This window comes from Actinoplanes sp. NPDC049599, assembly GCF_044465625.1.
Classification (GTDB): Bacteria; Actinomycetota; Actinomycetes; order Mycobacteriales; family Micromonosporaceae; genus Actinoplanes.
The window spans coordinates 70101-122934 of record NZ_JBITLX010000023.1 but is presented as its reverse complement, the minus strand read 5'-3'; the positions used below and the strand labels follow the sequence as shown (position 1 = coordinate 122934).

Annotated in this window: 52 protein-coding genes; 33 read left to right on the top strand and 19 right to left on the bottom strand. The window is 72.0% G+C overall.

All coding sequences use genetic code 11. From position 1 onward, the window contains the following. Positions 1 to 235 precede the first annotated feature (235 nt). The 4 genes from ACIBQZ_RS32020 (at position 236) to ACIBQZ_RS32005 (ending at position 7330) form a co-directional block, all read left to right on the top strand. Positions 236 to 3385 (top strand): cyclic nucleotide-binding protein, encoded by a 3150-nt coding sequence (locus tag ACIBQZ_RS32020; RefSeq protein ID WP_396092553.1) that lies wholly within the window; start codon positions 236 to 238, stop codon positions 3383 to 3385. Positions 3386 to 3689: 304 nt separating this feature from the next. Further along, positions 3690 to 4613 (top strand): hypothetical protein, encoded by a 924-nt coding sequence (locus ACIBQZ_RS32015; RefSeq protein ID WP_396092552.1) that lies wholly within the window; start codon positions 3690 to 3692, stop codon positions 4611 to 4613. A 55-nt stretch (positions 4614 to 4668) separates the two neighbouring features. Beyond that, positions 4669 to 5868, top strand: coding sequence for an ABC transporter ATP-binding protein (locus ACIBQZ_RS32010; protein ID WP_396092551.1), 1200 nt, complete (start codon positions 4669 to 4671; stop codon positions 5866 to 5868). Between the two features lie 82 nt (positions 5869 to 5950). After that, on the top strand, positions 5951 to 7330 hold the full coding sequence (locus tag ACIBQZ_RS32005) for a chitinase (RefSeq protein ID WP_396092550.1): 1380 nt from the start codon (positions 5951 to 5953) through the stop codon (positions 7328 to 7330). 28 nt (positions 7331 to 7358) lie between these two features. Here the strand turns inward: ACIBQZ_RS32005 and ACIBQZ_RS32000 are convergent, their stop codons facing one another. After that, complete coding sequence (locus ACIBQZ_RS32000; RefSeq protein ID WP_396092549.1) at positions 7359 to 8558, bottom strand: serine hydrolase domain-containing protein; 1200 nt, start codon at positions 8556 to 8558, stop codon at positions 7359 to 7361. Positions 8559 to 9954: 1396 nt separating this feature from the next. Here ACIBQZ_RS32000 and ACIBQZ_RS31995 point away from each other — a divergent pair. Both ACIBQZ_RS31995 and ACIBQZ_RS31990 read left to right on the top strand, forming a co-directional pair. Continuing rightward, a complete protein-coding gene (locus tag ACIBQZ_RS31995) occupies positions 9955 to 10791 on the top strand; it encodes a patatin-like phospholipase family protein (RefSeq protein ID WP_396092548.1) in 837 nt (278 codons plus the stop codon). Continuing rightward, positions 10791 to 11855 carry a 1-acyl-sn-glycerol-3-phosphate acyltransferase gene (locus ACIBQZ_RS31990; RefSeq protein WP_396092547.1) on the top strand — a complete coding sequence of 355 codons (1065 nt, stop codon included), beginning with the start codon at positions 10791 to 10793 and terminating at the stop codon, positions 11853 to 11855. The genes ACIBQZ_RS31995 and ACIBQZ_RS31990 overlap by 1 nt, the downstream gene beginning before the upstream one ends. Before the next feature lie 22 nt (positions 11856 to 11877). Here the strand turns inward: ACIBQZ_RS31990 and ACIBQZ_RS31985 are convergent, their stop codons facing one another. Next, the gene (locus ACIBQZ_RS31985) at positions 11878 to 12642 is read right to left on the bottom strand and encodes a hypothetical protein (RefSeq protein ID WP_396092546.1); all 765 of its coding nucleotides are present in this window, start codon (positions 12640 to 12642) and stop codon (positions 11878 to 11880) included. Positions 12643 to 12842: 200 nt separating this feature from the next. On the opposite strand from ACIBQZ_RS31985, the gene ACIBQZ_RS31980 reads away from it, so the two are divergent. Next, positions 12843 to 13136 carry a 4a-hydroxytetrahydrobiopterin dehydratase gene (locus tag ACIBQZ_RS31980; RefSeq protein ID WP_396092545.1) on the top strand — a complete coding sequence of 98 codons (294 nt, stop codon included), beginning with the start codon at positions 12843 to 12845 and terminating at the stop codon, positions 13134 to 13136. A gap of 78 nt (positions 13137 to 13214) precedes the next feature. Then, positions 13215 to 14360, top strand: a complete 1146-nt coding sequence (locus tag ACIBQZ_RS31975; protein WP_396092544.1) for an FHA domain-containing protein — start codon at positions 13215 to 13217, stop codon at positions 14358 to 14360. On the opposite strand, the gene rocD is transcribed toward ACIBQZ_RS31975, so the two are convergent. The 4 genes from rocD to ACIBQZ_RS31955 all read right to left on the bottom strand — a co-directional run bounded on the left by rocD (position 14357) and on the right by ACIBQZ_RS31955 (position 18014). After that, positions 14357 to 15571, bottom strand: coding sequence for an ornithine--oxo-acid transaminase (gene rocD, locus ACIBQZ_RS31970; protein WP_396092543.1), 1215 nt, complete (start codon positions 15569 to 15571; stop codon positions 14357 to 14359). The genes ACIBQZ_RS31975 and rocD overlap by 4 nt on opposite strands. Beyond that, on the bottom strand, positions 15564 to 16376 hold the full coding sequence (gene ddaH / locus ACIBQZ_RS31965; protein WP_396092542.1) for a dimethylargininase: 813 nt from the start codon (positions 16374 to 16376) through the stop codon (positions 15564 to 15566). Before ddaH ends, rocD begins: the two co-directional genes overlap by 8 nt. Before the next feature lie 281 nt (positions 16377 to 16657). After that, entirely contained in the window at positions 16658 to 17287 is a 630-nt protein-coding gene (locus ACIBQZ_RS31960) for a hypothetical protein (protein WP_396092541.1), read from the bottom strand. A gap of 118 nt (positions 17288 to 17405) precedes the next feature. Further along, positions 17406 to 18014: an ATP-dependent Clp protease proteolytic subunit gene (locus ACIBQZ_RS31955; protein ID WP_396092540.1), complete on the bottom strand. Its 609-nt coding sequence runs from the start codon at positions 18012 to 18014 to the stop codon at positions 17406 to 17408. A 126-nt stretch (positions 18015 to 18140) separates the two neighbouring features. On the opposite strand from ACIBQZ_RS31955, the gene ACIBQZ_RS31950 reads away from it, so the two are divergent. Further along, positions 18141 to 18947: an Fpg/Nei family DNA glycosylase gene (locus ACIBQZ_RS31950; protein ID WP_396092539.1), complete on the top strand. Its 807-nt coding sequence runs from the start codon at positions 18141 to 18143 to the stop codon at positions 18945 to 18947. Here ACIBQZ_RS31950 and ACIBQZ_RS31945 read toward each other — a convergent pair. The 3 genes from ACIBQZ_RS31945 to ACIBQZ_RS31935 form a co-directional block, all read right to left on the bottom strand. After that, positions 18944 to 20281 carry a polysaccharide deacetylase family protein gene (locus tag ACIBQZ_RS31945; protein ID WP_396092538.1) on the bottom strand — a complete coding sequence of 446 codons (1338 nt, stop codon included), beginning with the start codon at positions 20279 to 20281 and terminating at the stop codon, positions 18944 to 18946. The genes ACIBQZ_RS31950 and ACIBQZ_RS31945 overlap by 4 nt on opposite strands. A gap of 252 nt (positions 20282 to 20533) precedes the next feature. Continuing rightward, on the bottom strand, positions 20534 to 21913 hold the full coding sequence (locus tag ACIBQZ_RS31940; RefSeq protein WP_396092537.1) for an FAD-dependent oxidoreductase: 1380 nt from the start codon (positions 21911 to 21913) through the stop codon (positions 20534 to 20536). Continuing rightward, positions 21910 to 23076 (bottom strand): glutamate--cysteine ligase, encoded by a 1167-nt coding sequence (locus ACIBQZ_RS31935; protein ID WP_396092536.1) that lies wholly within the window; start codon positions 23074 to 23076, stop codon positions 21910 to 21912. The genes ACIBQZ_RS31940 and ACIBQZ_RS31935 overlap by 4 nt, the downstream gene beginning before the upstream one ends. Positions 23077 to 23143: 67 nt before the next feature. Between ACIBQZ_RS31935 and ACIBQZ_RS31930 the strand changes: the two genes are divergently transcribed. The 5 genes from ACIBQZ_RS31930 (at position 23144) to ACIBQZ_RS31910 (ending at position 28317) form a co-directional block, all read left to right on the top strand. Beyond that, entirely contained in the window at positions 23144 to 23428 is a 285-nt protein-coding gene (locus ACIBQZ_RS31930; protein WP_396092535.1) for a DUF6412 domain-containing protein, read from the top strand. Between the two features lie 64 nt (positions 23429 to 23492). Then, positions 23493 to 24182, top strand: coding sequence for a membrane protein insertase YidC (yidC, locus tag ACIBQZ_RS31925; RefSeq protein ID WP_396092534.1), 690 nt, complete (start codon positions 23493 to 23495; stop codon positions 24180 to 24182). A gap of 87 nt (positions 24183 to 24269) precedes the next feature. Then, complete coding sequence (locus ACIBQZ_RS31920) at positions 24270 to 25667, top strand: carbohydrate-binding protein (RefSeq protein WP_396092533.1); 1398 nt, start codon at positions 24270 to 24272, stop codon at positions 25665 to 25667. Positions 25668 to 25827: 160 nt separating this feature from the next. Further along, the gene (locus ACIBQZ_RS31915; RefSeq protein ID WP_396092532.1) at positions 25828 to 27084 is read left to right on the top strand and encodes a chitinase; all 1257 of its coding nucleotides are present in this window, start codon (positions 25828 to 25830) and stop codon (positions 27082 to 27084) included. A gap of 30 nt (positions 27085 to 27114) precedes the next feature. Continuing rightward, entirely contained in the window at positions 27115 to 28317 is a 1203-nt protein-coding gene (locus tag ACIBQZ_RS31910) for a chitinase (RefSeq protein WP_396092531.1), read from the top strand. Positions 28318 to 28347: 30 nt separating this feature from the next. On the opposite strand, the gene ACIBQZ_RS31905 is transcribed toward ACIBQZ_RS31910, so the two are convergent. Then, positions 28348 to 29013, bottom strand: a complete 666-nt coding sequence (locus ACIBQZ_RS31905) for a DedA family protein (protein ID WP_396092530.1) — start codon at positions 29011 to 29013, stop codon at positions 28348 to 28350. Between the two features lie 93 nt (positions 29014 to 29106). Here ACIBQZ_RS31905 and ACIBQZ_RS31900 point away from each other — a divergent pair, with 93 nt between their 5' ends. The 9 genes from ACIBQZ_RS31900 (at position 29107) to ACIBQZ_RS31860 (ending at position 37498) form a co-directional block, all read left to right on the top strand. Further along, positions 29107 to 29451, top strand: coding sequence for a PadR family transcriptional regulator (locus ACIBQZ_RS31900; protein ID WP_396092529.1), 345 nt, complete (start codon positions 29107 to 29109; stop codon positions 29449 to 29451). Continuing rightward, positions 29448 to 30467 carry a hypothetical protein gene (locus ACIBQZ_RS31895; RefSeq protein ID WP_396092528.1) on the top strand — a complete coding sequence of 340 codons (1020 nt, stop codon included), beginning with the start codon at positions 29448 to 29450 and terminating at the stop codon, positions 30465 to 30467. Before ACIBQZ_RS31900 ends, ACIBQZ_RS31895 begins: the two co-directional genes overlap by 4 nt. Next, entirely contained in the window at positions 30464 to 31435 is a 972-nt protein-coding gene (locus tag ACIBQZ_RS31890; protein WP_396092527.1) for a hypothetical protein, read from the top strand. The genes ACIBQZ_RS31895 and ACIBQZ_RS31890 overlap by 4 nt, the downstream gene beginning before the upstream one ends. A gap of 28 nt (positions 31436 to 31463) precedes the next feature. After that, positions 31464 to 33110 (top strand): alpha-amylase family protein, encoded by a 1647-nt coding sequence (locus ACIBQZ_RS31885; RefSeq protein WP_396092526.1) that lies wholly within the window; start codon positions 31464 to 31466, stop codon positions 33108 to 33110. A gap of 109 nt (positions 33111 to 33219) precedes the next feature. Continuing rightward, positions 33220 to 33978, top strand: coding sequence for a 3-oxoacyl-ACP reductase FabG (fabG, locus tag ACIBQZ_RS31880; protein ID WP_396092525.1), 759 nt, complete (start codon positions 33220 to 33222; stop codon positions 33976 to 33978). Positions 33979 to 34062: 84 nt separating this feature from the next. Beyond that, complete coding sequence (locus tag ACIBQZ_RS31875; RefSeq protein WP_396092524.1) at positions 34063 to 34464, top strand: hypothetical protein; 402 nt, start codon at positions 34063 to 34065, stop codon at positions 34462 to 34464. A 27-nt stretch (positions 34465 to 34491) separates the two neighbouring features. Next, complete coding sequence (locus ACIBQZ_RS31870; RefSeq protein WP_396092523.1) at positions 34492 to 35931, top strand: glutathionylspermidine synthase family protein; 1440 nt, start codon at positions 34492 to 34494, stop codon at positions 35929 to 35931. A gap of 53 nt (positions 35932 to 35984) precedes the next feature. Further along, positions 35985 to 36482 (top strand): SigE family RNA polymerase sigma factor, encoded by a 498-nt coding sequence (locus tag ACIBQZ_RS31865; protein ID WP_396092522.1) that lies wholly within the window; start codon positions 35985 to 35987, stop codon positions 36480 to 36482. Continuing rightward, positions 36482 to 37498 (top strand): hypothetical protein, encoded by a 1017-nt coding sequence (locus ACIBQZ_RS31860; protein WP_396092521.1) that lies wholly within the window; start codon positions 36482 to 36484, stop codon positions 37496 to 37498. The genes ACIBQZ_RS31865 and ACIBQZ_RS31860 overlap by 1 nt, the downstream gene beginning before the upstream one ends. Positions 37499 to 37908: 410 nt before the next feature. On the opposite strand, the gene ACIBQZ_RS31855 is transcribed toward ACIBQZ_RS31860, so the two are convergent. Both ACIBQZ_RS31855 and ACIBQZ_RS31850 read right to left on the bottom strand, forming a co-directional pair. Continuing rightward, a complete protein-coding gene (locus tag ACIBQZ_RS31855; RefSeq protein ID WP_396092520.1) occupies positions 37909 to 38340 on the bottom strand; it encodes a hypothetical protein in 432 nt (143 codons plus the stop codon). Then, positions 38333 to 38698: a hypothetical protein gene (locus ACIBQZ_RS31850; protein WP_396092577.1), complete on the bottom strand. Its 366-nt coding sequence runs from the start codon at positions 38696 to 38698 to the stop codon at positions 38333 to 38335. Before ACIBQZ_RS31850 ends, ACIBQZ_RS31855 begins: the two co-directional genes overlap by 8 nt. A gap of 79 nt (positions 38699 to 38777) precedes the next feature. Here ACIBQZ_RS31850 and ACIBQZ_RS31845 point away from each other — a divergent pair, with 79 nt between their 5' ends. Continuing rightward, positions 38778 to 39695 carry a Gfo/Idh/MocA family protein gene (locus tag ACIBQZ_RS31845; protein WP_396092519.1) on the top strand — a complete coding sequence of 306 codons (918 nt, stop codon included), beginning with the start codon at positions 38778 to 38780 and terminating at the stop codon, positions 39693 to 39695. Here ACIBQZ_RS31845 and ACIBQZ_RS31840 read toward each other — a convergent pair. Both ACIBQZ_RS31840 and ACIBQZ_RS31835 read right to left on the bottom strand, forming a co-directional pair. Then, positions 39692 to 40936 carry a hypothetical protein gene (locus ACIBQZ_RS31840; RefSeq protein WP_396092518.1) on the bottom strand — a complete coding sequence of 415 codons (1245 nt, stop codon included), beginning with the start codon at positions 40934 to 40936 and terminating at the stop codon, positions 39692 to 39694. The two genes, ACIBQZ_RS31845 and ACIBQZ_RS31840, sit on opposite strands and share 4 nt — an antisense overlap. After that, positions 40933 to 41445, bottom strand: a complete 513-nt coding sequence (locus tag ACIBQZ_RS31835; RefSeq protein ID WP_396092517.1) for a SigE family RNA polymerase sigma factor — start codon at positions 41443 to 41445, stop codon at positions 40933 to 40935. Before ACIBQZ_RS31835 ends, ACIBQZ_RS31840 begins: the two co-directional genes overlap by 4 nt. Before the next feature lie 149 nt (positions 41446 to 41594). Here ACIBQZ_RS31835 and ACIBQZ_RS31830 point away from each other — a divergent pair, with 149 nt between their 5' ends. From ACIBQZ_RS31830 to ACIBQZ_RS31815, 4 genes are all read left to right on the top strand, one after another. Beyond that, positions 41595 to 42215 (top strand): sigma-70 family RNA polymerase sigma factor, encoded by a 621-nt coding sequence (locus ACIBQZ_RS31830; RefSeq protein ID WP_396092516.1) that lies wholly within the window; start codon positions 41595 to 41597, stop codon positions 42213 to 42215. Further along, a complete protein-coding gene (locus ACIBQZ_RS31825) occupies positions 42212 to 42976 on the top strand; it encodes an anti-sigma factor domain-containing protein (RefSeq protein ID WP_396092515.1) in 765 nt (254 codons plus the stop codon). Before ACIBQZ_RS31830 ends, ACIBQZ_RS31825 begins: the two co-directional genes overlap by 4 nt. Before the next feature lie 192 nt (positions 42977 to 43168). Next, the gene (locus ACIBQZ_RS31820; protein ID WP_396092514.1) at positions 43169 to 43798 is read left to right on the top strand and encodes a fasciclin domain-containing protein; all 630 of its coding nucleotides are present in this window, start codon (positions 43169 to 43171) and stop codon (positions 43796 to 43798) included. A gap of 66 nt (positions 43799 to 43864) precedes the next feature. Continuing rightward, entirely contained in the window at positions 43865 to 45373 is a 1509-nt protein-coding gene (locus tag ACIBQZ_RS31815) for a molybdopterin-dependent oxidoreductase (protein WP_396092513.1), read from the top strand. Positions 45374 to 45403: 30 nt separating this feature from the next. Here ACIBQZ_RS31815 and ACIBQZ_RS31810 read toward each other — a convergent pair whose 3' ends face one another. Further along, positions 45404 to 45694: a hypothetical protein gene (locus tag ACIBQZ_RS31810; protein WP_396092512.1), complete on the bottom strand. Its 291-nt coding sequence runs from the start codon at positions 45692 to 45694 to the stop codon at positions 45404 to 45406. A gap of 322 nt (positions 45695 to 46016) precedes the next feature. Between ACIBQZ_RS31810 and ACIBQZ_RS31805 the strand changes: the two genes are divergently transcribed. Continuing rightward, complete coding sequence (locus tag ACIBQZ_RS31805; RefSeq protein WP_396092511.1) at positions 46017 to 46355, top strand: hypothetical protein; 339 nt, start codon at positions 46017 to 46019, stop codon at positions 46353 to 46355. A 27-nt stretch (positions 46356 to 46382) separates the two neighbouring features. Here the strand turns inward: ACIBQZ_RS31805 and ACIBQZ_RS31800 are convergent, their stop codons facing one another. Then, a complete protein-coding gene (locus tag ACIBQZ_RS31800) occupies positions 46383 to 47381 on the bottom strand; it encodes an AraC family transcriptional regulator (protein ID WP_396092510.1) in 999 nt (332 codons plus the stop codon). A gap of 279 nt (positions 47382 to 47660) precedes the next feature. Between ACIBQZ_RS31800 and ACIBQZ_RS31795 the strand changes: the two genes are divergently transcribed. Next, entirely contained in the window at positions 47661 to 48017 is a 357-nt protein-coding gene (locus ACIBQZ_RS31795) for an STAS domain-containing protein (RefSeq protein WP_396092509.1), read from the top strand. 35 nt (positions 48018 to 48052) lie between these two features. Further along, positions 48053 to 48388, top strand: coding sequence for a YnfA family protein (locus ACIBQZ_RS31790; RefSeq protein WP_396092508.1), 336 nt, complete (start codon positions 48053 to 48055; stop codon positions 48386 to 48388). A gap of 39 nt (positions 48389 to 48427) precedes the next feature. On the opposite strand, the gene ACIBQZ_RS31785 is transcribed toward ACIBQZ_RS31790, so the two are convergent. Together ACIBQZ_RS31785 and ACIBQZ_RS31780 are read right to left on the bottom strand one after the other, a co-directional pair. Further along, a complete protein-coding gene (locus ACIBQZ_RS31785; RefSeq protein WP_396092576.1) occupies positions 48428 to 49960 on the bottom strand; it encodes an MDR family MFS transporter in 1533 nt (510 codons plus the stop codon). Between the two features lie 161 nt (positions 49961 to 50121). After that, positions 50122 to 50757 carry a TetR family transcriptional regulator gene (locus tag ACIBQZ_RS31780; protein WP_396092507.1) on the bottom strand — a complete coding sequence of 212 codons (636 nt, stop codon included), beginning with the start codon at positions 50755 to 50757 and terminating at the stop codon, positions 50122 to 50124. Positions 50758 to 50838: 81 nt separating this feature from the next. On the opposite strand from ACIBQZ_RS31780, the gene ACIBQZ_RS31775 reads away from it, so the two are divergent. Together ACIBQZ_RS31775 and ACIBQZ_RS31770 are read left to right on the top strand one after the other, a co-directional pair. Further along, on the top strand, positions 50839 to 51300 hold the full coding sequence (locus ACIBQZ_RS31775) for a VanZ family protein (protein WP_396092506.1): 462 nt from the start codon (positions 50839 to 50841) through the stop codon (positions 51298 to 51300). Next, entirely contained in the window at positions 51297 to 51572 is a 276-nt protein-coding gene (locus tag ACIBQZ_RS31770) for a winged helix-turn-helix transcriptional regulator (protein ID WP_396092575.1), read from the top strand. Before ACIBQZ_RS31775 ends, ACIBQZ_RS31770 begins: the two co-directional genes overlap by 4 nt. Before the next feature lie 183 nt (positions 51573 to 51755). Here ACIBQZ_RS31770 and ACIBQZ_RS31765 read toward each other — a convergent pair whose 3' ends face one another. Beyond that, on the bottom strand, positions 51756 to 52505 hold the full coding sequence (locus ACIBQZ_RS31765) for a VOC family protein (protein ID WP_396092505.1): 750 nt from the start codon (positions 52503 to 52505) through the stop codon (positions 51756 to 51758). Between the last annotated feature and the right edge of the window lie 329 nt (positions 52506 to 52834).

The window sequence follows — 52834 nt, the reverse complement described above, 5'->3', positions numbered from 1 at the left end:
CCGGCGCCCGGCCCCCCCACACACCCCCGCGGGCGCCGGGGGGCCCCGGGGGCCCCCCCCCCCCCCCCCCGGGGGGGGGGCCCCCCCCCCGGGGGGGGGGCCCCCCCCCCCCCACCGCACCTTTTTGTCTAAAATGTGTGATATCTCCCTGCGATTGGCTTATCGGGGGCTCGCCTTTCGCCCGGCCGACCGCCTAGTCTCCATTCGCCATAGCGAAGTGGAAGGTCGACCCCCGTTGACTTACGTCGAGACCCGGATGAGTGTCTGGGAAGCCCTGGCCGGTCGCGCGCCGGGTGAGCCACTCGGACCCGCCGACCCCGGACTCTGGGGCGCGGTCGTCGAGCGGCTCAACCCCGCCCGGGCCCGGCCGGTGCTGCGTGCCGGGATCGAGGCCGCCGAGCTGATCAGCGTGCGGGGCTCGGCGTACGTGATGCTGCGCTCGCCCGACGACAGCGGCCGCGCCTGCTATCTGCGGCTGACCCCCGACGAGTGGCAGCTCGCGCTGATGATGGACGGCACCCACACGGTCGCCCGCCTGGTCGCCGAGTTCGCCCGGCTGGCCGGCCGGCTCGCCCCCGACCAGGTCCGCCGGGTGGTCGCCGACCTGGCCGGCAACCGGATGCTGGACGAGCTGCCGGTGGACGCGTTCCGCCCGTTGCAGGAGCTGGAGCGCCAGCCGCTGCCCAAGCGGGTCGGCAGCGGGGTGCTGGCCGCGGCACGCGGGCGCCGGATGCTGGTCTTCGACATCGACGGCGTGATCTCGGGGCTCTACCGCGCCGGCGGCCGGCTGCTCTTCACCAAGGCCGCGGCGATCGTCATGGCGGTCTTCGCGGTGGCCGGGATGGGCCTGTTCGTGGCCACCTGGTGGCGCGGCAGCCAGGCGGTCTTCCTGACCGGCGGCTCCTACCTGCTCGGCGCGGTCGTGCTGCTGCTGCTCAACGTGCTCGCCCTGGCCAGCCACGAGCTGGGCCACGCGCTGGCCACCAAACACGCCGGGAGAGAAGTGCCCGCGGCCGGCGTGCTGGTCTACTTCGGCATCCCGTCGGTCTTCGTCGACACCACCGACGTGTGGATGGCCGGCCGGCGCGCCCGGATGCTGGTCACCGCGGCGGGCCCGGCCACCGGCCTGGTGCTCGCCGGGTCGATCCAGCTGGTCGGGCTGGCCGTGCCGGCGCTCGGGCCGCTGGCCTTCAAGCTGGCCTTCGCCTGGTATCTCAACGTGCTGTTCAACCTCAACCCGCTGCTCGCTCTCGACGGCTACTACCTGCTGATGGACTGGCTGGAGATCCCGAACCTGCGGGGACGTGGCCTGGCCTGGGTGTCCAGCCGGCTGCGCGGGCGCCCGCCGTCGTGGGCCGGGCTGGACCGGGAGGGCCGGATCGTCGCCCTGTACGGGGTGCTCGCGCTGCTCTGGGTGGCGGTCGCGGCGAATCTCGCGTACCGGATCTGGGCCGACCGGGTCGCCGGGCTGGCCACCGGTCTGTGGCACAGCGGGTTCGCCGCCCGGCTGCTGCTCGTGCTGGTCGTGCTGGGTCTCTGCGCCCCGCTGATCTACCTCGCCGTGGGCCGGCTGGCCCGCTGGTGGCGGCGCTGGCGCGAACGGTCCGCCGAGAAGCGCCGGGAGGCCGACGCCCCGCGCCGGCTGGCCGCGCTGCGCAACTCCGACCTGGGTGGGCTGCCCGAGCACGCGCTCGCCGGCCTCGCCGCCCGGGCCCGCTGGGTGCGTCCGCCGTCCGGCACCCAGCTTGTCGTGGCGGGCAGCACGCAGCAGAGTGTCTACGTCGTGGTCGACGGCGCCGTCCAGGCCCGCAAGCCCGGCGACCCCGGCGGCACCATCCGGCACCACGTCGGCGCCGGTGGGGTGGTCGGGCTCGCCAACGCGCTCACCGGCCGGGCCACCTCGCTGGACTGGCACACCGCCGGCACCACCCTGCTCTCGGTGCCCACCGCGACCGTCGCCACGGTCATCGGCCCGCTGCCCGGCCCGCCGCCCGCCGACCGGGCCGAGGCCGAGGCCCTGTTCGCCGACACCCCCGCGCTGTCCTGCCTGGCCGGGGACGAGCGGCTTGCGCTGATCGCGTCCGCGCACCCGGTGGACCTGGAGCCGGGCGCGCCGGTCATCCTGCAGGGCCCCACCCACGCCGTGGTGGTCGAGTCCGGCGTCATCGCCATGCCCGACGGCGTCGAGCTGCGCCGCGGCACGCTGGTCGGCCCGGTCGGCGACGGCAACCCGGGCATGGTCGCGCAGGCCCGGACCCCCGTACGGCTCTGGATCATCCCGGACGCCTCCGACCTGCCGCCGCTGGTCGGCCGGCCCGGCACCATGGCCGGCGGTCCCACCGGCAGCGGCCCGGCCGCCGACGGCGTGCACTCCGCCGGGGTCTACCCGCCGCTCGCCGTGCCGCCCGGCCCGCCGGACGGCACCGAGGACCCCGAGGTGGACCGCCGCTTCGAGCGCCGGATGTGGTGGCTCGTCCTGCTGCTGCTCCTGCTCTCGCTGCTGCTCACCGCGGTCAACTTCGCCCCCGGCCCGGCCTGGGCCGAGATGCCCACCAACCGGGCGCTGCTGACCTCGGACCGGGGCACGATCACCGTGACGGTCGACGGCCGTACGGTGACCGTCGCCGAGGGTGACCGGCGCTACCTCAACGAGGGTTCCCGGATCACCGTGCCGGCCAAGGCCACCGCCCGGCTGACGTTCCAGGGCGGCTCGGCCACGCTGTTCTGCGCCGGCTCGCAGGCCCAGCTGGGCCGGCTCTACACCGACGCCGGCCGGCAGCGGGTGCCGCACGGCGCGCTCTCGCTGGAGGCCGGGCGCCTGCTCGCCGACACCGCCAGCACCAGCGGCGCCTACCAGCCGCTCGCCCTGGCCGTTTCCCGCCCGGCGGGCGCGGTCACCAACAGCGGGGATTCCTGGTACGCGGTCGAGCCCGCCGGCCTGACCGTGGCCACCGGTCGCGTCTACGTCGCCGGCACCCCGAGCCAGCCCACCGGCACCGACCTGAGCTGCGGCGACGGCGTCAAGGTGGAGCCGCCGGCCGGCTCGCCCAGCCCGGCGCCGAGCGACCAGCCGCTGCCGTCGGATCTGCCCAGCGTGGTGACCCCCTCGCCGACGCTGAGCTCGCCGCCGCCGACCGAGGAGACGGACGGGCCGGAGCCCACCGTGGACCCGATCGACCCGACCACGCCGGACGACCCGGCACCGACCACCACCCGGGCGACCACCCGGCCCACCACGCCGGCGACCACGCCCCCGCGGACGACTCCGCCGACCACCACCCCGGCGCCGACGCCGACCGCCACCCGGACGACTCCGCCGACGACCCCTCCGACGACGCAGCCGTCGCCGACCGTTCCCACCACACCGCCGATCATCATCGGCTGACGAGAGGACATCCGTGCTCTGCTGGTTCTGCGCCAAGGCGGCCCGAGGGACCTGCCGGTTCTGCGGGCGAGGGGTCTGCGAGGACCATGCCCGGTTCGGGCCGTACCTCCTTCAGGTGAGCCGTTCGCTCGTCCGGGACCGGGCGGAGGCGCTGGTGGTCGAGGACGCGGTCCAGTGCGGCACCTGTCGGCCCAGGCCACAGCCGGTGCCGATGCCGGAGCTGGACTGAGTCCGGCGGCGGCCCGCCGGTACTGACCGGGTCGCCGATGGCGATCGCTGGACGCGGGCTCCTACCGTGGTGGCCATGAGTGACTTCGACGAGGTGCTGGAGCGACTGCTCACCGACCCGTCGTTCCCGGCCCGGCTCGCGGCTGACCCGGCCGGGGCGCTGGCCGGCTACGACCTGGACGCCGACGAGGCCGACCTGCTGCGGCAGCAGGTCAGCAGCGAGTCGGGCGCGCAAGCGGCGATGGTGGAGGACCGGGTCACCAAGTCGAGCACGTTCGGGCTGTTCTCCTCGTTCGGCATCGGCGGGATGGGCGGCGGGGCGGCCCGGGAGGGCTTCGGCTCGGCCGGCGGCGGGATGTCCCGGGAGGGCTTCGGCTCGGCCCCCGCGGACGGCTTCGGTCCGTCCGGGTCCGGCGCCGAGCTCGGCGCGGCCTCGACCGGGCTGGGTTCGCCCGCGCTCGGCGAGTGGTCGGAGTTCGGCTCGGCCGCCGGGACGGCGGCGACCGCCGCGGCGGCCGGTCTCGACTCGGCGCCGGACGCCTGGGGCACCGGCGGCGCCGACATGTCCGCCCGCTCGGGCTTCGGCTCGGCGCCCGGGCTCGAGGACGGCCCGGCCCAGGACGGTCCCGACATGGACGGCCTGCCGGCGGTTTCCGCCTTCGGTGACGCGCCGCGCAGCGGCCTCGGCGGCGCCGGCGAGGCGCAGAGCGGGCTGGGGGAGCCCGAGCACCTGGCCCCGCCCAAGGGCTACCACAACCGGGTCGACGCGGACGGCGACGGCAGCATGGACAAGGCGACCTACCGGGGGCGCGAGGGCGGCGGCGCCGAGATCCGGGTGGACCTCAACGGCGACGGCCGGGCCGACTTCGTGGGTGTCGACAAGGATCTGGACAACCGGGTCGACTTCGCCGACTACGACAAGGACCACGACGGCGTCTTCGAGAAGCGGATGTTCGACGACGACGGCGACGGATTCCTCGACCGGACCGTGCTGCAGTAGGACCCGTACGGCAAAGCCCTGGCATTGATGGTCACCGACCCCTCACCATGGGGGCATGGTGGCGATCACCGCGCGCGAGCTCACGAAGACCTTCGACGACGTCGTCGCGGTGCAGGGCGTTGACCTGGAGGTGGCACCGGGCGAGTTCCTGGTGCTGCTCGGGCCGACCGGCTGCGGGAAGTCGACCCTGCTGCGGATGCTGGCCGGGTTCGAGGAACCGACCTCCGGCACGGTGCTGTTCGACGGCGTACCGGTCACGGAACTTGACCCCCGGCAACGGGACATCGCGATGGTGTTCCAGAACTACGCCCTCTACCCGCACCTGACCGTCGCCCAGAACATCGGCTTCCCGCTGCGCCTCAACCCCGGCCCGGCCTCGGACGTGGCCGCCCGGGTCGCCGCGGTGGCCCGCAGTGTGGGCATCTCCGACCTGCTCAGCCGCTATCCCGTGCACCTGTCCGGCGGCCAGCAGCAGCGGGTCGCGATGGCCCGCGCGCTGGTCCGGCAGCCGGCCGTGTTCCTGCTCGACGAGCCGTTGTCCAACGTGGACGCGAGCGCCCGGGCGGCGCTGCGGGGCGAGATCGTGGCGCTGGCCCGGCGGCTCGCGGTGACGACGGTCTACGTGACGCACGACCAGACCGAGGCGATGAGCATGGCGGACCGGATCGCCGTCCTGCGGCTCGGCGTGCTGCAGCAGGTGGGGCCGCCGGCCCAGGTGTACGCGGACCCGGACACCCTGTTCGTGGCGGCGTTCCTGGGCATGCCGCGGACCAGCCTGCTGGAGGCCGCGGTGTACGCCGACGCCGGCCGGGTGGTGCTGGACCTGGGCTCGCAGGTGCTGGAGCTGCCGGCCGGCGACCCGTGCACCGAGCGGCTGGCGGCACACCACACCGAGCGGGTGACGCTGGTGCTGCGGGCGCTCTCCCGGGAGCCGCGGAGCATGTCGCTGCACGGCACGGTCCGCGAGGTGGAGAACCTGGGGCACGAGTGGCTGGCGCACGTCGACGTCGGCGGGGTGCCGAGCATCCGGCTGGACGCGCCGGCGCCGCCGCCGCGGTCCGTCGCGGCGAGCACGCCGTACGGGTTCTATCCGGCGTACGACCTGGTGGAGGCGCCGCCGATGGGCGAGGTGATGGTGCGGATCCCGGTGCCGGGCCGGGTCAGCGTGGGTGACGAGCTGGACGTCGGCGTGGGGCCGGCGGACCTGCTGCTGTTCGACCGGGCCGGCCGGCGGATCCGGTTCACCGAGGCGTGAAAAAAACGTTCACTGGACAGGAACAGTTAACAGTCCTAATAATTGGCCAACTGTCGATATCCCGACGTGGAGGCCACCCCCCATGCGCCGTTCACTCATCCTCGCCGCCACGGCCGTGCTCGTGGCCACCGGCTCCACCGTCTACATAGCCTCCTCCGCCAACGCCGCCGTCGCCTGTGCGCCGGCCTGGAGTGCCTCGGCGATCTACGTCAAGGACAACCAGGTCTCGTACCAGTCGAAGAACTACACCGCGAAGTGGTGGACCACCAACGAGGTCCCGACCGCCAGCGGGCAGTGGGGCGTCTGGGCGGACAAGGGCGCCTGCGGAGGCGTGGTCGACCCGACCACCCCGCCGCCTTCTCCCACCACGCCCCCTCCCACCACGCCTCCTCCCACCACGCCCCCTCCTACTACACCCCCGCCTCCCGTGACCGGGCTCCCGAAGCACGCGCTGATCGGCTACCTGCACGCCAGCTTCCTCAACGGCGCGGGCTACCTGCGCCTGGCCGACGTGCCGGCGGACTGGGACATCATCAACCTGTCCTTCGGCGAGCCGACCAGCGCGACCTCCGGTGACATCCGGTTCAACCTCTGCCCGGCAAGCGAATGCGCGGGCGTGGAGAGCGAGGCCGACTTCATCGCCGCGATCCGGGCGAAGCGTACGGCGGGCAAGAAGGTGCTGCTCTCCATCGGCGGCGCGAACGGCCAGGTGCAGCTCACCACGACCGCGGCCCGCGACAAGTTCGTGAGCTCGGTCAGCGCGATCATCGACAAGTACGGCCTGGACGGCGTGGACATCGACTTCGAGGGCCACTCGCTGTCGCTGAACACCGGCGACACCGACTTCAAGAACCCGACGACCCCGGTCATCGTCAACCTGATCAGCGCGCTGAAGTCACTGAAGGCCCGGTACGGCGCGACCTTCGTGCTGACGATGGCGCCGGAGACGTTCTTCGTCCAGCTGGGCTACCAGTTCTACGGCTCGGGCCCGTGGGGCGGCCAGGACCCGCGCGCCGGCTCGTACCTGCCGGTGATCTACGCGATGCGCAACGACCTGACCGTGCTGCACGTCCAGGACTACAACTCGGGCTCGATCGTGGGCCTGGACAACCAGTACCACAGCATGGGCGGCGCGGACTTCCACATCGCGATGACCGACATGATGCTGACCGGCTTCCCGGTGGCGGGCAACACGGCGAACATGTTCCCGGCGCTGCGCGAGGACCAGGTTGCCTTCGGCGCCCCGTCCTCGGTGAGCGCCGGCAACGGGTACGTCGCACCGGCGGCCGTGCAGCAGGCGGTGACGTGCCTGGTGAAGGGGAGCAACTGCGGCGGCTACACGGTCCGCAGCGGCACCAACCCGAACTTCCGCGGGCTGATGACCTGGTCGATCAACTGGGACCGGTTCTACAACTGGGAGTTCCGGACCAGCCACGAGCCGTTCCTGAACGGGCTGGGCTGAGCCGCGCCGCGCGTGGCGGTCCGCGGGCTCAAGCGAGAGCGTTGTGGACCGCCACCCGGTGGGTGTCCGGGTCGGACCAGCTCCAGTTCGGGTGCGCCCGGTTCGTCAGGAGCACCACCACCATCCGACGGGCCGGGCTGACCAGCAACGACGTGCCGGTGAACCCGGTATGGCCGAACGTCGCGGGCGCGGCGAGCCGGCCCATGAACCAGGACTGGTTCAGCTCCAGCCCCAGCCCGTGGTCCGCCGTACGGTTGGGCCGGTCCGCGTCGATGGCCTTCTTGCCCTTGTTGACGTTGGTCAGGGCGGCCTGCAACACCTCGGCCGAGAGCAGCCGCTTGCCGTTGTAGGCGCCGCCGTCGAGCAGCAGCCGGCCGATGACGGCGACGTCTTTCGCCGTACCGAAAAGCCCGGCGTGCCCGGCCACCCCGCCGAGCCGGTTGCAGACGTCGTCGTGCACCGTGCCACGGAGCAGCCCCCGCGACGAGCGGGCGTCGGTCGCGACCAGGCGTTGCTTGTCGGCCACCCACTTCATCGGCTGGAAGCCGGTGTCCTTGAGACCGAGCGGGGTCAGCAGGTTGTCCCGCAACGCCTTGTCCAGAGACTTGCCGGTGAGCTTCTCGACCAGCCGGCCCAGCACCATCAGCCCCACGCTGGAGTAGCGGAACGTGGTCCCCGGCACCCCACCCTTGACCAGCGGCGTGGCCAGCACCGCCTGCCACCGGGCGGTGTTGTCCGCCAGCCCGGTGACCTTGGCGCCGACAGGCAGCGCGGAGGTGTGCGCCAGCAGCATGGCAATCGTGATCTTGCCCTTGCCGGCGCCGGTGAACTCGGGCAGATACCGCTGCAGGGGAGCGTCCAGGTCAACCTTGCCCCGGTCGACGAGCTGAAGCACCAGCAGGGCGGTATAGACCTTGGTGAGCGAGGCCAGATCGAAGATCGAGTCAGGCCGCATCGGTACGCGCTTGGCCGCGGCCAGCTCAACCGGCCCGGCCTTGTACCGCAACGCATGCCCAACCGCGGCGTGCAACGTGGTCTGCCCATCAGCCACCACCAGCGCCACCGCGCCGGCGTATCCGGGATGCCTCGGGTTGTCGGGGGTGGGCTTGAGGTACTTGGTGAGGGCGTTCTGCACCCGAGCGGCGTAGGCGGGCGGCGCGGCGGCCCGGGTCTGCGCGGGCGTGGGTCTGGCGGCACTGCCGACGGTGGTGGAAGGGGCTACCGGCACCTGCTCCGCCACGGGGACCGCGGAGGGCGCCGGCTCAGCCCAAACGGGCCCGGCCCGCTCGGCACACCCGGCGAGCGCAACGGCCGCAGACGCCAACCCACCCGAAAGCACGGCCCGCCGACTGAACGCCACGGCAGTGATGATGGCACGCCCCACCCCACCTCCAGAACCCCAACCAGCCCAAACCCCGGCCCCCGCCTCATCCCCGCACCGAGTCCAGCGCCCCCCACCATCGCTACCCGGCCTCGGCGCTCGGCCTGCGCATGGGCAGACAAGATAAGCCCACAAATGTGGCACGACGGATACACGCCATTTCGGCGATAGGAGCCAGTGGTTGGGGGTTGGAACTCCGGGGTCGGGTCGGAGTCGCGATCGGGATCACTGCCACAGCTGGAGTGAGGCGCCACGCCAGCCACGCCACCTCGCGCCACGCCACGTCGCGTCGCCTGGCGTCACGCCACGCTACGCCAGCCACGTCACGTCACGTCACGCCACGCCACGCCACGTCGCGTCAGCCACGTCGCGTCGCGTCGCGTCGCGTCACGTCACGTCGCGTCACGAAGCTGGTGGAGGTGTGGTGCGCTCGACTTCTCGCCGTGTGGCCGTCGCGGCCTCGGCGCAGCCCTTCCTGCAGATCTTGGTGAGCTAAAACGATCCAGCGGAGCCACATCGCTACAAGGTCCACTACTCGCGCCCCTTTCCTCCTGATATGAAGCCCGCCGCCTCCGCTACTGCCACACGCCTCCCAGAGGTCAAATCCCCTCATGTCCAATTAAAACGGGTATCTGCTGGAGCGCGCGGGTCGTGATCCGGAAATGGCGAAAGTTGAGTGGTGCGGAGCTGACCAGCGCGCTACAAGATCCACCAGGATGCCCATGTCCTGCCCGCCGACAGCCTTGATCGGGGTGATGGCCGCGGCCTGCGGTCATGATCATCGAGGCAGGGCACGGATAGCTTGAGTGATACCTGGCGCCCGCCGGGCTGGTTACCCAACGGCGTGTGTTCCGGCCACGACAGTCGACCGCTACAGCCGCGTGAGTCATCTCCCGCCCAAGCCCACAATCCACCCAGCCGGCGGTGGATGGAGGTGATGCGTCCAGCTGGCGGTGGATGGAGGTGATGCGTCCAGCCGGCGGGTGGATGGAGGTGATGCGTCCAGCCGGCGGGTGGATGGAGGTGATGCGCCCAGCCGGGGAGGTGGAGGTCATGCACTCAGTCGGCGGGTGGAGGTCATGCACTCGGCCGGCGGGTGGATGCCATGCAACCAGCTGGAGGGTGGAGCCATGCAATCACCCTGCGTTCGGCGGGAGCGACGGTCAGTGCCATGCAACCACGCACGACATCCAGATCTTGATCTTGATCTTGATGCGGATGCTCCCCGTGACACGATGAGCGGATGCGGAGTCCGGTTGCTTTTGTGCTCGGTGGCGGTGGTGTGCTCGGTGCTGTGCAGGTGGGCATGTTGCGTGCCCTCTTCCGGGCCGGCTACCGGCCCGATGTCGTGATCGGCACCTCCATCGGTGCAGTCAACGGTGCCCTCGTCGCCGCCGATCCCTCCGAGGCCGTCACCGAGCGGCTGGTTCGGCTCTGGTCCTCGCCCGAGGCTGCCGAGGTCTACGGTGACTCGCTTGCTCGCCAGCTTCGGCGTTTCGCCGCCCGGACCCATCTGCATTCGCCGATGCCTTTGCGGCGGCTGCTCATCGGTGAGCTCGGGGATCAGGCCACCTTCGCCGATCTCAAGGTGCCTTTCCGGTGTTGCGCCGCCAGCATCGAGCGGGCCGCTGAGCATTGGTTCGACAGTGGTCCGCTGGTGGATGCCGTGCTTGCCTCGTCGTCCGTGCCGGGGCTGCTGCCGCCGATGGAGATCGGTGGGGAGCATTTTGTCGATGGGGGGATCGTCAACTCGATTCCGATCGGGGAGGCTGTCCGGGTCGGCGCCAAGCTGATTTTTGTGCTTCAGGTCGGGCGGATCGAGCGGCCGCTGGTTGCGCCGAAGCGGCCGTGGGAGGTGGCTCAGGTGGCTTTTGAGATCGCCCGCCGGCACCGGTTCGCCCGGGATGTTGCGTCGTTGCCCGACGATGTACGGGTGCATGTGCTGCCGACCGGTGGTGGGGAGAGCCGCGACGACTCGCCGTGGGCGTACCGGGACATGGCTGCGGCCGGTCGCCGGATCAGCCGGGCCTACACGGCCTCGCGGCGTTATCTGGCCGCCGACGTCAATCCCGGTGCCTGATGCTGCCGCCGGTCTGGGTCCGTCGGCTGGTCATCGCCCCTGCCGTGGTTGTGCTCTCGGTTGCGTTGCTGGCCACGCTGCCGGTGTGGCTGCTGCTGGCGCTCGCCGCGTCGCCGCTGGCGCCGGGGCATCTGCGGGTGCCGCGGCTGGTTTTCCTGGCCATCGCCTACCTGGTCTGGGACGCCGCGGCGCTGGTGTGCCTGGCCGTGCTCTGGTTCGCCTCCGGGTGCGGGTGGAAGATCCGCAGCCCGGCCTTCCAGCGCGCCCACTACGTGCTCACCGGCTGGTTCCTCGATGTGCTGTTCTGGCTGGCCAAGTGGTCGCTGCACCTGACCATCGAGGTGGTCGGCACCGACCCGGACACCGGCATGCCGGGGCGCCCGGAGGTCGTGGTGAGCCGGCACGCGGGGCCGGGTGACTCGTTCGTGCTCATCCACGGGCTGGTCAACTGGTTCGACCGGGAGCCGCGGATCGTGCTCAAGGCGACGCTGCAGTGGGATCCGGCCGTGGACATCCTGCTCAACCGGTTGCCGAACAGGTTCATCTCGCCGGGCCACACCCGGACCGCGTCGCTGGCGCAGGAGATCAGCGAGCTGGCCACCGGGCTGGACGACAACGACGCCTTCGTGATTTTTCCGGAGGGGGGCAACTTCACGCCCCGGCGGCGTACCCGGGCGATCGCGTTCCTGCGCGCCAAGGGCCTGGAGGACATGGCGGTCCGGGCCGAGGGCCTGCGCAACGTGCTGCCGCCGAAGCCGGGTGGGCTGTTCACCGCGATCGACGCGGCGCCGGACGCGGGGGTCATCTTCGTCGCGCACACCGGGCTGGACCGGATGGTCACGGTCCGCGACGTGTGGCGCGAGCTGCCGATGGACAAGCAGCTGGTGATGCGGTTCTGGAGCGTGCCGCCCGAGGAGATCCCGGCCGACGAGGAGGAACGGGTGGTCTGGCTCTACGACTGGTGGGCCCGCATCGACGCCTGGATCGACGAGAACCGGCCGCAGTCCCGCCCGCTGGGCACGGACTGGACCGCGCGCCGGCACACCGGGGCCCAGGCGCGCTGAGTGCGCGCCCGGGCCTCCGGGGTCAGCCGCCCAGGCTGGTGTACAGGCTGTCCGGCGCCTCGGTGGTCTCCGTGGCGGCCGGCTTCTTCGCCTCGACCGTGGTGCCGTAGTCGGTGTAGAGCACCTCGAGCGGCTGGGCCTGCTGGCCGTTGACCGCCGGCAGCTGGATGGTCAGCGCCGACAGCCGGCCCTGCTCGTCCAGGCCGGCCGTGAACGGCACGTTCTGCGCCTGCGCGCCCCAGGTCTTGACCAGCGTCGGGTCCACGCCCGCCACGTTGGCCGCCTTGGTCAGGTCGAGCGTGCCCTCGTAGCTGCGCGGGGTCACCTGCCGTACGTCGGTGGTCGAGGTGAGCAGCTGCGCGGTGTTGGCCGGGTCGATCTGGCCGGGGCGCAAGCCGACGTTGGCGCCGGCGGGCAGCCGGGACACGTCGACGTGGGTCCAGGTGTCACCCTTGGTCACGCCCGGCACCTTGACGTAGAGGTCCTGGCCGACCAGCAGCGTCTTCACGGTGATCTCGGTGTTCGGGCCGGTGGCGGTGAGGTCCGCGGTGCCGGTGCCGTTCGGGGCGTCCATCAGGCCGGTGAGCTTGAGGCCGGGCCCGGAGGTCATGGTGACCTTGAAGCTGGTGGTGCCGAGCGCGGCGGTGGCCGAGGCCAGCGCGGCGGTGGCGGCCGGGTCGGCGGTGCCCGCGCTCGCGGACGCGCTGGGCGTTTCCGAGGCCGGGCCGGCGCTGGGGGTGGTGGTGTTGTCCGCGCAGCCGGTCACCGCGAAAGCGACCGCGGCCATAGATACGAGGCCGAGTCCGGCGAGTCGTGGCGTCCGCATGTGGGTCCTTCCTTTGCCCTGCCGCGTCCGGGGGTGACGACGGTCGGTGCCTGGTTTGCCCGATGGGACTGCCGCGCAAACGGACACCTGGCCGGGGCCCCCGCGCGACATCCAGCTCAAGGCATCGTGGCCGGGGAGCGTACGGGCACTAAGGTTGACTCATGGCTGACCTGCTCGACGCCGATTCCGTACGCAGTGCCGTGGCCGTCCTCGACGGCTGGGAGGGCGGACCGGACGCGATCGTGCGCACCGTCGGCCTGCGCAGTTTCCCGGCGGCGATAGCAGTCGTCGACCGGGTCGCGAAGGTCGCCGAGGAGATGGACCACCACCCGGACATCGATATTCGCTGGCGCACGCTGACCTTCCGGTGTGTCACCCATGCGGCCGGCGGCGTCACGACTCGTGACATCGCGCTCGCCAACCGCATCGACCGGATCCTGGCCGACGCGTCCTGAGCCCCTGATTCGCGGCCCGGCGGCACCAGACGGCATGATGGCCGGAGGTAGCCGCACGCGTACGTACAGGGAGGCCCCGTGAGATTCGAGGTCAGTAAGGTCCTCGACGCCATCGAGGCCCGGCTCACCACCGACCCGGCCCTGGCCCGTGCCGTGGTCGACCTGTCCGAGATCGTGCGGTATGCCGACCTCGACGGCGGTCGCCCGGCCAGCATGCTGCGCCTCGGCCTGGTCATCGACGCGCTGGGCCGGCACGTCTCGGAGGAGAACGTCCCGGTCTACGCCGTGGTGCCCCGGGGCCTGCTCTCCGACGCCGACCTGACCTCCAACGAGCGCATGGTGGTCCGCCGCTGGGCGGACGACGGCGTGGTCGAGGTGGTCCCGCAGCTCGACGACCGGGTCTACGAGGTGGCCGAGCTGCTCGGCCTGCCGGTGCTGACCCGGGCCCGCGGCGAGCAGTTCCGGGACCGCCGCCCGTGGGTCGAGGAGCCGGGCCGGCTGCTCGCCGCGGTGCCCGGCGCCGGCGGCCCGGTGCTGGTGGCCCGGGTCGGCCGCGGCGAGATCCCGGCCGTCGGCGAGCCCTCGCCGGTGGGCCAGCAGCTGCTCGCCCGGCTGTGGAGCTGCCCCGAGTCCAACTGCGTCGCGTACGGCTCCGGCGGCGACCCGGACAGCCCGTTCGCGGACATGCGCAAGGTGACCGCCCCGGTGGCGCAGCCGCCGCCGTCGCTGCGCTCGGGCGCGCCGACCTGCCCGCGGCACGGCACCCGGCTGCGCGACACCGGCGCCCGCCCGGCGGTCGAGGTGCTCTCGGTCCGGATCGACGGCGTGGTGCGGCAGCGCTTCGTGGTCTCGGCCGACAAGCCCGTGGTCGTCGGCCGCGCCCCCGAGGGCGGCGGCGTGATGCTGGGCCAGTGGCTGACCGACGACGCCCGCAAGTGGATCAGCCGCGGCCACGTGCGGCTCGCGCTCAACGGCGGCGAGCTGACCGCCCAGGACGTGAGCACCAACGGTACGGGCATCCGCCCGAACGGCTCGCTGGACGACGACGACCGGATCACCCTGAACCGCGACGAGACCCGCACGCTGGCGGCGAACGACATGGTCGAGCTGTACGCGGGCGTGAACGTCGGCCGGGCCAAGCTCTGGTCCACCGGAGGCGTGACCCAGCCGTCGTCGGTCATGGCCGAGGCGCCGACCATGGCCATCCGCAAGTTCGAGCGTTAGGCGCTGAGGATGGCTCGCAACTGAGCCACCGCGTACTCCAGGTCCTCCTCGGTGACGACCAGCGGGGGCGCCAGCCGGATCGTCGAGCCGTGCGTGTCCTTGGCCAGGATGCCGCGCTCGGCGAGCCGCTCGACGGCCTGCCGGCCGGTCATCAGGGCGGGGTCGATGTCCACGCCGGCCCACAGCCCGCGTCCGCGCACCGCCAGCACCCCGTGCCCGACCAGCGCGGCCAGCCGCTCGTGCAGCAGCGCGCCCAGCCGGGCGGACCGCTCCTGGAACTCGCCGGTGGCCAGCAGCCGGACGACCGCGGCGCCGACCGCGCAGGCCAGCGGGTTGCCGCCGAAGGTCGAGCCGTGCTGGCCGGGCCGGAGCACGCCGAGCACGTCCCGGTTCGCCGCCACCGCGGACACCGGCACGATGCCACCGCCGAGCGCCTTGCCGAGCAGGTACATGTCCGGTACGACGCCCTCGTGCTCGATCGCGAAGGTCTTGCCCGTGCGGGCCAGCCCGGACTGGATCTCGTCGGCGATGAACAGCACGTTCTGGTCGTCGCAGAGCGCCCGGACCCCGGCGAAGTAGCCCTCGGCGGGGATGAGGACGCCCGCCTCGCCCTGGATCGGCTCCAGCAGCACGGCGACGGTGTTCGGGGTGATCGCGCCGGCCAGTGCCGCCAGGTCGCCGTACGGCACGATCCGGAAGCCCGGGGTGTACGGCCCGAAGTCGTCCCGGGCGTCCGGGTCGGTGGAGAAGCTGATGATCGTCGTGGTCCGGCCGTGGAAGTTGCCGTCCGCGACGATGATCTCCGCCTGCCCGTCCGGCACGCCCTTGACCTGGTAGCCCCACTTGCGGGCCACCTTGATGCCGGTCTCCACGGCCTCGGCGCCGGTGTTCATCGGCAGCACCAGGTCCTTGCCGCAGAGCTCGGCGAGCCCGTGGCAGAACTCCGCGAACTGGTCGTGCACGAACGCCCGGCTGGTCAGCGTGAGCCGGTCCAGCTGAGCGTGTGCGGCGGCGATCAGCGCGGGGTGCCGGTGGCCGAAGTTCAGCGCCGAGTAGCCGGCGAGGAAGTCCAGGTAGCGGCGGCCGTCGACGTCGGTGACCCAGGCGCCCTCGGCGTCCGCGATCACGACCGGCAGCGGGTGGTAGTTGTGCGCGGTCCAGCGCTCGGCGTCGGCCAGCGCGGCGGGCGTCCGCAGGTCAAGATCAGTCACGGGTACGAACCTCCAGGGTGCAGCACTTCGGGCCGCCGCCGGCCTTGCGCAGTTCCGAGACGTCGACCCCGACGGTCTGGTACCCGGCCGCCTGCAGCGCGGCGGTGAGCGCGGTGGCCTGCACCGGCAACACCACGGTACGGCCGTCGCTGACCGCGTTGAGCCCCAGCACCTCGGCATCGGCCGGCGTGGCGAGGACCGCGTCCGGGAACAGCCGGCGCAGCACCGCCTGCGAGCCCGCGGAGAACGCCGACGGCAGGTACGCGATGTTGCGCTCGTCGAGCACGCACAGCGCGGTGTCGAGGTGGTAGTACGCCGGGTCGACCAGCTGGAGCGTGATCACCGGACGGCCGAAGACCTCCTGGACCTGCGCGTGCGCGGCGTGCGCGGTGCGGAACCCGGTGCCGGCCAGCAGCACCTCGCCGGCCAGCAGGATGTCGCCCTCGCCCTCGTTGGTGTGCTTGGCGTCGAAGACCTGGAAGCCGTTCTCGGCGAACCACGCCGCGTACGCCGGGGCCTCGTCGGCCCGCTCGGCGTCGCGGAACTGCACGGCCAGCACGTTGCCGTCGACCACGGTGGCGCCGTTGGCGGCGAAGACCATGTCGGGCAGGCCGGGCAGGGGCTCGATCAGCTCGACGGTGTGGCCGAGGCCGAGGAACGTCTGCCGCAGGTTCTCCCACTGGCTCACGGCCAGCGGGTTGTCGTAGGGCGCCGTCGGGTCCATCCACGGATTGATCCGGTACGTGACGGCGAAATGGGTGGGCCGGCACATGAGATAGCGGCGCGGGGTGGCGGTGGACGTCATGCGGCAACGCTATGCGTGAAGTACGGGCGTACGACCCGGATCAACCATGCGCACGGCGGCGGATCGTTGCGTGATCGGGGGTCGTCGCGGAGATTCGTTGCACGCACCGGGACGCACACGCGTCGGGGACGGCGAACCGCCGCCCCCGCACTACGAGGTGATCCCGTGCCGAATGAAGCCCGGCGCACCGCCGGTTGCTCCCGGGGCGGGAACGGCTGGTAACCGTCCCGGTTCCGGATGTCACCGACAGCGCATCGCCGCCGGTGAATGTCGAATACCCGTCAGAAGCGGTCGACAAACTGTGCGTCAAGCCACTCCCGGACGCTGACCACCGGCTGCATGTCGGTGCCGAGCCAGGAGAGCGAACCGGTCAGCGCGAGCACGCCGACCACGATCGCGGCCAGCGAGAGGACCATGCCGATCAGCGCGTCGGTCTTGCCGGCGATGTGCCGCTTGCCGGTGGCGTGCACGCCGCTGAGCGAGAGGATCAGGCCCAGCACGGCCAGGCCGATGCCGTAGCCGAGCAGCGGGCCGGAGAGCACCAGCAGGGCGGCCCCGACGCTGACGATCAGGCCGAGGGTGGCCAGCAGGCTGGCCCGCGGCTTGGGCCCGGCGACAACCGGCGGCTGCTCGATGGTCTTCTCGTCGGCGTCGCGCCGGGCGACCGGGCGGGGGGCCTGCAGGTCACGGCTCTTCAGGTCGTCACGGGTCTTCGGTTCGCTGCCGACGGCGCGCTGGTTGACCAGCGTGTCCTCGTCGGCGGGGCGGCGGCGCTCGACCACGGGCGGCGCCGCCGGCGGTGGGGCGACGGTGCCATCGGTGCGGGGGCGCACCGGGGCGGTCGAGCCGGCCGGTCGGCTATCGGTCTCAGCGGTGGTGTCGGACTGGCGGGAAAACGTCGGGAGTCTCACGTCAGCACCTCCTTCAACCTTCGGGGAATGCACTGCCTATACCCCGATGGCCGGCCGGCGACACAAACGCGTCGGCGGCGGGCGCCGGCAGAGCCGGGCACCCGCCGCCGGGAGCGCGTCAGACCAGGGCGGACGTCGCGTTGACGTCGGTCGCCTTGGTGATCACGTGGTCGACGATCCCGTAGTCCTTGGCCTCCTGGGCGGTGAACCAGCGGTCGCGGTCGGAGTCGCGGCCGATCTCCTCCGGGGTGTGCCCGGTGTGGAACGCGATCCGCTCGTTCATGACCGACTTGATGTGCAACATGCTCTCGGCCTGGATGGCGATGTCGGCCGCGGTGCCGCCGATGCCGCCGGAGAGCTGGTGCATCATCACCCGGGCGTGCGGCAGCGCATACCGCTTGCCGGGGGTGCCGGCGCAGAGCAGGAACTGCCCCATCGAGGCCGCCATGCCCATCGCGATCGTGGCCACGTCGTTCTTGATGTACTGCATCGTGTCGTAGACGGCCATCCCCGCGCTGATGGAGCCACCCGGCGAGTTGATGTACAGGGCGATGTCCTTCTCGCTGTCGGCCGCGGCCAGCACCAGCAGCTGGGCGCAGATCCGGTTGGTCACCTCGTCGTTGACCTCGCTGCCGAGGAAGATGATGCGCTCCCGGAGCAACCGCTCGAAGACCTGGTCGTCAAAGGATGCGCCACCCGCCCGCATCGCGATCTCGTCAACTCTCATGGACCCACCCTCTCGCACGAGCCGGATGCGTGTCGCACCCACCCGGCATTCGACGTCTACCACCTTCCCCGGTAACGGCGCTTGATCCCAGCGATTCTCCTCAGGGCGAAAGGCTAGGGTTCTCCGGTGCCAGAGGGACACACCATTCACCGCCTCGCCGCCCGGCACCGGGAGCTCTTCGCCGGTCAGACCGTCCGGGTCGCCAGCCCGCAGGGCCGGTTCGCCGCGGGGGCCGCCCTGCTCGACGGCCGCGTGCTGCTCGACACCGAGGCGTACGGCAAGCACCTGCTGCACCATTTCGCCGGCGAGTCGACGCTGCACATCCACCTCGGGCTGTACGGCACGTTCGCCGACGGTGAGCTGCCCGCGCCCGCGCCGGTCGGTCAGGTGCGGTTGCGGCTCTCCGGCGCGCGGCACTGGCTGGAGCTGCGCGGGCCGACCGCCTGTGAGGTGCTCGACCCGGTGCTGGTCGCGGCGTTGCGGGCCCGGCTGGGTCAGGACCCGCTGCGGGACGACGCGTCGCCCCGGCCGGCGTACGCACGGGTGGCGGCGAGCGGCAAACCGGTCTTCGCGCTGCTGCTGGACCAGGCGGTGGTGGCCGGGTGCGGGCTCATCTACGCCAACGAGGTGCTGTTCCGGGCCGGTCTGGCGCCGACGACCCCGGGGCGGGCGATCGGCGCGCAGTGCTGGGACGAGCTCTGGGACGACCTGCGCGCGCTCATGAAGGAGGGTGTCGTCCGGGGACGGATCGACACCGTCCACAGCGCCCACACCCCGGAGGCGATGCAGCGGGCGCCGCGGGTCGACCGGCACGGCGGCGAGGTGTACGTCTACCGCCGCACCGGGCAGCCGTGCCTGGTCTGCGGCACGGCGATCCTGCGGGGGCCGCTGGCCGGCCGCAACCTCTACTGGTGCCCTACCTGCCAGCCTTAGCTGAGCGGCGCCTCGACCAGGGGTTCCGGCTGCGCCTGCGGGATGCCCAGCTCGAACTTCTCGGCCAGCCAGGGCAGCAACTGCTCGTACGCCAGGATGGTGTCCGGCTGGTTGAAGTCGTGGGAGAGCACGATCGCGCCCGGCTTGACGTCCTTCTGCACGCTCTTGACGATCTTCTCGACGTGGGTGGCGTCGTCCTCGTTGTCGGCGTGCTCCCAGTCGCGGGGGTCGACCTCCCAGTAGAGCGAGGTCATGCCGTCGGCGTACGCGGTCTGCACCAGCGGGTCGGTGAAGTTGCCGCCCGGCGCGCGGAAGAACGGGACCTGCGCGCCCGGCACCGCCGCCTCGATCGCCGCGTTGGTGCGGCGCAGGTCGGCCTGGATCTTCGCCGGCTTGGCCCGGCCGATGGTCAGGCTGTGGCTCCAGGTGTGGTTGCAGAGCGTGTGCCCGGCTGCGGCGATCTGCCGGACGATCTCCGGGTGCCGCTTGACCTGCACGCCGACCACGCAGAACGTCGCCTTGACCTGGTATTTGGCGAGCAGCTCGAGGATCTTCGGGGTCTGCACCGGGTCGGGACCGTCGTCGAAGGTGAGCGCGACGGTGGCGGTGCCGGTGGTGCGCAGCGACTGGGCCGGCCCGTCGCCCGGGGGCACCTGGATCACGGGGGACGCCGCCGCGGACGCCGGCGGCTGGGCCGGGCCGGAGGGCTCGGCGGCCGGCTTGCCGGGCGTGGACGAGGTGGGCTTCGGGGCCGCGGCGGGCGCCCCGGCCTCCTGCTGCGGGGTCTTCCCGGGCTTCTTGGCGGGCGCCCTGGTCTCGGTGGCGATCGCGTGGTCGGCGGCGTTGACCGGGTTGACCTCGGTGCCGCCGCGCTGCTGCATGGGCACGACGATCAGCATCAGGCCGACCGCGACCAGGGTGGCCAGCAGCGCCTGCTGCCGGCGCCGGCCGATCAGCAGCCAGGACTCGATCGGCAGGGTGCCCGGGGCGCGGTGGCTGCCGGTGACCGGCGGCCGGCCGCTGTCCGCCAACGCCCACCCGCGGACCGCCTCGGCGGCGTCGCGGACCACGGGCAGTGGGCGCACGGTGATGGCGAGCGGGTCGGTGCTCCGGGCGTGCCGGCCGCGGGCCGGACCGCCGGTCCGGACCGTCCGGCGGGCGGTGCCGGCCGTGCGCCGACCGTCCAGCCGGGACCGCCGCGGGGTCAGGTCGAGAGAGGTACGGCGTCCGCCGGCCACCCTGATCGCCGGCGGCGGCCGGAGCACCGTGGGATCGGCCAGCGACTCGGGGCGCCGGTGCCGTCCGTAGGACGTCTCGCCCTCGAGGATCTGCACGTGCGGGAAACCGCCGGTTGTCGCGGTCAGCGCACCGTCACGTCGGGCGCCGGTCGCCGGCCGGGCCGCGTGTCGCGGCCTGTTCTCCGGCGCCGGTCGGGGTGAGGGGAGCGACGGCATTCGTCATGCCTACCGGTTAACAAGATCGAAAACGATACCGCTTTCGTGATCATTGCCTGACCGAAAGTGATCGATGCAGCTCAGGGCGTTGGCCGCAGAGCGGATTGATGACGACACATCGGACGATAAGCGTCAGCCCGCCGCGTGCACCGCGTCCGTGGCCTTGCGCGCGGCGATCAGCACCGGATCCCACACCGGCGAGAACGGCGGCGCGTAGCTGAGATCGAGCGCCGTCATCTCCTCCACGGTCATCCGGTTCCAGATCGCGATCGCCAGCGCGTCGATCCGCTTGGCCGCCTCCTCGCGACCCACGATCTGCGCGCCGAGCAGCATCCCGGTGCGCTTCTCGGCGATCAGCTTCACCACCATGGTGCTCGCGCCCGGGTAGTAACCGGCCCGGCTGGTCGACTCGACGCTCGCGGTGACGAACGCGAAGCCGGCCCGGTCCGCCTCCTTCTCGCTCAGCCCGGTGCGGGCCACCTCCAGCTCGCACACCTTGGTCACCCCGGTGCCGATCACGCCCGGGAACGTCGCATAACCGCCGCCGATGTTGATGCCCGCGACCCGGCCCTGCTTGTTCGCGTGGGTGCCCAGCGGCACGTGCACCGGCTGGCCGCTGATCCGGTGCACGGTCTGCACGCAGTCGCCGGCCGCCCAGATCCCGTCCAGGTGCCCGTGCGGACCCACCACCCGCATCCGCAGGTCGGTCCGCAGCCCGCCGGTCACCCCGACCGGGATGCCCGAGCGCACGGCGAGCGCGGTGTTGGGGCGTACCCCCAGGCCCAGCACCACGATGTCGGCCGGCAGCGCGCCCTCCGGGGTGACCACCGCGGTGATCCGGCCGTCCCGGGTCTCCAGGCCCCGCACGTGGGTGTTGGTCCGCACCTCGATGCCGAGCCCGCAGATCGCCTCGCGCACCCGCTCGCCCATGTCCGGGTCCACCGTGGACATCGGCTGTGCCGCCTTCTCCAGCAGCGTCACCTCCAGCCCACGCCGGATCATCGCCTCGGCCATCTCCACCCCGATGTAGCCGCCGCCGATCACGACCGCCTTCCGGGGCCGCGGCTCGCCGTCCAGCCAGGCGTGGATGGCCGCACCGTCGTCGAGGGTCTGCACGCCGAAGACGCCGCCGCCGTCGACGCGCGCCCAGTCCGGGGTCACCGGTGTCGCGCCGGTGGCGTACATCAGGTGGTCGAAACCTTCCCGGCGCTCGCCGCCGCCGTCCAGATCGCGCACCACGACCTCGCGCGCGTCCAGGTCGATGCCGGTCACCTCGTGCCGGATGTGCACGGTGATACCGGCGTCCCGGAATTCCTGCGGCCCGCGCGCGATCAGCGCGTCGCGGTCCTTGACCGCCCCGCCGATCCAGTACGGGATCCCGCACGCCGAGTAGGACGTGAAGTGCCCCCGCTCGAACGCGACGATCTCCAGCCGGTCCGGGCCCAGCCGCTTGCGGGCCTGCGACGCGGCGGACATGCCGGCCGCGTCGCCGCCGACCACCACGAGCTTCATCGCCGGCCCCGGGTGACCGCCGCGAGCCAGTCCACGACCGGGTCGACCGAGCCGTGCCGGCCGAACAGCGCCCGCTGCCGGGCGGCGCCGGTGCCGTGCGCCCGCAGCCGGCCCATCAGCACGGTCGCCATCTCCAGGTCGCCGTGCCGTTCCAGCTCCGGGCGGACGTAGTCGAAGAGCTGGCGCATCAGCTTCCAGGCCGGTCGCGGCTCCCGGGTGGCCATGTCGATGTTGACGCCCTCCAGTCCGTCGTGCGCGGCGCGCCAGTGCGCGGCCATCAGCAGCGGGTGCGGCACCTGCGGTGCGGGCCGGCCGTCCTCGACCTCCCGCAGCACCGTCGCCACCAGCCCGCGGGCCAGCGCGGCCAGCAGCATGGCGTCGTCCGGCGTCGGGCAGACGTCACCCATCCGGATCTCCACGGTCGGGTAGTTCGCCGACAGCCGCGCGTACCAGTAGAGCATTCCCTCGTCGAGCATCGCGCCGCTTGCGACCAGGTCGGCGATCATCGTCTCGTACTGCTCGTGCGACTCCAGGTACGGCGTCGGGCCCACCGTGGGCCAGCGCTCCCAGAGCATCGAGCGCCAGCTGGCATAGCCGGTGTCCCGGCCACCGAAGTACGGCGAGTTCGCGGTGGCGGCCTGGAAGATCGGCAGCCAGGGCCGGAGGTGGTTGAGCACCTGCACGCCGGTCTCCGGGTCCGGGACGCTGACGTGCACGTGCATGCCGTTCGAGCCGGCGCCGGGGGACAGGTCGCCGAACCGTTCCCGCATCCGGTGGTAGCGGGGCCGGTCGACGACCCGGAAGGTCTCGCCGGGGAACGGGCTGGCGCCCACCGCGACCAGCCGGGCGCCGGCGCGCTCCGCCGCGGCCGCCAGGCCGGCCCGCAGCCGGGTCATCGACTCGAAGAGGTCGGAGAGCTCCAGCTGCGGCGGGCTTGCGGTCTCGATCTGGCTGCGCATGAACTCGTGCTGGACCGAGTCGCGGATGTCGTCGGGCAGCTGGTCGAAGACCTCCTCGACCAGCTCCACCGCGTGCGGCTCGGCGGCGTCGACCAGCAGGTATTCCTCCTCCACGCCGAGCGTGAGCAGACCCTGGGACTGTGCTTCGTCGGCCATCTCCTCGGAGATCGTGGTCGCCGTCGCCGTGCTCTCCGGAGTAACCATGCCGGCAAATTACCCGTCCGGTCGCGCCCGAAAACGGAGGTTGCGCCACGGGCGTAGCGTCGCGGGCATGGTGCTGCTGGGCTGTTGGGTGTTCGCCGCCCTGCAGAGCCCTGCCGCGGGCACCTCCGCCCAGCTCGCGCTGGGCCTCGCCGTGGTGGCCGCGGCCCTGCTGGTGGTGCTGGCCGCCGCTGTCGTCCCGCTGCCGGCCCGGCAGCCGGCCACCGCCGGTGTCGGCCTGGCGGCGCGGGCCCGCTCCCGGCGGCTGCCCCGGCTGCTGGACCCCGGCGCGGCCGGGCGGCCGCGTCCGCGAGCCCCGTCGGCGTACCCGGCGGTCGTGCTCTCCGCGCGCTGACGCGCGCCCCGGCACCGGCCGTCTCCGCGTCCATTCTCCTTCCCGGGACCGCAGGGGTACGCCCATGTCCATCTCCGCCGCGCTGGACGCCGTTGTCGGTGTCGCGCACTCCGCCCTCGAGGGTCTCGCCACCCTCCTGACCCCGGCCGCCGGTGGGCTCTCCGCCGCCCTGGCCGTCATCGGTTTCACCATCGCCGTCCGGCTGCTGATCAGCCCGCTCAGCTGGCTGCAGGCCCGGTCGGCCCGGCGCGGGGCCGCCCTGGCGCCGCAGCTGGCGGCCCTGCGGGAACGGCACCGCGACGACCCGGTGCTGCTGGCCACCGAGACGCTCGCGCTGCAGCGGGCCAACGGGGCCGGCCCGGGCGCGGCGCTGCTGCCGGCGCTGGCCCAGGCGCCGTTCTTCATGCTCATGTACGGCCTCGTCCAGCCCGGCTCCGGTACGCCCACCGGCGTGCTGGCCGGCCACCTGTTCGGAGTGCCGCTGGCCGCGCACCTCGCCGCCGGGCTGCCGGTCTTCGCCGTGCTGCTGGTGCTGGCCACCGGGCTGGCGTGGTGGTCGTCGCGGCGGGCCCGGCGGTTGCTGCCGGCCGGCGGCGGCCCGGTGCGGTGGCTGCTCGGAGTCGTTCCGTTCCTGACCGTGGTGATGGTCGCCTGGCTGCCCCTGGCCGGCGGCCTCTACCTGGTCACGTCGGCCGCCTGGACGGCGCTTGAGCAGGTGATATGGCGTCGCCCGACGGCCGGTGCAAATCGGTAGTCATCCATATTGACAAAAATCCGTAACACCCTGGAAACTTCGTGAGAGCGCTCTCAGCGGGCCGTCCCCCTCCGAAAGGCCGTTGTCATGAGAAGTTCCGGATACAAGTGGCGGCGGCGGTGGCTGGCCGCCGCCGCGGCAGTGATCGCCGGCGGTGCCTCCGCCCTCTTCGTCGCGCAGGCCGACGCGGCCGTGCCGCCCGCGCCGTCGGGCATGTCGCTGATCTTCAGCGACGATTTCACCGGCGCCGCGGGCACCGGTCTCAACCGCAGCAACTGGCTCTACGACATCGGGACGAGCTATCCCGGCGGCGCGGCGAACTGGGGCACCGGCGAGGTCGAGCGGATGACCGACTCGACGCAGAACGTCTACCACGACGGCAACGGCAACCTGGCGATCAAGCCGATCCGGGACGCCGCCGGCAACTGGACCTCGGGCCGGGTGGAGACCCAGCGCACCGACTTCGCCGCGCCGGCCGGCGGCAAGCTGCGCATCGAGGGCCGGCTGCAACAGCCGAACGTCACCGGGGCGGCGGCCGCGGGCTACTGGCCCGCGTTCTGGACGCTGGGTGACGCGGCGCGGCCGGTGGGCGCGACCAACTGGCCGAGCATCGGCGAGTGGGACATCATGGAGTCGATCAACGGTCGGCCCTCGGTGTTCTCGGCGCTGCACTGCGGCGTCAACCCGGGTGGCCCGTGCAACGAGACCACCGGCCTCGGCAGCGGCGAGAAGTCCTGCCCGACCTGCGGCACCGCCTTCCACACGTACGCGGTGGAGTACGACCGCAGCGTCTCGCCCGAGCAACTGCGCTTCTACCTCGACGGTGCGCAGTACCACCAGGTCAGCGCGAACCAGATGGACGCGACGACCTGGAACAACGCCACCCACCGCGGCGTGTTCATCATCCTCAACGTGGCCATGGGCGGCGGCTTCCCGGCCGCGTTCGGCGGTGGCCCGTTCGCCTCGACCCAGTCCGGCGTGCCGATGCTGGTCGACTACGTGGCCGTGTACCGGTCGGGCACGGGCGGTGGCACGACGCCGCCGACCACGCCGCCCACGACTCCGCCGGCCGGCGGGGTGCGGGACGCCTACGGCCAGATCCAGGCCGAGTCCTACGACGCGGCGTCGGCGGTCATCAAGGAGGCGGCGTCCGAGGGCGGCCAGAACGTCGGCGCGATCAGCAACGGCGACTGGCTCCAGTTCAACAACGTCGACTTCGGCACCGGCGGCGTACGGGACTTCGTGGGGCGGGTGTCCTCGGGGGCGGGGTCCGGCATCAGCGGCCTCGTCGAGGTGCGGATCGACAGCCGCAGCAACGCGCCGATCGGCAGCTTCGCGCTGGCGAACACCGGCGGCTGGCAGTCCTGGCGCTCGGTGCCGGCGAACGTCGCGAACGTCTCCGGGCGGCACACCGTCCACCTGACCTTCACCAGCGGGCAGCCGGCCGACTTCGTCAACGTGAACTGGATCCAGTTCCGCAGGTAGCGGCTTTTATCAATACCTATATGGAAGGGCCGGGGGCGTGAGCAGCGCCTTCGGCCCTTTTCCACCTTAAAGAACTTTAAGGCGCCGGGGTCTGGACTAGTTCTGTTAACAGTCCTAATAATCAACTAACCTCACTGTTCGACGTGGAAGGCCCACCCCCATGCGCCGATCCCTTGTCCTTGCCGTGTCCGCCGCCCTGGTGGCGGCCGGCTCCGCGGTCTACTCAGGCTCGTCCGCGAGCGCGGCCGTCGCCTGTTCCCCGGCCTGGAGCCCCTCGGCGATCTACGTCAACGGCAACAACGTCTCGTACCAGTCGAAGAACTACACCGCGAAGTGGTGGACCACCAACGAGGTCCCGACCGCCAGCGGCCAGTGGGGCGTCTGGGCCGACAAGGGCGCCTGCGAGGGCGGCGTCACGCCGACGACCCCGCCGACGACCCCGCCGACCACGCCACCGACGACCCCGCCCACGACGCCGCCGACGACGCCGCCCACCACGGTGCCGCCCGGCAACGGCACCCTGCCGGCGCACTTCCTCACCGGGTACTGGCAGAACTTCGACAACCCGGCGAACGAGATCAAGCTCGCCGCGGTGCCGAGCACCTACGACCTGATCGCGGTCGCCTTCGCGGACGCCACCGGCACCCCCGGCGCGGTCTCGTTCACCATCGACGCCGGGCTGTCGGCGTCGGTCGGCGGCTACACCAACGACCAGTTCAAGGCCGATGTCGCGACGCTGCACGCGCGCGGCAAGAAGGTCATCATCTCGGTCGGCGGGGAGAAGGGCTCGGTCTCGGTCAACGACGCAACCGCCGCGACCAACTTCGCGAACTCGGTCTACTCGCTGATGCAGACGTACGGCTTCGACGGCGTCGACATCGACCTGGAGAACGGGCTGAACCCGACGTACATGGGCCAGGCGCTGCGCAGCCTGCGGGCCAAGGCCGGGGCGAACCTGATCATCACGATGGCGCCGCAGACCATCGACATGCAGAACCCGGCCGGCTCGTACTTCAAGCTCGCGCTGGACATCAAGGACATCCTCACGGTCGTCTTCACCCAGTACTACAACTCCGGCGCGATGCTCGGCTGCGACCAGAACGCCGCGTACGGCCAGGGCACGGTCAACTTCCTCGTCGCCCTCGCCTGCATCCAGCTGGAGTCCGGGCTGCGCCCCGACCAGGTGGCGCTCGGCGTGCCGGCCACCACCAGCGCGGCCGGCGGCGGCTACGTCGCGCCGTCCGTGGTCAACCAGGCCCTCGACTGCCTGGCCCGCGGCACCAACTGCGGCTCCTTCCGGCCGCCGCGCACCTACCCGGGCCTGCGCGGCGCGATGACCTGGTCGATCAACTGGGACGTCACCGCCGGCAACGGCTGGGCCAACACCGTCAAGCCGCACCTGTCCACCCTGCCCTGATCACCAGCCCCCACTGGAGAGAAGTCCGGAATGAAACTCAGGAAGAAGTACGCCGTCGCGCTGGCGATGGTCCTGGCCGCGGCCGGGGTCGGCACCACGGTCGTGCTCGCGCCGGGCGCCTCGGCGGCCGTCGCCTGTGCGCCGGCCTGGAGCGCCTCGGCGATCTACGTCAAGGACAACCAGGTCTCGTACCAGTCGAAGAACTACACCGCGAAGTGGTGGACCACCAACGAGGTCCCGACCGCCAGCGGGCAGTGGGGCGTCTGGGCCGACAAGGGCGCCTGCGGGGGCGTGGTCGACCCGACCACGCCGCCGACCACCCCGCCCACCACCGGCCCGACGACCCCGCCGGCCACCGGCACCAAGATGGCGTCCGCGCCGTACATCTACCCGGGCTGGGGCAACCCGCCGGCGCCGTCGACGGTCATGAGTGCGACCGGCATCAAGGCCTTCACCATCGCGTTCGTGCTGGCCAACGGCTGTAACCCGGTGTGGGACGGCGAGGGCGGCCTGACCGGCGGCGTGCACGCCAGCACCATCGCGGCGATCCAGGCGGCCGGCGGCAGCGTGGTCCCGTCGATCGGCGGCTGGAGCGGCAACAAGCTCGGCCCCAACTGCGCGACGGCGGAGGCGCTGGCCGGCGCGTACCAGAAGGTGATCGACGCGTTCGGCCTGAAGGCGATCGACATCGACATCGAGAACAGCGACGAGTTCGAGAACACCGTGGTGCAGGACCGCATCCTCGGCGCCCTCAAGATCGTCAAGCAGAAGAACCCCTCGGTGAAGACGATCCTCACCTTCGGCACCTCGCCGACCGGCCCGAACTACTACGGCATCCGGCTGATCACGCAGGCCAAGGCGCTGGGCGCCAACATCGACATCTTCACCCAGATGCCGTTCGACTTCGGCGGCGGCGCGGACATGTACGCCAGCACGGTGGGCGCCTCCGAGGGCCTGAAGAACCAGCTCAAGACGACCTTCGGGTACACCGACGCGCAGGCGTACTCGCACATGGGCATCTCCGGCATGAACGGCCTGTCCGACCAGCAGGAGCTGACCAGCGTCGACACCTGGACCCGGATCCGCGACTACGCGAAGAACAACAACCTCGCGCGGTTCACCTTCTGGGCGGTCAACCGCGACCGCGGCTGCGCCGGCGGCGGCGTGGTCTCCAACTGCAGTGGCATCGCGCAGGCCGACTGGGCCTTCACGAAGATCAGCGCGGGCTTCTGACCCGTCCGGCTCCGGGCGCGCGGCCGTGGATCACCGATCCGCGGTCGCGCGCCGCCGTTTGCGCACCTTCTTGCCGACCCAGGCGGCGATCGCGACAACGAAGAAAGCCATGATCGCGTAGTCGAAGTAGCTGCTGTAGGTCTCCAGCTGCTGCCAGCGGGAGCCGAGCGCGTAGCCGCCGCCGATGAACAGGCAGTTCCACAGGCCGCTGCCGAGCGTGGTGAGCAGCGTGAACGCGCCCAGCTTCATGTGGTTGGCGCCGGCCGGGATGGACACCAGGCTGCGGACCACCGGCGCCATCCGGCCGAAGAAGACCGCGCCCTTCTCGTGCCGTTCGAACCAGCGGTCGGCCAGATTGAGGTCGTCCGCGTCGACCAGCGGGATGCGGTCCAGCCAGCGGCGCAGCCGCTCCTCGCCGAGCGCGTAGCCGAGCCAGTAGAGCGCCAGGGCGCCGAGCACCGAGCCCGCCGTGGCCGCGACGGCGACCAGCACCAGGTCGACCCGGCCCGCGCCGGCCAGGTAGCCGGCCATGGAGAGCACGATCTCGCTGGGGATCGGCGGGATCAGGTTCTCCAGCGCCACCAGCAGGCCGACGCCCACCTCGCCGAGCGACTCGATGACCGATGCCACCCAGCCGGTCAGGCCGCCCAGCTGACTGGGCTCGGTCTCCGCTGCCAGGGTGTACGGCACGCTCATCGGCGCTCCTTCTGCTCGGTCGTAGTGGTCTACCCGCCATCCAGCGTACGAACCGCTTGGCGTATATACATGTCATCGGTATATGCTGCCGGCATGAGCGACTCACCGATGCGGGAACCGACGTTCCTCGTCCTCACCGCGCTGGCCGCCGGCCCGCAGCACGGCTACGCCGTGATCGAGGACGTGGTCCGGATGACCGACAGCCGCGTGCGCCTGCGGGCCGGCACGCTCTACGCCGCCCTCGACCGGCTGCGCGTCGAGGGCCTCATCGAGGTCGACCGCGAAGAGGTCGTGCAGTCCCGGCTGCGCCGCTACTACCGGCTCACGGGCGTGGGCGAGCAGCGGCTGGCCGCCGAGTCCGGCCGACTGCGCCGCCAGGCCACCCTCGCCGAGGGCCGGCTGCGCACCCTGCACGGCCTGGGAGGTGCGTCCGCGTGACCGCGCCGCTCGAGATCCACTACCGCCGGCTGCTCGCGGTCTATCCCGCCGAGCACCGCCGCGCCTACGAGGAGGAGATGGTGGGAGTCCTGATGGCCGGCGCCGAGCCCGGCCAGCGTCGCCCGGCCCTGGCCGACGCCGCCGACCTGCTGTGGTCGGGCCTGGTCGCGCGGCTCGGCCGTGGCGCGCGGGGGCTGCGGGGGACGGCCTGGCGTGACGCGGCGGCCGTGGCCGCCCTGCTCGGCGTCGTGCTGCTCGCGGCCGTGGCCTGCCGCCGGCTGATCGTCGGCCTCACCTACTACCTCCGGTACGACGACCCGATGCGCTTTCTCGGCCTCGACGGCGGCCTGCTCCTCGATGCGGGGGCCCGTTCGCTGGCCTGGCTGGCCGTCCTGGCCGCCGTGCTGCTCGCCGCCCGTCGCACGGCGGTGGCGCTGACCGTCGTGGCGCTGCTCGTGGAGCTGGCCGCGATCGTGGTCTGGCTGCCCAGCCAGGAGTTCCGCGCGATCCGCATGTCCTGGGCTCCGGCCCTGGCCCTGCTCACGCTGGCCCTGCTGGTCCTGTCCCGGCGCGGCCGCCCGGCCACCACGGTCCTGGACCGCCGCGGCCGTGCCCTGACCGCCGCCGGTCTCGCGCTGGCCGGCGTGGGCACGGTTCTGCTCCGGTTCTGGATATCGCCGGCGCAGCTCCTGGGCCTGACCACGATCCCGGAGGTGCTCCTGCCGGCCGCCGCGGCATTCGTGCTCGCCGGCCTGTGGCGCATTCCTGGCCCGGTCCGGCGCCGGGCTCTGGTGCTGCTCGCGCCGGTGCTCGCGGTCCCGGTCGCCCAGCGCCTGGTGGCAGAGGTGATCAGCATCGAGCTGGCGCGGTCGGTGACGCCCGGCATGGTGGTGACCGACGTCCTGCTGCTCCTCGCGGTGCCGTTCCTGGCCTTCGCGCTCGCCGCGGTGGCCTTGCACGCCCGGGAGACCTACACGGTGTCGGTGCGCGTCACGAGCAACAGGGAGGCTGGATGAGCCCGCTGGAACGCCGCTACCGGCGCCTGCTGAGGGTCTATCCACCCGACCACCGCCGGGAATACGAGGAAGAGATGATCGGCGTCCTGCTCGCCGAAACCGCGCCCGGCCGGCGCGGGCCCGGCCCTCGCGACGTGGTCGACCTGGTGCTCTCCGCGCTCGCCGTGCGATGGCGGCGGCGGAGGAGCGGGTTGCGCGACGAACGCTGGGTGCAGGCCGCCCGGGCCGTGCAGGTGTTCGGAAGCCTGCTGCTGCTCGCCGTGGGGCTGCACCGCTTCGCCATCGAGCAGACCGCATTGTTGCGGTACGGCGCGGAGTTCACCCCGCCCGTTCCGTCGGCGGAGCTGCTGCGTCCCGGTGCCTGGGCCCTGGTGCTGCTGCTGGCGCTGCTCGGCCGGCACCGGCTCGCGGCCCTGGCGGCGACGGCCGGGGTGGTCGCGGAAGCGGTCCCGCCACTCGGGCTCTACCTCGACACGCCGGCCCGGCTGCTCGACGTCTACTGGATGCTCGTCGCGGCAACGGTCGTGGCGGTCGCCTCCCTGCTGACCTCAGGGAAGGCGCTGCCTGTGGGGACGGGCAGCGTGGCGGCCGCCGCCGCGCTGGTCGTGATCGGCGGCGTGGGCTCCGTGCTGCTGCACGGATCGACTCCGCAGCTGATGCTGGGCTGGCGTCCGGTGCCGGTGCCTGCGGTTGTCTGCTACGGCGCGGCCGTGGTGCTCGTGGTGCTCGGCGTGCTGCGGTCGCCGGCGCCGGTCCTGCGGCGGCTGGTGGTGGCGGCTGTCCCGATTGTCGTGTGCTGGCCGCTGGTCCGGGTGGGGTTCGGCGGTCTGATCGCCCACAACGTGCGCGCCCCCGAGCCGACGCTGCTCGGTCCGGTGCAGTGGGCAGCCCTGCTGGTGCTGCCGCTGCTGGCCCTGTGGGTGGCTGCCACGCTGAACCGCCGTTACGAGGCCGACCGGGTTTCCTGACGGGTGCAAGGGGACAAGTAGAGAAGCCATGAGCGACCGGTGGTACCAGAAAGCCGTCATCTACTGCGCCGATATCGACACCTTCGCCGACTCCAACGGTGACGGCGTCGGTGACATCAAGGGGTTGATCGGGCGGCTGGACTATCTGGCCCGGTTGGGCATCACCTGCCTGTGGCTCAACCCGATCCATCCGACCCCGGACCGCGACGACGGCTACGACGTGGCGGACTTCTACAACGTGGATCCGCGCTTCGGCAACCTCGGCGACTTCGCCGACCTGCTGCACCAGGCCCGGGACAGGGGCATCCGGGTCATCATCGACCTGGTGGTGAACCACACCTCGGATCAGCACCCGTGGTTCCAGTCGGCCCGGTCGTCGCCGGACTCGCCGTACCGGGACTGGTATGTCTGGTCCGACGCCGAGCCGGAGGACCGCCACCAGGGCATGGTCTTCCCCGGCGAGCAGGCCGAGACGTGGAGCTACGACCGCACCGCCAAGAAGTGGTTCTACCACCGCTTCTACAAGTTCCAGCCGGACCTCAACATCAACAACCCCGAGGTCCGCGAGGAGATCAAGAAGATCTGCGCGTTCTGGCTGCAGCTGGGCGTCTCGGGCTTCCGGATGGACGCGGTGCCGTTCATCGTCGAGCAGACCGAGCCGGGCAACCCCGACTCGCCCAAGGACATGGAGTTCCTCAGCGAGCTGCGCCAGTACATCCAGTGGCGCCAGGGCGACGCGGTGCTGCTGGCCGAGGCGAACGTCGAGCCCGAGCAGCTCAAGGAGTTCTTCGGCGACGCCGGCGGCTCGGCCAACCGGATCCACATGCTGTTCGACTTCATGCTGAACAGCCGGCTCATGCTCTCGCTGGCCCGGGGCAACCCGGAGGCGATCATCGACGCCCTGCGGGACACGCCGAAGCTGCCGGTCGGCGGCCAGTGGGCCACGTTCCTGCGCAACCACGACGAGGTGGACCTGTCCCGGCTCACCGCCGAGCAGCGCGCCGAGGTGTTCGCCGAGTTCGGGCCGGACGAGAACATGCAGCTCTACGGCCGGGGCATCCGGCGCCGGCTGGCCACCATGCTGGGCAACGACCGCCGGCGCATCGAGCTCGCGTATGCGCTGCAGTTCAGCCTGCGCGGCACCCCGGTGCTGCGGTACGGCGAGGAGCTCGGCATGGGCGAGGACCTCACCCAGGACGGCCGCAACGCCATCCGCACCCCGATGCAGTGGTCGCTGGCCGCCAACGGCGGCTTCTCCACCGCCGCGGCCGACCAGCTGGTCCGCCCGGTGATCACCGGCGGCGACTACGGCTACGAGCGGCTCAACGTGACCCTGCAGCGGCACGACACCAAGTCGCTGTTGTCCTGGTTCGAGCGGATGATCCGGACCCTCAAGGAGGCGCCCGAGGTCGGCACCGGCAGCTGCACGCACGTCGACGTGCCCGCGTCGACCGGCTTGCTGGTGCACCGCGCGGACGGCGCCACCGGCACCGTGCTCTTCCTGCACAACCTGGCGCCGGAGGCCGGCGAGGTCGACCTGGGCAGCCTCTACCCGGAGGCCGACTTCCCCAACGACGTGCTCGCCGACCAGGAATACCCGGAGCCCGGCAAGCTCGACAAGCTCACGGTCGGCGGCTACGGCTACCGCTGGATTCGGCTGTGCCGCAAGCCGTGACCAACAACATGCATCTGTGATGCAGAAAGATTGCCCCGGGTGGTAACCCGCCGGTAACGGCTGGGTTAGAGTCGGCCGACCGCGTAACAGATCAACCGGGAGGCCAGCAATGACCCAGCCGAGTCGGGTAGCGATCGTGACCGGTGCCGCACGTGGCATCGGCGAGGCGACCGCGCGCAAGCTCGCCGCCGACGGCATGGCCGTGGCGGTCGTCGACCTCGACGAGGGGGCCTGCGCGAACACGGTGACCGCGATCCACGACGCCGGCGGCACCGCCCTCGCGGTCGGCGCCGACGTCTCCAACGCGGTCCAGGTGGCGGCCGCCGTCGAGCGGGTCACCGCCGAGCTGGGCGCGCCCACGGTGCTGGTCAACAACGCCGGCGTGCTGCGCGACAACCTGCTGTTCAAGATGAGCGACGACGACTGGGAGACCGTGATGGCGGTCCACCTGCGCGGCGCCTTCCTGTTCAGCCGGGCCGTGCAGAAGCACATGGTCGACGCCCAGTGGGGCCGCATCGTGTGCCTGTCCAGCACGTCGGCGCTGGGCAACCGGGGCCAGGCCAACTACGCCGCCGCCAAGGCCGGCCTGCAGGGCTTCACCAAGACGCTGGCGATCGAGCTGGGTCGCTTCGGGGTCACCGCCAACGCGGTCGCGCCCGGGTTCATCGTGACCGATATGACCGCGGCCACCGCGGCCCGGGTCGGCGTCGACTTCGCGGACTTCCAGAAGGCGGCGATCGGTCAGATCCCGGTCGGCCGGGCGGGCCGTCCCGAAGACGTGGCGAACACCGTATCCTTCCTGGTCAGTGAAGGAGCGGGATTCGTCTCCGGCCAGGTCATCTACGTGGCCGGAGGCCCCCGCGACTGAGGTCGTGGCTTGATTCGGCGCGCTACACATGAGTGAGCGGGCCGGACAGGGCGAAGGGTGGAGAAGCCGACTGTGAACCGACGGATGAGCTCTCGGAGCGTGTCGTTGACCAGCACGTTCCTGCTGCTGGCCGCGGGCGGGGTAGCCGCTTGCGACAACGGCGACGAGTACCAGGACGAGGGCTTCTACTGCGCCGACGCCAACGGCGTCGTGGTGGACGAGGACTACTGCGACGACGATGACAACAACGGCGGCGGCGGTGGCGGCTTCTTCATCTGGCACTCGTCCGGCTACCGCTCGGGCTACCCGGTCGGTTCCCGGCTGCCCGCCGGCGGCAGCAAGTTCGCCTACAACGACAAGGCCGCGCGGTCGTCGTTCGGGCTGCCCTCGTCGGGCCGGATCAGCAACGGCACGGTCAAGACCAGCGTCGTCGGCAAGGGCGGCAGCGGCACGTCGGGCAAGTCGTCCAGCCGGTCGGGTGGCTGATCGGTGCGGCGCATCCCGTACGGGCCGGTGCGTGACGGTTGGCGGCTCACCAACTTCAGCCTCGGCCTGACCTACAACGACACCGAGCTGCCGGACGGCACGATGATGTCGTACTGGCAGGAGGGGCCGTACTACGACTTCAGCGCGGCCGAGATCGAGGAGCTGGAGACGGTGACGGCCGCGCTCTACAGCATGTGTCTCGAGGCCGGCGACTGGATGGTGCAGCAGTGCCCCCGGCACACCGCCCAGGGCCGGCGCGACGGCTACTTCGCCTCGGTCTGCGGGCCGGAGACGTGTTTCCTGGCCAGGATCGGCGTGCCGGAGTACACCCACGAGCAGATCATCCGCACCTGGTTCGACGGTGACGCCGAGACCTGGACGCACCAGGACAAGGACCCGGACGGCCGGCTGCCGATGCAGACCCCGGACTTCTCGCCGACCGTCTACGGCCGCTTCGACCTCTGGTACAACGGCGCCGGCAGCACGCCGCGGCTGCTGGAGTACAACGCGCAGACCCCGACGTCGCTGGTCGAGGCCGCGGTCATCCAGTGGCACTGGGTGGACCAGACCGGCGTGACCCAGCACGAGTGGCGGCAGTGGAATTCCATCCACGACCGCCTGGTCGGCTGGGAGGCGGCCGACGGCGAGCCGGCCAACCCCGGCGCCTGGCGGCGCAACATCGGCAAGCTCCGGGAGGCCCGTCCGTGGCTGCCGGAGAAACCCAAGATCTTCTTCGCGTACGAGACCAGCGAGACGTCCGGTGAGGACCGGATGAACGTGGCCTACCTGATGGCGACGGCCGAGGAGGCCGGCTATCCGGTGGAGCTCATCGCGATGAGCCAGATCGGCTGGGACGTGGCCGGCGACCGGGTGCTGTTCGTGCCCGCGCCGGGCCAGGAACACAAGGCGCAGCCGATCGACGTGATCTTCATGCTGTATCCCTGGGAGTGGTTCTGGAACGAGGAGGGCGGCAAGGCCTTCTTCCGGAACATGGCCGATCCCGGCAAGCGCGGCACGGTGTGGATGGAGCCTCCGTACAAGGCGGCGCTGCTGGGCAACAAGGCGCTGCTGCCGGTGCTGTGGAAGCTCTTCGGCGACGACCCGGAACGCGGCAAGTACCTGCTCCCGGCATACTTCGCGGAGTCGTCGAAGGCGGCGAGCCTGACCTCGTACGCGAAAAAGCCGGTCTGGGGCCGCGAGGGCGGCTCGGTCAAGCTGGTCAAGGACGGCGTCACCCTGGTGGACAACCCGTCGGAGTACGGCAACGACGGCCGCTACGTGGTGCAGGAGCTGCTGGAGCTCCCGTCGTTCGACGGCCTGGAGGGCACCGTGCACCCGGTGATCGGCGCCTGGCTGATCGACGGCGAGCCGGCCGGCATGGGCATCCGCGAGGGTCTCGGCACGGAAGGGCTGGTCACCCGGGACAACTGCAACTTCCTGCCGCACACCGTCGGCGCGGATTCCTGAAGTTCCGTCGCGAACCCCTCAACGTTTCGTTTCCGTCGATGCGTTGAGGGGTTGTGACCTTCGAAGAGTTCGTCGCCCTGCGGCTCGGCGCCCTGCTGCGCTACGCCACCGTGGTGACCTGGGACCCGCATCTGGCGGAGGACGTCACCCAGGAGGTGCTCGTCCGGGCCCAGCAGCGGTGGGGCCGGATCGCCGGGCTCGACGCGCCCGAGGCCTACGTCAAGCGCATGGTCGTCAACGAGTTCCTGTCCTGGCGCCGGCGCCGGGCCGCGCGACCGGTGACCCGGGAGTCGCTGGAGGCGGCCGCCGGGAGCGTGCCCGACCACGGCGCCTCCTTGGGTGAGCGCGACGCCATGTGGCGGCTGATCGCCATCCTGCCCGCGAAGCAGCGGGCCGCCGTCGCGCTGCGCTTCTACGAGGACATGTCGTACGACGAGATCGCGGACGCCCTCGGCTGCCGGGCGGTCACCGCCCGTTCCCACGTCTCCCGTGCCCTGCTCGCCCTGCGCGAGCAGCTGCCGTCCGCGCCGATCCTGACCGGGGAGAAGTGATGAGCCGATCCATCGAAGACCTCGTCCGCGCGGCGCAGCACGAGCAGGCCGAGCGGGCCGTCGATCCGCGGCGCATCCTGGCCGCCCTCCCGCAGCGCCGGGTGCGGGCCGTCCGCCGGCGCCGCCTGGCCCTGACGCTCGCTGCCGCGGCCGTCGTCGCGGTGGCGGCCGTCCCGGCCTTTGTCCTCCGCGACGGCCCGGCGCCGCAGCCGCCGAGTGTCACACCGAACCCGAGCGTGTCCGCCGTCGACACCCGCCTCGTGCCGCTGGAGTTCAGCCCCGGCTGGCTGCCGCCGGGCTACGCCGAGTACTACCGCACGGTCCGTCCCGGAGCCGGCCTCACCCGGATGTGGGCGTCGGCCGCGCCGAAGTCCCCGCTGCTCATGGACGACGCGCCGGACCGCCTGGTGATGACCGTCGTCGCCACCGCGGATGCCGAGGTGACCCGGGACGAGGGCGACCAGCCGGTCGACATCAACGGGATCAGCGGCAGCTACCGCCCCGCGGGCCAGCCGGGCGTGTACTGGCAGGCCGGCGCGGTCACGATCGAGATCCGGACGGACGAGCCGGGCCTGCCCCAGGCCACCCTGCTGCGCATCGCCCGCTCGGTGCGGCCCGACCCCGCCGCCCTGCGGCTGCCGTTCACGGTACGGCCGCCGGCCGACCGGGTCGTCGCGTCTCAGACCGTGAAGGGCGTCTCACCCGGCGAGTGGCTCGCGGTGACCGACTTCGGCGAGCTGGATCCCTTCGGTGACATCGTCGCCTCGGGCACGTCGATCAGCATCGGCACGGTGACCCCGGCACCGTCGGGCGGCACCTCGTTGCGGGTGGCCGGGCATCCGGCCCGGTACCGGTACTCCGAGCTCCCGGAGCCGGGCAACTACCTGATCGTGGACCTGGGGAACGGGCTCCAGCTGACCGTCTACTCGATGGAGCTGGACCGGCCGGCGATCGTCGCACTGGCCGAATCCGCGGGGTCGCCGGAGCCCGGGGCCGCCGCCTGGACCGGCAGCTGAGCACACCCGCCGATTCCGGCTGCAAAAGTCTTTTGCACAAGTCTTTAGCACGGAGGTCCTGCGGTATGCCCGTAGATCGGGGCGGCACCGTCATCCTCGGCTTGAACGAGAACGAGGACTTTCAGCCTGCGCCGGGCTTTGATGCCGGTCGCAGGAGCGTACTGCCGAGCCCACGGTGCCTCAGCAATCCGGCGCTACCGCCGATGACCTGGTCTGGTCCGCTCTGGCCGGAGGCGCTGAGCTCAGTCGCCGGGATCTGGAGGAACGAACAGGTCTTGCCCTGACCAATGTCCTGCGGGCGCTTGCGCGCCTTGAGGCGCGCGGCCAGGTGGTGTCCACCGCCCCCGCCCGATCGCCGTTGCGTCGCTACCGTCGGGCCTGAAGGGCCGCGGCCGGCCCGGTCGTGCGGATCAGGGCCGGTCGGGGCGGTTGCGCCAGAGCCACCAGAGGCCGATGACCGGCAGCACCAGCGGGACGTAGCCGTACCCGCTGCCGAAGCCGGACCAGACCGTGGCGTCCGGGAAGGCTTCCTTGTCGAAGATGCTCAGCGTGCCCACCACCAGCACGCCGACCAGCTCGATCGAACAGCTGGTCAGGGCGATCAAGCGACCCCGGGTGCCGCCGACGGCCAGGCCGACGGTGGCCGCGAGGTATATCAGCGCGGCGAAGGCCGACAGCAGGAAGGCCAGCGGCGCCTCGGCGAACTTGGTGGCGATCTGCACGCCGGCCCGGGCGCCCGCGGAGAGCGCGAAGATGCCGTACACCAGCAGCAGCACCCGGCCGGCGCCGGTGCCGATGGCCGCGTCCCGGTGCCGGGTCGGTGCGGGTGTCGGCTCAGCCACCGGTGGCCTCCGCGATCTGCTGCAGCCGCAGCACGAGAACGGGCAGCACCAGGCAGGCGACGCCGAGGATCAGGGTGCCCCAGCGGGTCGGCTCCAGCCGGGCCAGGTAGAAGCCGACCGGGGCGAACGCCACCGTGGTGATCAGGTAGCCGACGAAGGTGGTCGTGTCGCCGGGCCGGTCGCCGCCGATGAGCCCGACGACGGCCACCACCACCAGCACTGCGACCAGCGCGCTGAGGCCGAGCATGGCCCACAGGTCGGCGTTGCCGGGCGCGCGGTCCAGCGCACAGCGGATCAGATACCAGATCCCCAGCAGCAGGGCGACCACGATCGTCGCGGTCGACAGCGGGCCGTTCATCACCGGGACAGCGTACTGATCAGCGGCAGCGTGTTAACTTTCGGCCGGGTGTGATCTCCAGCGGGAAGGCGGCACGGCGATGCGGTTCGGACTTTTCGGTACGGGACCCTGGGCCCATCAGGCGCACGCCCCCGCGCTGGCGGCCCATCCGGACGTGGAGTTCGTGGGCGTCTGGGGCCGGGACCCGGCCAAGGCGGCGGCGCTGGCCGGCGAGCACGGCGCGACGCCGTACGCGGAGATCGACGCCCTGCTCGCCGACGTGGACGCCGTCGCGATCGCGCTGCCCCCGGCCGTGCAGGCGGACATCGCGCTGAAAGCCGCCCGGGCGGGCAAGCACCTGCTGCTGGACAAGCCGATCGCGTTCACCACCGAGGCCACCGCCGAGATCGTCGCCGCGGCCGCCGAGCAGCAGGTCGCCGGCGTGGTGTTCTTCACCCGCCGGTTCATGCCGCAGATCCAGCAGTTCATCGACGAGGTCAACGGCGTCGGCGGCTGGCTGGGGGCGCGGATCGACCACCTCGGCTCGATCTTCCAGCCCGGCAACCCGTTCGGGGCGTCGGTCTGGCGCAAGGAGAGCGGCGGCCTGTGGGACGTCGGCCCGCACGCGGTCGCGCTGATCCTGCCGGTGCTGGGCCCGGTCGCCCAGGTGACCGCGCTGGCCGGCGACCGGGACATGACCCACGTGCTGCTGCGCCACACCGGCGGCGCGATCAGCACCCTGACCCTGTCGCTCGACGCGCCGGCCGCGCTGGAACGCGAGGACGCGGTCTTCTACGGCGAGTCCAGGATCGCCGACGTGCCGCCGGTGCCGTGGCTGCCGGTGGAGGCCTTCAGCCGGGCGGTCGACGCCCTGATCACCGCGGCGAACGGCGGCCCGGCCTCCGCGCTGGACCTGGCCTTCGGCGCCCAGGTCGTGGCGATCCTGGCCGCGGCCGCCGAGTCGATCAGCACCGGCCGCACCATCACCCTGGCCGGGGACGCCCAGGACGGGAACTAGCGGCACCGCCAGAGCAACGGGCGGCTCCCGTCGGCCCCGCCGACCAGCCCGCCCGCCGCGGTCCGGCCGTCGTCGCTCAGGCTGGTCAGTTCGTAGTTGGCGTCCTTGCCCTGGGCCGGGTCGGTGGGCAGCAGGGTGATCGCCCCGGCGGCGTCGATGACCGCGGGCTGTCGGCCGCCGGTCGGCACCGCGCCGGTGGCCGCCACCCGGTCCGGCAGCATCATCCCGGCCGGCGCGATCACCCGTTCATAGTGGTCCGTGTCGATGCGATACCGCAGCGGGACAAGGGTCAGCCCGTCCCGGGTCTGCACGATGCCATGCCCGACCACCCAGCCGTTGCGGATCGCCAGGGGCTCGAACCGGTCCGCCGGGCGGCCGTTGACGTCGGGCAACGGGAAGGGGCGTCCGGAGCCGTCCGCCAGCCACAGGTAGCCGACGCCATCGGCGACCGGCAGCAGCATCTGGGACTCCGGGTTGCCGTCGGTCGTGACAGTGCCGATCACGGTGCCCGCGTCGTCGACGTCGACCGCGGTGCCGTACCGGGCGCCGGGCGGCAGCGGCAGCTGCTCGGGCTGGGCGGTGGTGGACGGCCAGCGGACGGGCCGGACCTGCTGCGCCGGGCCCAGCGCGCCGACCACCACGCCCGCGTCGTTGATCGCCTTCGCGGTGCCCTCGCCACCCACCAGCGTGCTCATGCTGCCGTCCCGGTACGCCGACGGCCGCCGCCCGGAAGCGGAACCGCCGCCGACCGCCGCACCGCTCGCGTTGATGTCCGCGAAGCGGGCCCGGTTCGGCACCTCCGTTCCGGCGACGATCTTCCCGTCGCGCCACACCACAACCCGTGCCTTGTCTCCCGGCAGAAAGGCCCGGCCGACCAGCCAGCGCCCGCTGGAGTCGCCGCCGGCGACCAGCGCCGAGTCCGCGCCCGGCACGCTGAGCCGGCTGACGGTGCAGTCCGCCGGCGCCGGGCCGGCGGAAGCGGCCGACACCGACGGGCTGGCGATCGGGGGCGGCGGCGCCGGACGGCCCACGGCGGAGAAGGCCAGCGTGCCGCCCGCGGCGGTGGTGGCGGTGACGGCACCGATCGCCGCCAGGCTCGCCCACCAGCGGGTCCGCCGTCGCCGGTTCCCCTCCGCCATGGCGCGGGCCACGTCGATCCGGGCCGGGCCGGCCGGTCCGCCGGCGAGCGGGCTCAGCAGGGCCGCGGCGGCCCGGTCGGCGCTGTCCGGGTGCTCGGTCATCGTGCGCCCCCGAGGGAGTGGATGCGGTCGCCGAGGATCCGGCGCAGGGCGGTGAGCCCGTGGGCGGTCTGGCTCTTGACGGTCCCCTCGCTGCAGCCCAGCACCCGGGCGACGTCGGCCACCGGCTGATCGCAGAGGAACCGCAGCACCAGCACTGCCTGCTGGCGGGCGGGCACCCGGGCCAGGGCGGCGCGCAGCATGGTCCGTTCATCGACGCCGTGTCCGGGTGGTGCGGGCGCGGGCCGATCGGGCGGTACGCCGAGACGCACCCTCCACCAACCGCGGCGCTGCTCGTCGAGGAAGGCGCGGACCAGCATCGTGTGCACGTACCCGTCGATGTTCTCCAGGCCGCTGATCCGCGACCAGCGCGCGTACAGCTTGGTGATGGTCTCCTGGACCAGGTCGTCGGCCTGGTGCTCGTCCCCGCAGAGCAGGTACGCGGTGCGCCGCAGCCTCGTCACCCGCCCGTGCACGTACGCCAGGTAGTCCGCGTCCGTTCCGTGCCCCATGCCCTGCTCCCGCCGTCGTCCCAGTAGTAGAACGGCGACCTCGTCCGATCGGTTGTACGTGTCCCGGATGCGGCGCGTCGACCCATCCGCGTAGCCCTCCGTGCCGAATGAGAGTTGAAAACGGCATGAGCGATGGAGAGGCTGACTTCATGACTGAGCGCGGCGCCGCCCGCCGGCCAGACCATCTATCGGCCGTGCCCGACCCGGAACCGGCCCCGGCCACCGACGTGGGTGTGCTGCTGCAGGCCGTCGCCCGGGGTGACGAGCCGGCGTTCGCGCGGCTCTACGACCTGGTCTCGCCCCGGGTCTACGGGCTGATCCGGCGGGTCCTGCGCGATCCGGCCCAGGCCGAGGAAGTGGCCCAGGAGGTGCTGGTCGAGGTGTGGCGCACGGCGGCCCGCTTCGACACCGCCCGCGGGTCCGCGACGTCGTGGATCTTCACGATCGCGCACCGCCGCGCGGTGGACCGGGTCCGCGCCGAGCAGGCCTCGACCGATCGCACCATGAAGGTCGGCATCGCCTCGGTGGAGACGCCGTACGACGAGGTCGTCGACGAGGTGGCCGGGCGGCTCGAACGCCAGCAGGTGCGGCACTGCCTGGACGACCTCACCGAGCTGCAACGGCAGGCCGTGACGCTCGCCTACTACCAGGGCCACTCCTACCGCGAGGTGGCCGAGCTGTTGAAGACCCCCCTGCCGACAGTCAAGACCCGGATGCGCGACGGCCTGATCCGCCTGCGCGACTGCCTGGGTGTGGAGGTGCCCGCATGACCGCGACGGACATTCACGCCCTGGTCGGCGCCTACGCGCTGGACGCGGTGGACGATCTCGAGCGGGCCGCCTTCGAACGCCACCTGCAGGACTGCGAGGGGTGCCGCGGCGAGGTCGACGAGCTGCGCGAGACCGCGTCCCGGCTGGCCGACAGCACCTGGTCCGTCCCGCCGCCGCGGCTGCGCACGAACGTGCTCGCCGCCGTCGGCCGGACGCGTCAGCTGCCGCCGGCCGAGTCGGCCCGTCCCGCGCCGGACGCCCGGGCGGCGGTGTCGCGCTGGCGCCGGTACACGGCCGGGGTGGCCGCGGCGGGCATCCTGGCCGCCGGCGCGGGCGCGGCCAGCTGGGCGGTTCAGGAGCAGCGGGTACGCGACAAGAACACCGCCGTGGCCGCCGCCGAACTGCGCGAGGCCCGTACCCAGGCGATCCTGGCCGCCCCCGACCTGGTCGTGCGCACCGCGCCGATCACCGGCGGGGGCCGGGTGACCGTGGCCTCGTCGGCGCTGCAGGGGGCGAGTGTGGTCTCGATGCGCGCCGACCGGGCGCCCGCCGCGGACCGGGCCTTCCAGCTCTGGACCATCCGCGACATCTCCCGTCCCGCGCCGGTCAACGCCGGGCTGCTGCTGCCCGGCGAGGCCGCGACGGCGCAGATCGTCGACGGCGTGCCGGGCAACGAGGCCTTCGCCGTCTCGGTGGAGCCGGCCGGCGGATCGCCGCTGCCCACCGAGGGTCAGATCGTCGCGCAGGTGCTGCTGACCTAGACCCATCCGGGCCGCATACCGCTCCGAATCCCCTGTAGCGGAAAGAAAAGAACGAAACGGGCCGATCCGGCTCGCCGCCTCGTTCTCGCTATGACTCCACCGACTTGAGTGACACGCGCCACCGTGCGCATCTGTCCGAGCAGTTCGTCACGAATTCTCCGTGACATCCACTTCCGAAGGGGAACCCCAATCATGCGCGCCACCAAGATCACCGCTGTCGCCGCCGCCCTCGTCTTCTCCGCCTCCCTCGCGGCGTGCGGCGGGGACGACGCCGCCGAGGACACCGCGGCCGCGCCCGCCGCCACCACGGCGTCGGCCGCGCCGAGCATGGCGGGCACCGACACGATGGCGAACTTCGGCGCCGGCTGTGCCGCCGTGCCGACCGACTCGACCAACCCGGGCAGCTTCGACGCCATGTCCCAGCTCCCGGTCGCGTCCGCCGCCTCCGGCAACCCGCTGCTGTCCACCCTGGTCAGCGCGGTGAAGCAGGCGGGACTGGTCGACACGCTGAACAACGCGCCCGAGCTGACCGTCTTCGCGCCGACCAACGACGCGTTCGACAAGATCCCGGCGGCCGACCTCAAGGCCGTGCTGGCCGACAAGAAGACGCTGACCAGCATCCTGACCTACCACGTGGTCGCGGGGAAGCTCACCCCGGCGCAGCTGGCCGGCACCCACAAGACCCTGCAGGGTGACGAGGTCACGGTCGAGGGCAGCGGCGCCGACTTCACGGTCAACGAGGCGTCCGTGGTCTGCGGCAACGTGCAGACCGCGAACGCGACCGTCTACATCATCGACTCCGTCCTGATGCCGAAGAGCTGATTTCTCGGGAACGCGCCGGCCGTGGTGCTCACCACGGCCGGCGCCCGGCAGGGAAGGAGTGGCGTGGTGCGACGTAACGCCTGGCCGGCCCTTGCCGGTGTGCTCGCTACGGCCTTCGGGGTGGCCCTCGCGGAACTGCTCGCGGCCGCGACCCGGCCGCAGGCCGGACCGCTGGTCGCCGTCGGGGGCGCGGTGATCGACGCGGCGCCGACCCCGGTCAAGGAGTTCGCGGTACGGACCCTCGGCACCCACGACAAACCCGTCCTGCTCGCCACGATCGGCCTGGCGCTGCTGCTGTTCACCGCGCTGATCGGGGTCCTCAGTGTCCGGCGCCGCTGGGTCGCCGTCGCCGGCGCCGCCCTGTTCGGCCTGGCCGGAGCGGTTGCCGCGGCCCTGCGCCCGGCCGCGGCCGGCTACGACGTGGTCCCCTCGATCGTGGGCGCCGCCGTCGCCGGCGGCACCCTGTTGTTCCTGCTCCACCGCTCTTTCCGGCCCGACCCGGCCGAGCCGGTCCGGACCGGCTTCGACCGCCGCGCCCTGCTGCGTGCCGCGGCCGTGGTCGCCGGTGGCTCCGTCGTCGCGGGCGGTACGTCCGAGGTGGTCAAACGGGTCCGCGGTGGCGCCGTGACCAGGTCCCGGGCGGCGCTGCGGCTGCCCGCCCCCGCCGATCCGGCCAAGCCGCTGCCCACCGGCACCGCCCCGGGCTTCGTGACCGCCAACGCGGACTTCTACCGGGTGGACACCGCGCTCACCGTGCCGAGCATCGACGTGGCGAGCTGGCGGCTGCGGGTGCACGGGATGGTCGGGCGGGAGGCCGAGTTCTCCATGGACGACCTGTTGGCCCGGCCGCTGATCGAGCGGGACGTGACGCTCAACTGCGTGTCCAACGAGGTCGGCGGGCGGTACATCGGCACCGCTCGCTGGCTCGGGGTGCCGCTCGCCCCGCTGCTGCGGGAGCTGGGCGTCGAGCCGGGCGCCGACCAGGTCGTGGCCCGCTCGGCCGACGGCATGACCATCGGCACGCCGGTCGAGACGGTCCTCGACGGCCGGGACACGATGCTCTGCGTCGGGATGAACGGCGAACCGCTGCCACTGGAGCACGGCTTCCCGGTCCGGATGCTCACCCCCGGCCTGTACGGCTACGCCGGCGCCTGCAAGTGGCTGACCGAGATCGAGCTGACCACGTTCGCCGCCTTCGACGCGTACTGGGTGCGCCGCAAGTGGGGCGCCCGCGGCCCGGTCAAGACGGCCTCACGCATCGACCGGCCGGCGCCCTTCGCCAAGCTGACCGCGGGCACGCTGACCGTGGCCGGCGTCGCCTGGGCGCAGGGCCGCGGCATCACCTCGGTCGAGGTACGCGTCGACGACCGCCCCTGGGTGAAGGCGGACCTGCTGCCGGCGCCGTCCTCGGACACCTGGGTCCAGTGGCGCTACGACTGGCCCGCCACCGCCGGCCTGCACACGCTCTCGGTGCGCGCCACCGACGGCACCGGCGCGGTGCAGACCGAGCAGCGCGCGACGCCGTTCCCGGACGGTGCGACCGGCTGGCACACCATCACCGCGACGGTGGACTGACCCCGCCGGCGGTCGCGGCGCCGGGCGCGCTCAGGGGACGATGCGCTCGATGACCGCGGGGCCTTCGCGCTCCAGTTGCCGGCGAGCCCGCTCGATGTTCGCCGGGGTCGGATCCCAGCCCTGGGCCAGGGCCAGATCCACCGGCTCCCACTCCTGCTCGGCCCCGGTCCGGAACGTCGGCCGCTCGCCGGGCTGCAGGAAGGTGGGGCTGTCGGCGTCGGGGCCGCCTCCGGTGACGAAGGCGCTCACCGCGACGTCGTCCGCGACGGCGTCGGCGACCTCCTGCGTCTCCTCGAGCGGCTGGCGGTTCTCGTCGGTCATGACGCTCCTCCAAGCTGGATGCCGGGATCCCTCGATGCCCTTCCTACTCCGGCTCGCCCCGGATGCCCAGGGTCGGAGGGCCCGGCCGCGCCGTGGGTACATAAATGGGACGATCATGTACTTCGCCCGCCAAGCGAGCGTGATTCGGACAACGGCCGCGCGCATCGGATGGACGGTGTGTAGTGAGCCGAATACATTTCTGCGTTGGCACGTGTGTGAGTGTTCCGGCGGGGACCACTCAGTTCGTGGGCCGCCGGCGGCGACTCGCGGCACGTGGCGCGAGGGGAACGTGACAGATGATCGATGGCTGGGAAGTGCCGAGGTGAGCAGCCTGCCCGACGCCGAGCGGGACGCGAGTGAGGTCGCACAGCTGCTGGCGGGACTGGCCGCGCTGCTGCGCGGCCGGGATCTTGTGCTCGACGACGACACCCGGGTGATGCTGACCATGGCCATGGAGGGCAGTGTGTCCGCGGCGCGGGTGCTGGAATATCTGCATGCCCTGCAGGGCCCCGGTGACGGGGTGGCCGCCGCGGTGCCGCCACGGCTCGGACCCTGGCGGGAGTGGGTGCCGTCGCGCGGGAACCTGCTCGGTGAGACCGCCGGGGCGCCACGGATAGACGAGTTGCCGCGGCATCGCCGCCGGCACGATCCGGGCGAGTAGCCGTCCGTCACCCGCCGTGCCCGCTGGTCAGGGGGTGCGGCGGAGAGTCTCGGACGGGCTGACCCCGAAGCGGGCCCGGTAGGCGGTCGAGAACCGCCCGAGGTGGGCGAAGCCGGAGCGGTGGGCGACCGCGGCGACGGTGACCCGCGCCGGGTCCTCGCGCCGCAACGCCTCGTGCGCCAGGTTCAGCCGCACCGACTGCAGGTAGGCCATCGGCGAGCACCCGACGTACCGCCGGAAGCCCTCCTGCAGGGTCCGCACGCTCACGCCGGCGATCGCGGCCAGGTCGGCCGCGCTGAACGCCCGGTCGGGCGCGTCGTTGATCGCGTCGACCACCCGCTGGACGGTGCGCGGCGGGCTGCTGGGCGGGGTCGCGCTCAGTTCGTCGCTGAACCGGTGCTGCACGCTGAGCAACAGCCCGTTGAGCACGCTCCGGCGTAACTGCTCGGCGAACACCGGTCGCCAGACCAGGCTGCCCGGATACTCGTGCTCGGTGCTGAGCAGCTGGACCAGCCGGCGCCAGCTCTGCGCGGCCCCGGCGCCGACGTTGATGGCCGGCGGCAGCCCGATCGGGCCCTTGACCGGGCGGCCGAGCAGCGTCGCCAGCTCGTCCTCCAGCGCGGTACGGGTGATCTTGACGTTCAGCTCGGCGGAATGCGCGTCGTACCGGGCGTGCACCGGCTGCCCCGGACCGAAGATCGCCCCGGTGGACGCACCCGCGACGACCTCGTGCCCGGCGTGCCGGGTGTGCACGAAGCCGGCGGTCGGGATGGTCACGTGATAGCCGCCCAGCTCGGGGGCGACAAGCGTCACGGAAGCCCCGAAACCGAGTCGCCCGACGGTGAGTGGTCCGAGTTGGATCACTTCGGCGTGGAACCGGAAGCCCTCCGCGCCGTCCGGCACGCCGACGGTCAGCGGGTAGTAGAACCGGTTCAGCATCTCCCGGGTGTCGTCGATGTCAACGCTGCTGAAGCTCGTGCCGGCCGGGGGTTCGGGGACGGGTCGCAGCCGCCTGGAGTGGGTCATCACGATCCTGTCAGGGCCTTTCCCGCATCCGCCGAGTATTCGGCCGACCCGCCCCGGCGTCAACGCGGGCGCCGTCGGCTGTCCGATCCAGCACATTCGGGCCAGATGAACTACTCTGGCGTTCCGCGCCTACCTGGCGTAACTTGCAGACCAGCGGACTGTTGTTGGACGCGGTATCCGGTCGGTGCCTGGGTGAGGCGCCGTGCTGCGCAGCTGGTCAGCGCAGAGACCCCCGCGCGGAGTGGCGTCGCCCGCACGACGCCCAGGAAGAGGGCAGCTGTGTATCTGCCGATCACCACTCGCCAGTTGGCCGATGGCACCGCCGAGATCGCGCCCAGTGGCGAGATCGATCTCGACAACGCGCATGTGATGCGCGACGCGGTCAACGACGTGCTGACCACCTCCCACCCGAACAAGATCGATCTTGACCTCCAACGGGTGATGCTGATCGACAGCATCGGCATCGGCATCCTGGTCGCCTGCTTCCATACGGCTGCCGCCAGCGGCGTCAAGCTGGTGGTGAGCCATCCGAGCCCGACGGTCTACCGTCAGCTCTGGATCTCCGGTCTGGTCGGCCTGCTGGGCTGCGCCGAGCCGCCGTCCCCGCGCACCTCGGTGGGATTGCGCCCCAGCTGACCCCGGGCCCGCGCTGACCTGCTGGAATGCAGCACATGTCGGTGCTGCGTTCGATCGCGCTCTTCCTGCTCGCCGCCGTCGCCGAGATCGGCGGGGCCTGGCTGGTCTGGCAGGGCGTCCGCGAGCATCGGGGCCTGCTGTTCGTCGGAGCCGGGGTGGCCGCGCTGGGCGCCTACGGCTTCGTCGCGACGCTGCAGCCGGACGCCAACTTCGGCCGCATCCTGGCCGCGTACGGCGGGATCTTCGTCGCCGGGTCACTCGGCTGGGGGATGCTGCTCGACGGCTTCCGGCCGGACCGCTGGGACCTGATCGGCGCGGCGCTGTGCCTGGCCGGGGTCGCGGTGATCATGTACGCGCCGCGCGGGGCCTGAAGAAGGGGCCCCTGTCGAGGCCCCTTCTCCGCGCCGGGTTCAGAGCAGCTGGATGCCCGTGGCGGCCTCTTCCTGCGCGCGGCGCTCCTCGCCGCTGAGGGTGTGCAGCGGCTTCTCCTTGATGAACAGGACGGCCAGCACAGCCAGGGCCGCGATCGGGGCGCCGACCAGGAACAGTTCGGCGGTGGCCTGGCCGTACACGTCGGCGACGATGGCGCGCACCGGCTCCGGCAGCGTGGCCAGGTCGGGGACCGCCGCGGTGCCGCCGTCGCCGGTCGCGGCCGGGCCGAAGCGTTCGGTCATCAGCGTGGTGACCCGGCCGGCCAGCACGGCGCCGAGGGCGCTGACGCCGATCGCGCCGCCCATGCTGCGGAAGAACGTCAGCGCGGACGTGGTGGCGCCCAGCTCCTGCGCGGGGACGTCATTCTGCGCGGCGAGCACCAGGTTCTGCATGAGCATGCCGACGCCGACGCCCAGGACCGCCATGTACAGCGACAGCACCAGCACGCTGGTGTCCGCGCCGATCGTGCTGAGCAGCACCATGCCGCCGGTCATCACGACCGCGCCGGCGACCAGGTACGCCTTCCAGCGGCCGTACTTGGTGATGAGCTGGCCGGCGACGGTGCTGGAGACCAGCAGTCCGAAGATCATCGGCAGGCTCATCAGGCCTGCCACGGTCGGGGACTTGCCGAGTGAGATCTGGAAGTACTGCGACAGGAACACGGTGCCGCCGAACATCGCCACGCCGACCAGCACGCTGGCGACGATGGTCAGCGAGACCGTGCGGTTGGCGAAGATGCTCAGCGGGATGATCGGCTCGGCCGCCCGGGACTCCACCAGCACGGCGAGCCCGAGCAGCAGCACGCCGCCGGCCACGAAGGCCACGGTCGGCCAGGAGCCCCAGGCGAAGTGGTGGCCGGCCAGGGTGGACCAGATCAGCAGATCGCACACGCCCGCGGTGATCAGGGCCGCGCCCAGCCAGTCGATGCTGACCGCACGGCGGATGTTCGGCAGGTGCAGCGTGCGCTGCAACAGCAGGATCGCGGCGAGCGAGAACGGCACGCCGATCAGGAAGCACCAGCGCCAGCCCAGCCAGGACGTGTCGACCAGGACCCCGCCGATCAACGGCCCGGCGATGGTGGCGACGCCGAACACAGCGCCGAACATGCCGGAATACCGGCCCAGTTCCCGCGGGGGGATCATCGCGGCCATCACGATCATGGCGAGGGCCGTCATGCCGCCCGCGCCGACGCCCTGCACGACCCGGCTGAGCAGCAGGATCTCGACGTTCGGGGTGAGCCCGGCGATGAGCGAGCCGGCCACGAACAGCCCGAGGGAGAGCTGGATCAGCAGCTTCTTGCTGTAGAGGTCGGCCATCTTGCCCCACAGCGGCACGGTCGCCGTCATCGCCAGCAGCTCGGTGGTGACGATCCAGGTGTAGACCGACTGGCTGCCGCCGAGGTCGGCGATGATCCGGGGCAGCGCGTTGGACACGATGGTGGAGGCCAGGATCGACACGAACATGCCGAGCATCAGCCCGGAGAGCGCCTGCACGACCTCCCGGTGCGACATCTTCCCGGCATTCTGTGCGGGGACGACATCGTCGCGCACGGCAGCCTCGGCCGCCGTCACGGCGTCGTCGGCCACCGGGATGCCGGCCAGGGCCACCGCGTCCTTCGCGACGACGGCTTCCGCCTGAGTTACGGTGGTGCCGGTTTCCTTCTCGGGCGACATCAGACTTCCTCGTTCGTAGGGTGGGCCAGGCCGGTGGCGAGCACGCCGAAGGCCTCGTGCACACAATCGGCGAGCGGGAGCCGGCCGTCGGCCGCGCACCAGCGCATCATCGCGATCCGGAAGGCAGCCCCGGTGGCAGCGGCCACCACCTGCGGAAACACCGAGGAGGCGGGGGTGCCGACGCGCTCGGCGAGAGCCGCGACGAACTGCTGCTCGGCGACCGCGCCGCGGGCCATCAGGGTGGGCAACAGGCCCGGATTCTGCTCGATCACCCGCATCCGGATCAACCACAATTCCCGCTCGGCCTGGATCTGCGCGATCGCCGGCGCGAGGGCGGGCAGCAGCGCCGCGATGACCGGGGTGCCGGCCGGGACGGCGGCGAGCCGGGCGCGCATCTCCGCGGGCTCGATCAGCGGATCACCGATCAGCGCGTCGTCCTTGCCGGCGAAGTAGTTGAAGAACGTGCGGGGCGAGACGTCGACAGCCGCGCTGATCTCCTCGACGGTCACCCGTTCGAGGCCGCGCTCGTCCACCAGGCGCAGGGCCGCGGCGATCAGGGCGGATCGGGTCTGCTGCTTCTTGCGGTCCCGGCGACCCGGGGTTCGGTGCGCCGGCAGGGCTTCGACGTCGTTCACGGCGCCACGCTACGACGTAAGTTGCAGTCACTGCAAACTTTTATTGAGTGCAGTGAATAGGGTGACGAATGAGGTCCTGATATGCGACGGCTGATAAAGACGACCTTCTTCCTGTACGCCGCAGCGGTCGTCGCCATCACGATCTTCCCGATCCGGGTGCGGTCGGCGGCCTACTGGACCGGCGAGCCGTGGTGGACCGTGCTGCGCTGGATCCCCGGCGAGGTGGACGCGCCCAGCTTCGTGCTCAACGTGATCATGTTCGTCCCGCTGGGCGTGCTGCTCCCGCTGCTCCGGCCGGCCCTGGACGACGTCCGCCGGCTCGCCCTGCTGGCGGGCACGGCGAGCCTGGGCATCGAGACGACCCAGTTCCTGCTCGGGATCACGCTGGGCAGCCGCCGTACCGTCGACGTCAACGACCTGATCGCCAACGCCGCCGGTGCCGTGGCCGGGCTGCTCATCCTGCGGCTGGCCGTGCCGGCCCGGGGGCATCGCGCAGGGTTCGGCGCAGAAAGCCCGTCGTCGCCGCCACCGCCTGGCGCCTGAAACGCCTCGCGGCCAAATGGCGGGTGCTGCTGATCTACGCGTTGCTGGCCGGCCCGCAACGCCCGGCGGCCCTGCGACGCCGGCTGCCGGGAATCACGCAGCAGGTGCTGACCGAGACGCTGCGCGCCATGGTCGCGGATGGCCTGGTGCTGCGGCGGGTCCTGAAGGAGGAATCACCGCAGCACGTCGAGTACGCTCTCACCCCGCTGGGCCGCACGCTGGAGGAACCGCTGGCGGCGATCTGCGGATGGGCGCTGGCGCAGCAGAGCTGAGGCCGAGTGACCCGCTCGGCCTGGTGGAGCAGCTCGGCCCGCTTGGCGGCGTCCACGTCCGGCCGGTACGCCTGTGGCCGGTGCCGATGATGTCGATCCTCATACCGACCTCCGTCTCTGCATCGAGGCTGGTGCCCGGCGACCCCGCGGTCACCCCGGACGTGTCGTACGCCATGCCGGCGCTCAGACCAGGAGCTCCGGCTCCACCTGATGGATCTTGACCGGCATGCCCTCGGGGGTCTCGACGTGCAACTGCGTGCCGAGATCCCGGTCCACGGCCATCTCGACGATGACCACACCCTGCGCACGCAGGAGGTGCTCGAGGCGATCGAGCGGCATGGTGGCGGTGAAGTTGAGCTCAACGGTGCTCTCGCCCCGGGCGGCGTTGGGCGGCCGGGTGACCAGGCCGATCTGGGCGGTACCGACCTGCATCAGCACCCATTCACCGGCGCGGTCGCCGTGGTTGATCTCGCCGCCGAGCTTCTCGTAGAAGGCGACGGCGGCGGGCATGTCATCAACGTGCACCAGGGGTTGTAGCTGGAGGCCGGGGAGGAGAGGACGGGGCGGCGGGACCTTGGCGACACCTACTGTCTCGGTCCGGCGGAAATCGCCCGGGCCGAAGGCGTGCTGGTTGCCGGCCCGAGGGGGATTGGCCTGGTCGGGATGGGTGGGGTGGGCTTGGCTGGGGGGCGGGTTGATGGGGTTCGGCCCTCCGGGGGTGACGGGGTGGGGGTGGCTGAGGCCGTCTTCTGTTTCGGGGCCGTACTCCGTTTCCCTGTCGTGCTCCGCTTCCCTGTCGTGCTCCGCTTGCTGGCCGTGCTCCGCTTCCGGGCCGTGTGTTGCTTCCGGGCTGTGGGCTGTTTCCTGGCCGGGCGGTGTGGTCTGGCCGGGTGTCGGCTCGGCCGTGAGCGGCTGGCCGACGGTGGTGGACAATTCCGCGCTCGTCGGCGGGCGGGGAGATTCCGCTGGCGGGACCGGGCTCGGCGCGCCGGCCTGACTTTCGAGGTCGCGCGGACTCGCACTGAGCACCGACGCCAGGTCTGTAGGACGGCCCGGGTTGCGGGTTTCACCGGGCGCGGCGGCCGGGTTCGGGGGGTAGGGGTGGGCCGCCGTCAGGGTGGTCGGCTCCGCCAGGGGGATGCGGCGAGGGCTCGGCATCGGGCGACCGGACATCCGGGTCGGTGCCGCGGCGCGACTGGTCGGCTGCTCGCCGGTGCCGACCGCGGACATCCCTAGCGCCGGGGTCGCGACCTGAGGTCCTT

Excerpts from the sequence above, each read along its gene's own strand:
- ACIBQZ_RS31915 (WP_396092532.1), top strand. The coding sequence starts at position 25,828 with ATGCGCCGATCCCTTGTCCTTGCCGTGTCCGCCGCCCTGGTGGCGGCC.
- ACIBQZ_RS31820 (WP_396092514.1), top strand. The coding sequence starts at position 43,169 with ATGCGCGCCACCAAGATCACCGCTGTCGCCGCCGCCCTCGTCTTCTCC.
- ACIBQZ_RS31845 (WP_396092519.1), top strand. The coding sequence starts at position 38,778 with ATGCGGTTCGGACTTTTCGGTACGGGACCCTGGGCCCATCAGGCGCAC.
- ACIBQZ_RS31790 (WP_396092508.1), top strand. The coding sequence starts at position 48,053 with ATGTCGGTGCTGCGTTCGATCGCGCTCTTCCTGCTCGCCGCCGTCGCC.
- ACIBQZ_RS31875 (WP_396092524.1), top strand. The coding sequence starts at position 34,063 with ATGAGCTCTCGGAGCGTGTCGTTGACCAGCACGTTCCTGCTGCTGGCC.
- ACIBQZ_RS31940 (WP_396092537.1), bottom strand. The coding sequence starts at position 21,913 with ATGAAGCTCGTGGTGGTCGGCGGCGACGCGGCCGGCATGTCCGCCGCG.
- ACIBQZ_RS31890 (WP_396092527.1), top strand. The coding sequence starts at position 30,464 with ATGAGCCCGCTGGAACGCCGCTACCGGCGCCTGCTGAGGGTCTATCCA.
- fabG (WP_396092525.1), top strand. The coding sequence starts at position 33,220 with ATGACCCAGCCGAGTCGGGTAGCGATCGTGACCGGTGCCGCACGTGGC.
- ACIBQZ_RS31935 (WP_396092536.1), bottom strand. The coding sequence starts at position 23,076 with ATGGTTACTCCGGAGAGCACGGCGACGGCGACCACGATCTCCGAGGAG.
- ACIBQZ_RS31785 (WP_396092576.1), bottom strand. The coding sequence starts at position 49,960 with ATGTCGCACCGGGAGGTCGTGCAGGCGCTCTCCGGGCTGATGCTCGGC.
- ACIBQZ_RS31825 (WP_396092515.1), top strand. The coding sequence starts at position 42,212 with ATGACCGCGACGGACATTCACGCCCTGGTCGGCGCCTACGCGCTGGAC.
- ACIBQZ_RS31980 (WP_396092545.1), top strand. The coding sequence starts at position 12,843 with ATGGCTGACCTGCTCGACGCCGATTCCGTACGCAGTGCCGTGGCCGTC.
- ACIBQZ_RS31900 (WP_396092529.1), top strand. The coding sequence starts at position 29,107 with ATGAGCGACTCACCGATGCGGGAACCGACGTTCCTCGTCCTCACCGCG.
- ACIBQZ_RS32015 (WP_396092552.1), top strand. The coding sequence starts at position 3,690 with ATGAGTGACTTCGACGAGGTGCTGGAGCGACTGCTCACCGACCCGTCG.
- ACIBQZ_RS31800 (WP_396092510.1), bottom strand. The coding sequence starts at position 47,381 with ATGACCCACTCCAGGCGGCTGCGACCCGTCCCCGAACCCCCGGCCGGC.
- ACIBQZ_RS31830 (WP_396092516.1), top strand. The coding sequence starts at position 41,595 with ATGACTGAGCGCGGCGCCGCCCGCCGGCCAGACCATCTATCGGCCGTG.
- ACIBQZ_RS31905 (WP_396092530.1), bottom strand. The coding sequence starts at position 29,013 with ATGAGCGTGCCGTACACCCTGGCAGCGGAGACCGAGCCCAGTCAGCTG.
- ACIBQZ_RS31835 (WP_396092517.1), bottom strand. The coding sequence starts at position 41,445 with ATGGGGCACGGAACGGACGCGGACTACCTGGCGTACGTGCACGGGCGG.
- ACIBQZ_RS31985 (WP_396092546.1), bottom strand. The coding sequence starts at position 12,642 with ATGGCCGCGGTCGCTTTCGCGGTGACCGGCTGCGCGGACAACACCACC.
- ACIBQZ_RS32010 (WP_396092551.1), top strand. The coding sequence starts at position 4,669 with ATGGTGGCGATCACCGCGCGCGAGCTCACGAAGACCTTCGACGACGTC.
- ACIBQZ_RS31955 (WP_396092540.1), bottom strand. The coding sequence starts at position 18,014 with ATGAGAGTTGACGAGATCGCGATGCGGGCGGGTGGCGCATCCTTTGAC.
- ACIBQZ_RS31840 (WP_396092518.1), bottom strand. The coding sequence starts at position 40,936 with ATGACCGAGCACCCGGACAGCGCCGACCGGGCCGCCGCGGCCCTGCTG.
- ACIBQZ_RS32005 (WP_396092550.1), top strand. The coding sequence starts at position 5,951 with ATGCGCCGTTCACTCATCCTCGCCGCCACGGCCGTGCTCGTGGCCACC.
- ACIBQZ_RS31920 (WP_396092533.1), top strand. The coding sequence starts at position 24,270 with ATGAGAAGTTCCGGATACAAGTGGCGGCGGCGGTGGCTGGCCGCCGCC.
- ACIBQZ_RS31995 (WP_396092548.1), top strand. The coding sequence starts at position 9,955 with ATGCGGAGTCCGGTTGCTTTTGTGCTCGGTGGCGGTGGTGTGCTCGGT.
- ACIBQZ_RS31930 (WP_396092535.1), top strand. The coding sequence starts at position 23,144 with ATGGTGCTGCTGGGCTGTTGGGTGTTCGCCGCCCTGCAGAGCCCTGCC.
- ACIBQZ_RS31910 (WP_396092531.1), top strand. The coding sequence starts at position 27,115 with ATGAAACTCAGGAAGAAGTACGCCGTCGCGCTGGCGATGGTCCTGGCC.
- yidC (WP_396092534.1), top strand. The coding sequence starts at position 23,493 with ATGTCCATCTCCGCCGCGCTGGACGCCGTTGTCGGTGTCGCGCACTCC.
- ddaH (WP_396092542.1), bottom strand. The coding sequence starts at position 16,376 with ATGACGTCCACCGCCACCCCGCGCCGCTATCTCATGTGCCGGCCCACC.
- ACIBQZ_RS31990 (WP_396092547.1), top strand. The coding sequence starts at position 10,791 with ATGCTGCCGCCGGTCTGGGTCCGTCGGCTGGTCATCGCCCCTGCCGTG.
- ACIBQZ_RS31860 (WP_396092521.1), top strand. The coding sequence starts at position 36,482 with ATGAGCCGATCCATCGAAGACCTCGTCCGCGCGGCGCAGCACGAGCAG.
- ACIBQZ_RS31885 (WP_396092526.1), top strand. The coding sequence starts at position 31,464 with ATGAGCGACCGGTGGTACCAGAAAGCCGTCATCTACTGCGCCGATATC.
- ACIBQZ_RS31775 (WP_396092506.1), top strand. The coding sequence starts at position 50,839 with ATGCGACGGCTGATAAAGACGACCTTCTTCCTGTACGCCGCAGCGGTC.
- ACIBQZ_RS31810 (WP_396092512.1), bottom strand. The coding sequence starts at position 45,694 with ATGACCGACGAGAACCGCCAGCCGCTCGAGGAGACGCAGGAGGTCGCC.
- ACIBQZ_RS31850 (WP_396092577.1), bottom strand. The coding sequence starts at position 38,698 with ATGAACGGCCCGCTGTCGACCGCGACGATCGTGGTCGCCCTGCTGCTG.